This is a genomic window from Ruegeria sp. BG5 (assembly GCF_056538425.1).
The window spans coordinates 230,686-288,356 of record NZ_JBQFTC010000003.1; the positions used below are offsets into that span (position 1 = coordinate 230,686).

45 protein-coding genes and 1 tRNA gene (2 of these 46 only partly in view) are annotated in these 57,671 nt (G+C 58.4%); 19 read left to right on the plus strand and 27 right to left on the minus strand.

Annotation, left to right across the window (positions count from 1 at the left end; all coding sequences use genetic code 11):
* The 6 genes from ACR0KX_RS13155 to ACR0KX_RS13180 all read left to right on the plus strand — a co-directional run.
* Positions 1–275, plus strand: partial view of a DegT/DnrJ/EryC1/StrS family aminotransferase gene (locus tag ACR0KX_RS13155; protein WP_170453766.1) — the 3' portion only. The gene continues 934 nt to the left of window position 1, outside the view; 275 of the gene's 1,209 nt are visible here — the last part of the coding sequence; its start codon lies off the left edge, out of view; the stop codon is at positions 273–275.
* Positions 272–1,390 carry an acyltransferase family protein gene (locus ACR0KX_RS13160; RefSeq protein WP_170453765.1) on the plus strand — a complete coding sequence of 373 codons (1,119 nt, stop codon included), beginning with the start codon at positions 272–274 and terminating at the stop codon, positions 1,388–1,390. The genes ACR0KX_RS13155 and ACR0KX_RS13160 overlap by 4 nt, the downstream gene beginning before the upstream one ends.
* 239 nt (positions 1,391–1,629) lie before the next feature.
* Positions 1,630–2,868 (plus strand): class I SAM-dependent methyltransferase, encoded by a 1,239-nt coding sequence (locus ACR0KX_RS13165; RefSeq protein ID WP_480708498.1) that lies wholly within the window; start codon positions 1,630–1,632, stop codon positions 2,866–2,868.
* Positions 2,869–2,878: 10 nt separating this feature from the next.
* On the plus strand, positions 2,879–3,841 hold the full coding sequence (locus ACR0KX_RS13170) for an NAD-dependent epimerase/dehydratase family protein (protein ID WP_480708499.1): 963 nt from the start codon (positions 2,879–2,881) through the stop codon (positions 3,839–3,841).
* A complete protein-coding gene (locus ACR0KX_RS13175; RefSeq protein ID WP_170522875.1) occupies positions 3,838–4,860 on the plus strand; it encodes a glycosyltransferase family 2 protein in 1,023 nt (340 codons plus the stop codon). Before ACR0KX_RS13170 ends, ACR0KX_RS13175 begins: the two co-directional genes overlap by 4 nt.
* A gap of 5 nt (positions 4,861–4,865) precedes the next feature.
* Complete coding sequence (locus ACR0KX_RS13180) at positions 4,866–5,978, plus strand: glycosyltransferase family 4 protein (RefSeq protein WP_480708500.1); 1,113 nt, start codon at positions 4,866–4,868, stop codon at positions 5,976–5,978.
* Here ACR0KX_RS13180 and ACR0KX_RS13185 read toward each other — a convergent pair.
* From ACR0KX_RS13185 to ACR0KX_RS13250, 14 genes are all read right to left on the minus strand, one after another.
* The gene (locus tag ACR0KX_RS13185; protein WP_480708501.1) at positions 5,948–6,604 is read right to left on the minus strand and encodes an HAD family hydrolase; all 657 of its coding nucleotides are present in this window, start codon (positions 6,602–6,604) and stop codon (positions 5,948–5,950) included. The two genes, ACR0KX_RS13180 and ACR0KX_RS13185, sit on opposite strands and share 31 nt — an antisense overlap.
* The gene (locus ACR0KX_RS13190) at positions 6,604–7,560 is read right to left on the minus strand and encodes an ATP-grasp domain-containing protein (protein WP_480708502.1); all 957 of its coding nucleotides are present in this window, start codon (positions 7,558–7,560) and stop codon (positions 6,604–6,606) included. The genes ACR0KX_RS13185 and ACR0KX_RS13190 overlap by 1 nt, the downstream gene beginning before the upstream one ends.
* A gap of 608 nt (positions 7,561–8,168) precedes the next feature.
* Positions 8,169–9,275, minus strand: a complete 1,107-nt coding sequence (locus ACR0KX_RS13195) for a transporter substrate-binding domain-containing protein (protein ID WP_170622140.1) — start codon at positions 9,273–9,275, stop codon at positions 8,169–8,171.
* 44 nt (positions 9,276–9,319) lie between these two features.
* A complete protein-coding gene (locus tag ACR0KX_RS13200; protein ID WP_170622139.1) occupies positions 9,320–10,582 on the minus strand; it encodes a transporter substrate-binding domain-containing protein in 1,263 nt (420 codons plus the stop codon).
* A gap of 20 nt (positions 10,583–10,602) precedes the next feature.
* Positions 10,603–11,388, minus strand: coding sequence for a protein phosphatase 2C domain-containing protein (locus ACR0KX_RS13205; RefSeq protein WP_170622138.1), 786 nt, complete (start codon positions 11,386–11,388; stop codon positions 10,603–10,605).
* Between the two features lie 3 nt (positions 11,389–11,391).
* On the minus strand, positions 11,392–12,432 hold the full coding sequence (locus ACR0KX_RS13210) for an FHA domain-containing protein (protein ID WP_170622137.1): 1,041 nt from the start codon (positions 12,430–12,432) through the stop codon (positions 11,392–11,394).
* Positions 12,433–12,640: 208 nt separating this feature from the next.
* Positions 12,641–14,794, minus strand: coding sequence for a serine/threonine protein kinase (locus ACR0KX_RS13215; protein WP_170453754.1), 2,154 nt, complete (start codon positions 14,792–14,794; stop codon positions 12,641–12,643).
* Positions 14,795–15,133: 339 nt separating this feature from the next.
* Positions 15,134–16,420 (minus strand): dynamin family protein, encoded by a 1,287-nt coding sequence (locus ACR0KX_RS13220; protein WP_170622136.1) that lies wholly within the window; start codon positions 16,418–16,420, stop codon positions 15,134–15,136.
* Positions 16,417–18,456, minus strand: coding sequence for a dynamin family protein (locus ACR0KX_RS13225; protein WP_170622135.1), 2,040 nt, complete (start codon positions 18,454–18,456; stop codon positions 16,417–16,419). The genes ACR0KX_RS13220 and ACR0KX_RS13225 overlap by 4 nt, the downstream gene beginning before the upstream one ends.
* Positions 18,457–18,520: 64 nt before the next feature.
* On the minus strand, positions 18,521–19,381 hold the full coding sequence (locus ACR0KX_RS13230) for a hypothetical protein (RefSeq protein WP_170622134.1): 861 nt from the start codon (positions 19,379–19,381) through the stop codon (positions 18,521–18,523).
* A 23-nt stretch (positions 19,382–19,404) separates the two neighbouring features.
* Positions 19,405–19,806, minus strand: a complete 402-nt coding sequence (locus tag ACR0KX_RS13235) for a hypothetical protein (RefSeq protein WP_170622133.1) — start codon at positions 19,804–19,806, stop codon at positions 19,405–19,407.
* Between the two features lie 52 nt (positions 19,807–19,858).
* Positions 19,859–21,553, minus strand: coding sequence for a dynamin family protein (locus ACR0KX_RS13240; protein ID WP_170622132.1), 1,695 nt, complete (start codon positions 21,551–21,553; stop codon positions 19,859–19,861).
* A gap of 8 nt (positions 21,554–21,561) precedes the next feature.
* Positions 21,562–23,571 carry a dynamin family protein gene (locus ACR0KX_RS13245; protein WP_170453748.1) on the minus strand — a complete coding sequence of 670 codons (2,010 nt, stop codon included), beginning with the start codon at positions 23,569–23,571 and terminating at the stop codon, positions 21,562–21,564.
* A 3-nt stretch (positions 23,572–23,574) separates the two neighbouring features.
* Complete coding sequence (locus ACR0KX_RS13250; RefSeq protein WP_170453747.1) at positions 23,575–23,997, minus strand: hypothetical protein; 423 nt, start codon at positions 23,995–23,997, stop codon at positions 23,575–23,577.
* Positions 23,998–24,749: 752 nt separating this feature from the next.
* On the opposite strand from ACR0KX_RS13250, the gene ACR0KX_RS13255 reads away from it, so the two are divergent.
* Positions 24,750–24,834: transfer RNA gene (locus tag ACR0KX_RS13255), tRNA-Leu, on the plus strand.
* A 95-nt stretch (positions 24,835–24,929) separates the two neighbouring features.
* Here the strand turns inward: ACR0KX_RS13255 and ACR0KX_RS13260 are convergent.
* Both ACR0KX_RS13260 and ACR0KX_RS13265 read right to left on the minus strand, forming a co-directional pair.
* On the minus strand, positions 24,930–26,054 hold the full coding sequence (locus ACR0KX_RS13260; protein ID WP_480708503.1) for a glycosyltransferase family 4 protein: 1,125 nt from the start codon (positions 26,052–26,054) through the stop codon (positions 24,930–24,932).
* A gap of 142 nt (positions 26,055–26,196) precedes the next feature.
* The gene (locus ACR0KX_RS13265; protein WP_170622130.1) at positions 26,197–27,114 is read right to left on the minus strand and encodes a polysaccharide deacetylase family protein; all 918 of its coding nucleotides are present in this window, start codon (positions 27,112–27,114) and stop codon (positions 26,197–26,199) included.
* A gap of 248 nt (positions 27,115–27,362) precedes the next feature.
* Between ACR0KX_RS13265 and ACR0KX_RS13270 the strand changes: the two genes are divergently transcribed.
* Complete coding sequence (locus ACR0KX_RS13270; protein ID WP_170622129.1) at positions 27,363–28,817, plus strand: FAD-dependent oxidoreductase; 1,455 nt, start codon at positions 27,363–27,365, stop codon at positions 28,815–28,817.
* Between the two features lie 99 nt (positions 28,818–28,916).
* Here the strand turns inward: ACR0KX_RS13270 and ACR0KX_RS13275 are convergent, their stop codons facing one another.
* Positions 28,917–30,971 (minus strand): dockerin type I domain-containing protein, encoded by a 2,055-nt coding sequence (locus ACR0KX_RS13275; RefSeq protein ID WP_480708504.1) that lies wholly within the window; start codon positions 30,969–30,971, stop codon positions 28,917–28,919.
* Positions 30,972–31,190: 219 nt separating this feature from the next.
* Between ACR0KX_RS13275 and ACR0KX_RS13280 the strand changes: the two genes are divergently transcribed.
* From ACR0KX_RS13280 to ACR0KX_RS13300, 5 genes are all read left to right on the plus strand, one after another.
* Entirely contained in the window at positions 31,191–35,021 is a 3,831-nt protein-coding gene (locus ACR0KX_RS13280; protein ID WP_480708505.1) for a beta strand repeat-containing protein, read from the plus strand.
* A gap of 65 nt (positions 35,022–35,086) precedes the next feature.
* Complete coding sequence (locus ACR0KX_RS13285) at positions 35,087–35,917, plus strand: SapC family protein (protein WP_170522930.1); 831 nt, start codon at positions 35,087–35,089, stop codon at positions 35,915–35,917.
* Positions 35,910–37,244, plus strand: a complete 1,335-nt coding sequence (locus ACR0KX_RS13290) for a TolC family protein (protein WP_170622126.1) — start codon at positions 35,910–35,912, stop codon at positions 37,242–37,244. Before ACR0KX_RS13285 ends, ACR0KX_RS13290 begins: the two co-directional genes overlap by 8 nt.
* Entirely contained in the window at positions 37,241–39,391 is a 2,151-nt protein-coding gene (locus ACR0KX_RS13295) for a type I secretion system permease/ATPase (RefSeq protein ID WP_480708506.1), read from the plus strand. The genes ACR0KX_RS13290 and ACR0KX_RS13295 overlap by 4 nt, the downstream gene beginning before the upstream one ends.
* On the plus strand, positions 39,375–40,685 hold the full coding sequence (locus tag ACR0KX_RS13300; RefSeq protein WP_170622125.1) for an HlyD family type I secretion periplasmic adaptor subunit: 1,311 nt from the start codon (positions 39,375–39,377) through the stop codon (positions 40,683–40,685). The genes ACR0KX_RS13295 and ACR0KX_RS13300 overlap by 17 nt, the downstream gene beginning before the upstream one ends.
* A 58-nt stretch (positions 40,686–40,743) precedes the next feature.
* On the opposite strand, the gene ACR0KX_RS13305 is transcribed toward ACR0KX_RS13300, so the two are convergent.
* From ACR0KX_RS13305 to ACR0KX_RS13340, 8 genes are all read right to left on the minus strand, one after another.
* Complete coding sequence (locus ACR0KX_RS13305) at positions 40,744–41,445, minus strand: response regulator transcription factor (protein ID WP_170453739.1); 702 nt, start codon at positions 41,443–41,445, stop codon at positions 40,744–40,746.
* Positions 41,445–43,340: a PAS-domain containing protein gene (locus tag ACR0KX_RS13310; RefSeq protein WP_170453738.1), complete on the minus strand. Its 1,896-nt coding sequence runs from the start codon at positions 43,338–43,340 to the stop codon at positions 41,445–41,447. The genes ACR0KX_RS13305 and ACR0KX_RS13310 overlap by 1 nt, the downstream gene beginning before the upstream one ends.
* 61 nt (positions 43,341–43,401) lie before the next feature.
* Positions 43,402–45,018 carry a bifunctional aspartate transaminase/aspartate 4-decarboxylase gene (locus tag ACR0KX_RS13315; protein ID WP_170622124.1) on the minus strand — a complete coding sequence of 539 codons (1,617 nt, stop codon included), beginning with the start codon at positions 45,016–45,018 and terminating at the stop codon, positions 43,402–43,404.
* Between the two features lie 18 nt (positions 45,019–45,036).
* Positions 45,037–46,722 carry an aspartate-alanine antiporter gene (gene aspT, locus ACR0KX_RS13320; protein ID WP_170453736.1) on the minus strand — a complete coding sequence of 562 codons (1,686 nt, stop codon included), beginning with the start codon at positions 46,720–46,722 and terminating at the stop codon, positions 45,037–45,039.
* A gap of 192 nt (positions 46,723–46,914) precedes the next feature.
* Positions 46,915–48,447: a sulfatase-like hydrolase/transferase gene (locus ACR0KX_RS13325; RefSeq protein ID WP_170622123.1), complete on the minus strand. Its 1,533-nt coding sequence runs from the start codon at positions 48,445–48,447 to the stop codon at positions 46,915–46,917.
* Positions 48,448–48,519: 72 nt separating this feature from the next.
* A complete protein-coding gene (locus tag ACR0KX_RS13330) occupies positions 48,520–50,355 on the minus strand; it encodes a carbamoyltransferase family protein (RefSeq protein WP_170622122.1) in 1,836 nt (611 codons plus the stop codon).
* A gap of 4 nt (positions 50,356–50,359) precedes the next feature.
* Positions 50,360–50,509, minus strand: a complete 150-nt coding sequence (locus ACR0KX_RS13335) for a DUF5989 family protein (protein ID WP_170522955.1) — start codon at positions 50,507–50,509, stop codon at positions 50,360–50,362.
* A 17-nt stretch (positions 50,510–50,526) separates the two neighbouring features.
* On the minus strand, positions 50,527–50,931 hold the full coding sequence (locus ACR0KX_RS13340; protein WP_170622121.1) for an SxtJ family membrane protein: 405 nt from the start codon (positions 50,929–50,931) through the stop codon (positions 50,527–50,529).
* A gap of 206 nt (positions 50,932–51,137) precedes the next feature.
* On the opposite strand from ACR0KX_RS13340, the gene ACR0KX_RS13345 reads away from it, so the two are divergent.
* Genes ACR0KX_RS13345 through ACR0KX_RS13360 form a run of 4 tightly spaced genes read left to right on the plus strand, consistent with a single transcriptional unit; the run spans position 51,138 to position 55,054 of the window.
* Complete coding sequence (locus tag ACR0KX_RS13345; protein ID WP_170622120.1) at positions 51,138–52,262, plus strand: ABC transporter permease; 1,125 nt, start codon at positions 51,138–51,140, stop codon at positions 52,260–52,262.
* 1 nt (position 52,263) lies between these two features.
* The gene (locus tag ACR0KX_RS13350; RefSeq protein WP_170622119.1) at positions 52,264–53,079 is read left to right on the plus strand and encodes an ABC transporter ATP-binding protein; all 816 of its coding nucleotides are present in this window, start codon (positions 52,264–52,266) and stop codon (positions 53,077–53,079) included.
* 5 nt (positions 53,080–53,084) lie between these two features.
* Positions 53,085–54,401 carry an MlaD family protein gene (locus ACR0KX_RS13355; RefSeq protein ID WP_170622118.1) on the plus strand — a complete coding sequence of 439 codons (1,317 nt, stop codon included), beginning with the start codon at positions 53,085–53,087 and terminating at the stop codon, positions 54,399–54,401.
* 23 nt (positions 54,402–54,424) lie between these two features.
* Positions 54,425–55,054 carry an ABC-type transport auxiliary lipoprotein family protein gene (locus tag ACR0KX_RS13360; protein ID WP_480708507.1) on the plus strand — a complete coding sequence of 210 codons (630 nt, stop codon included), beginning with the start codon at positions 54,425–54,427 and terminating at the stop codon, positions 55,052–55,054.
* Between the two features lie 5 nt (positions 55,055–55,059).
* Here ACR0KX_RS13360 and ACR0KX_RS13365 read toward each other — a convergent pair whose 3' ends face one another.
* A complete protein-coding gene (locus tag ACR0KX_RS13365; protein ID WP_170622117.1) occupies positions 55,060–56,640 on the minus strand; it encodes an FMN-binding glutamate synthase family protein in 1,581 nt (526 codons plus the stop codon).
* A gap of 265 nt (positions 56,641–56,905) precedes the next feature.
* Between ACR0KX_RS13365 and ACR0KX_RS13370 the strand changes: the two genes are divergently transcribed.
* Together ACR0KX_RS13370 and ACR0KX_RS13375 are read left to right on the plus strand one after the other, a co-directional pair.
* The gene (locus ACR0KX_RS13370) at positions 56,906–57,274 is read left to right on the plus strand and encodes a FluC/FEX family fluoride channel (RefSeq protein ID WP_170622305.1); all 369 of its coding nucleotides are present in this window, start codon (positions 56,906–56,908) and stop codon (positions 57,272–57,274) included.
* Positions 57,271–57,633, plus strand: coding sequence for a FluC/FEX family fluoride channel (locus ACR0KX_RS13375; protein ID WP_170622116.1), 363 nt, complete (start codon positions 57,271–57,273; stop codon positions 57,631–57,633). Before ACR0KX_RS13370 ends, ACR0KX_RS13375 begins: the two co-directional genes overlap by 4 nt.
* Here the strand turns inward: ACR0KX_RS13375 and ACR0KX_RS13380 are convergent.
* On the minus strand, positions 57,630–57,671 hold the end of the coding sequence (locus ACR0KX_RS13380) for a DHA2 family efflux MFS transporter permease subunit (protein ID WP_170622115.1). The gene runs 1,482 nt beyond the window's last position; only the last 42 of its 1,524 coding nucleotides appear in the window; the start codon falls outside the window, past its right edge; the stop codon is at positions 57,630–57,632. The two genes, ACR0KX_RS13375 and ACR0KX_RS13380, sit on opposite strands and share 4 nt — an antisense overlap.

Genomic DNA, 57,671 nt, shown 5'->3' on the forward strand with positions numbered 1-57,671 from the left:
GCGCGCCGTTCACGCGCCGCGAATTGCAGATTTATCTTGAGAAGTCGGACATCCAGACCCGCCCCGTCTTTACCGGCAACATCCTGCGACAACCGGCCATGAAGAATGTCACGTGCCAAACCAGCCCCGACGGCTATCCCGCTGCCGATGCGGTGATGCGTGGCGGTATCCTTCTGGCGTGCCACCACGGTCTGGACGACGCGCAGATTGCCTATATGCATGAAACCTTTAACAAATTCGCCGAAACGCATGGCGCAAGGAAGGTCCCTGCATGACCGACGTCAGAGAGACCCAGGTTTCTCCGGAGATCGCCGCGCCTGCTGAGGGTTCAGCAAAGGCGCAGGCGGCACCGAAAGGGCATGCCGCGTCGTTCAATATGACGGTGCATGCCTTTCGGGGCGTAACCTCGCTGATGGTGTTCATTGCCCATCTGGCCGGGGGGACCGCACTGAACGCTTATGCAGATGATCCTTCTGTTTTCGCGGGTCTCGAACACTATTGGAACTTCGGAACCAATGTAGTGTTTTTCTTCTTTATCATCAGCGGCTTCGTTATCCTTCCCAGCTCGATCAAATATTCGCCGGGCGGGTTCGCTGCGCGACGTCTGATTCGGATCTATCCGCTGTTCTTTGCCATGACGATGTTGTTCATCGTGTTGAACGCGGTCACCAACACGGCGCCGGAACTGAAGGACCCGTGGAAGATCTTTCTGGCCTTAACGTTCTTGACCAATTTCACCAATACCGGGCAACTGACCCCCAACGCCTGGAGCATTGTCTATGAGATGTGGTTCTACCTTCTGACCGGGCTGGTCATGGCATTTGCCATCCATCGCCCATCGAAGATCGGTCTGGCGCTGTCTGTACTGGCTGCGGTGGCCTTCACACTCTATTTCCCGGCGACGCTGTTCTTCCTTGGCGGCGTGATGATCCGGCTGCTTGCAGATCGGGGCATGCTTCCAACCGGCAAACTGGTTCCGGTTGGCGAGATACTGGCATTTGGTGGCGCGGTCTATTTCCTGCAACTTGGCAAGGTTCTCTATATCCCGTCAGATTTCGTCGATCCGAATGTGACACTGACCATCGTGTTCTCGGTCTTGTATTTCATGCTGGCCATATCACCGGGCAGCATCAGTGGCCGCGTTTTTTCCAGCAAATGGATCTTCTATCTGGGCACGATCAGCTACAGCATGTTCCTGACACACCCCTACGTGTACCTGCCAATGCGCATGGTCTTCGAAAAGATGGGGTGGTTCGGTTCGAACTTTCCGCTGTCGGTTTCGATTTTTATCCTGGTGACAATTCCGCTGGGCGTACTGGTCGCGCATCTGGCGCACATAACGGTCGAAACCTGGCTGTATCAGAAGGTGTTCAAGCAAAAGGTGTTTTGATCCGAAATCATCGGGTCGCATTCGCCGAAAAGGAGGAAAGGAAAAAGACACAGGCACAGATTGGTAATACGCCCCCAAGGCAACGCTGTGTTTGAACCATCTGCTAAGCAATTCTGTGACGCAGAACTTCCTGAGATACCGGTTGCCGGACACATAACCGCAAACGGTACGCAACCTAAAACAGATAGCTGTCGCGCTTTTTGCGCATATTGAATTGAAATGAAGGTAGTGTGATGAATATGCAGAGTGTACGTCCAACATCCCGCACAACGTGCCGGGCCTGTAAATCAGAAAATCTGATGCTGGTATTGCCGATGGGCAATCACCCTCCGGCCAATATGTTCGCCAAAACGCAGGACTTGTCGGAACCGCAACCCGCATTTCCGCTGAACACGCAGGCCTGTCTGGACTGTGGCCTGATACAGGTCGCCGACCAGGTTCCGGCTGATTTCTTCACCGATTACCTCTACGTGCCGTCTGGCGCGGCTACGATGCATACCCATTTCGCGGGGCTCGCCCAGGTGGCGGTTGATCGCGCGCAAGGCGGTATGATCGTGGATATCGGCTGTAACGACGGGCTTATGCTGTCCCACGCAAACGGGCTGGGTGGCAAATGTCTGGGAATCGATCCGGCGGCGAACCTTGCCAAAATCGCGAATGAGCGTGGCGTGCGGGTCCATGTTGATTTCTTTAACCCGGAAACCGCCAAGACTGTGCGCGAACAGGAAGGCCCTGCAAGCGTCATCACGACAACAAATACCTTTAACCATATCGACGACCTGCACGGTTTCACCGCCGGTGTCCTTGATCTTTTGACCGACGATGGTGTGTTCATCATTGAGGTGCCTTGGGGCAAAGCCATTCTGGAAACCAATGAATTTGACAACGTGTATCACGAGCACGTCTCGGAACTGAGCTTGTTGTCCATCGTCAAGCTGGGAGAAGCGGTGGGTCTGGACGTTGTCGACGTGACCAAACTGCCGGTCCACGGCGGTTCGATGCGGGTGTTCATGCAGCGCGCGACTTTGAACAAAACGCCTGCGCCCATCGTGGCCGAAATGCTAGCGGACGAGGCCGCGGCAGGGATGACCAACCGCGCCAGTTATGAAGAGTTCGCCGACCGCGTGCACGAGCTGCGCGACAGCCTGCTGAAAATTCTGGCCGACCTGAAAGCCGACGGCAAGACAGTCGCAGGCTACGGCGCACCGGCCAAAGGCAACACACTGTTGAACTATTTCGACATCGGGGTTGAGACGCTTGATTTCCTGGTCGACCGCAACCCGCTAAAGCAGGGGCTGTATTCGCCCGGCAAGCTGATCCCGGTGCTGCCGCCCGAAGCGGTTTTTGAGCGCAAGCCCGATTACCTGCTGGTGCTGGCCTGGAACTTCTTTGACGAGATCCGCGAACAAATGGCCGAGTTCGAAGCCCAGGGCGGAAAATTCATCGTCCCGCTGCCAATGCCGGTTATCCTTCCCTGAGGATCCGGCGATGGCACGTGTCCTCATAACAGGCGCATCAGGGTTCATCGGATCGCACCTCACTCGGGCCTGTCTGGACCGGGGGGACGAGGTTGCGATCCTGACACGGCCGGGATCATCGCTTGGCCGTCTCGGGACCGCTGTGTCAGACGTTGCGACGTATCGCTGCGCCTATTCTGATGAGCACGCGCTGCGCGACTGCCTTCAGGATTTTGCTCCGGACACGGTGTTTCACACAGCGGCACGAACACGGTTTTCGAACGCGCCAGACCTTTCGGACCTGGATCAGAGCATCGACGAAAACCTCAAGAGTTTAACCCGTCTGATCAAGGCGGCCGCGACCTGCGCGTCGCCGCCTCGGGCCTTTGTCCGAACCGGTACCATCGCAGAATACGGTGATGTTCCCCTGCCTTTTGTAGAAACAGAGCGGGAACATCCCATAAACGCGTACGGAACATCTCTTTTGGCGGGCACGAAATACCTTGAGATGGCGGCGTCCAGATTGCCCTTTGTCGCCGTGACCGCACGTCTGGCTTTGACCTACGGGCCGGGACAATCCGAAGATTTCCTGATCCCTCAGGTTATTGAAAACCTGCTCAGCAACAGACCTGTTCACCTTCGGCGGCCCCATGACCGGCGGGACCTGATCCATGTGGATGACGTCGTTCAGGGCTTGATGGAAATCGCAGACGCCCCTGAAAAAGCGGGCCCGGTCATCAACCTGTGCACGGGCCATGCGCCCGAAATGTCAGAGGTGGTTCAGCATCTAAGAACTTTGGCCGGAGCCGGTGAAAGCATGCTAAAATGCGATGCACCGGTTGATGAGCCAAATGTCCTGTTGCCCGACGCAAGCCAGATGAAGGCGCGATATGGTTGGCAACCCGCGATTTTACTGTTGGACGGCCTGACACGCACTTTTCAATGGGCAAAGCAGTTTAAAGCATCATCAGCGACGGCGGGAGCGCGCGCATGACACTGGTATCCATTCTAATTCCGGCCTTGAATGAGGAAGACAACGTCAAAACGGCCTATGACCGGGTTGTCAACGTCTTCGACAATCTGCCCGATTACGAGCCCGAGATCATCTTCACCGACAACCATTCGACGGACCGCACCTTTGACATTCTGTCCGAGATCGCAGCCGAGGATCACCGGGTCCGTGTAATCCGCTTTGCCCGAAACATGGGGTATCAATCGTCGGTTCTGACTGCGTATCGGTCTGCCAACGGCGCATGTTCGATTCAGCTGGATTGCGACATGCAGGACCCGCCCGAATTGATCCCGATGATGTTGGACTTGTGGCGGCAGGGCAATCACGTCGTCTATGGCATTCGCCGCAGCCTGCCCGACGGTCCGATTGTGGCCGCGGCCCGGCGGGGTTTCTATGCGTTGATCGACATGATCAGCAATGACGATCTACCCAGAAACGCGGGTGAGTTCCGCCTGACGGATCGCCGCATTCTGGACGAACTGCGCCTTGTAGACGACCGCTCGCCCTATGTGCGCGGATTGATCAGCGGCATGGGATTTCAGCAGGTCGGGTTTGAATATGATCGCGATGCCCGGACCGCAGGCGAGTCAAAGTTTCCGTTCAAGGCAATGCTGTCGCTGGCCATTGACGGGTTGATCAACCATTCGCTGCTGCCGTTGCGACTGGCCTCGATGATCAGCCTGACCGTGGGCCTGATGACCTTTTTGCTGATGATGGGCTACATCATCGGGAAGCTGTTTTTCGGGCAGGATTGGCCCGGCGGCTTTGCGACGACAACGATCCTGCTGCTGTTATCGATGACCCTGAACGCCATGTTCCTTGGGATCCTGGGCGAGTATATCGGCCGGATTTTCCTTCAATCCAAAGACCTGAACCGTCCATTGATCGAGAAAGAGGTGAACGCGCCCCATCCGTTGCACACCATCCCGGACACCCAATCGCAACACGCAGATTTGCCAGATAGCGGAATAAGTGGCCGTCTGCACAACGCGGCCGAGTAACCCCCATGAAGTTGTTAATGGTTCAAGGCGGTTTTGGTGCAGGTGGGGCGGAAAAGAACATCGCGATGATCGCCGAGCATCGGTTGAGCCTTGGGGATGAGGTGCATATCGTCGGGATGGCACCCCCCGACAACAGTTCGTATTTCGACTACCCCGAGGCGACGAACCTGCATGTTATTCACCCCGGCGACGGATTCTCAAAGCTGGTGCAATTTCGGCGGTTGCTTCATATCCGGCAGACTGTGCGGCAGGTGCAACCTGATCTGATTATGTCGTTCCTGACCAAGATCAACGTGCTGACCCTGTTGGCAAACACGGGTCTGAACGTCCCCGTTTTGGTGTCAGAGCGTAACAATCCGCAAGCGCAGCACGCCCATCCGATCTGGTTGAAAGGGTTCAATACGCTGGCCCGCTCGGCCACGGCCATCGTGATGCAAACCGAACGCGCCCGTCAGGATTTACCTGACGCTTTGGCGAACCACACACATGTCATTCCCAATCCTTGCGCGCCTTTTTCGGATGTCACGTTGGGGGAGGGGGCCGCAAACATGGTCGCCGTGGGCCGGTTGGAATGGCAAAAGGGGTTTGACCTGTTGCTGGATGCCATGCCCGAAATCATCAGCCGGGTGCCTGACGCCAAATTGACGATTTTTGGTGATGGCCCAAAACGCGATGAGCTTGAGCGTCAGGTTCAACGAATGGGTCTGACCGACCGTGTTCAATTGCCCGGATCAAGCGCGCGACCCGGCGCTTGGATGCAGGACGCAGATGTGCTGGTGTTCCCGTCGCGGTTCGAAGGGTTTCCCAATGTGGTTGCCGAGGCAACCGTTTCCGGCTTGCCGGTTGTGGCCTTCGATTGCGCCTACGGCCCGCGAGAGATTGTCCGGGACGGAGAGAACGGCATCCTCGTTGCTCCGGAGGACACCCCGGCGTTGGCGAACGCAGTGGCAGGGCTGCTGACGGACAAAGACAGCCTTGCGAAAATGAGGCAATCTGCGGTGGAAAACCGGTACTGGCTGCAACCCTCTCGGGTGCTGAGTGACTGGGATCAGGTCATCGATCAAATTGTTCCAAGCCACTCGATGTTTCAGGAAAACTCGATCACGTCCGGCAACTGATCGAAGTCAATGATCCTTACCTGCGCGGCGTGCGCCTGATCCGGTGGGTTGGGATCGTGAACGGCTCCGGCCCGCAAAACCTGCACCGTTTGCCATCCCATCGCGTTCGGCGTCACGAAGTCTTTGGCCGGATTATCCGCGACATAGACCATTTTTGACCCGCCGGGGGCCAGGCTTTCCATTTCTTCAAATGCGCGGGGATGCGGTTTTCCAAACCCCTCGGGCCAAGCGCCGGTGGGGCGAATATGCGCGATACGCTGTTCCAGCTTGAGCGCGGCGATTTTGTTGCGCTGCATCCGTTCCGGCCCATCGGTGATCAACCCCATCGGATGGCTTGCGGCACTCAGAAACCGTTCCGCGTCCGGGCTGAGCTGAATTTTTGGAACGTGCAGCCGGTATTCCTGCACCAGTCGACCAATGAAGTCCTGAGTGTCTGGTAGCCCAAGCAACGCACAGGCGGTATTGAAGATTTTCCGCCTGTCTCCGGTTGTAAAGATATTCTGACAGGCAGGTCCAAATCCTGAAACGCCGTAATGTTCTGCGACCCAGCGTTCGAGATATGCAAACCCGCTGAACGCAAAATCGCGTTCAAGATACAGGGTATCATCCAGATCAAAGACCAGCATCAATCGATATACACGGCGCTGTCATACCGCATCATGCGCACCCCGTCGCGCCAATCGTTATGGGGGGACGATGGCAATCCGGCCACCTCTTCCAGCAACCATTGCGCAAACGGCGCGCCTGCATGGTCCGCCAGCGGGTATCCCCCCCCAAAACGCGCGTTTATTTCGATGACGCATGGCCCAAGTTTCGGGTCGTCAATGATCTGAAAGCACGCCACCCCTCGCAGGTCGGGCAGTGCGTGCACAATCCCCTCGGCAATTTTGTGCAGGTCAGCGCGGCGTTCCGTGCGGCCCTTTTCGACCTCACCCGCCCTGATCTGGATCCGTTTGTGCGGTATCACCGTTTGCAGTCGGCCTTCCTGATCGACAAACATGTTAATCGTGTATTCCGATCCGCTCAGATTGTCCTGAAAGATCATGGGTTCGGGGAAAACGTCGGGCACTTCGTCTATCGAATTGAAAACCTGAAGCCCGCGGCTGGCGCTGCCGCCGCTTGGTTTCGCGAAAGCTGGCCAGGACACACCGTCTGGATTCTCAAGAACTCCCGCGTGATCCAATGTGCGCGGAACGGGCACTCCGGCCGCGGCCAGAACGGCAGAGGTTTGATGCTTGTCCCGAACAACCTCGATCACATTCGGGGGCGAGACATGCACATGCGCGCCTACGGCGGCGAATTCGTCCAGCGCCACGGACAGGGGCAACAGTTCGGGATCAATCGTGGGGACCACCAGATCCACACCATGATCGCGCACGATCTGTAAAACAGCAGGGATGTAACCGGGATCGTCGGTTCTTGGCACTGCAAACGCCTGATCAGCCAAAGCGCAGGCGGCGCTTTCATCCGGGTTCAAATCACATGCAAGAATTTCGAGATCACATTCAAGGCGTTCGGCGGCCGCACGAAAGCAGTTCAGCAACCCAACGCGACGACCAGCGGAACAAAGAAGAAGTTTCAAGGCGCGACGAGCCATGTTTACCTATAAAATATCAAACAACTACACAGACCTACAGTTACATGGTTAAGGTAATTCTGTGAACGCTCATCGCGCCGTTGAGGCGAAATATTTTGCCCCGTGCGGTTGTGATCAACCGTCGAAACATCCCACCACCCTACCGGCATGTACCGAACCGGCCAATAGGTTCGGATGACCGCGAAACATAGTGCAGATCGGCCAAAGAACCGACTTAAATGCGCACATAAACAAGCACTTGACTAGAATTTTACCGTTTCTACGGGATTCCCCTAATTCTCGTGCAGGGTTTATCTGTGTAATTTGAGGCCAACAAAGTTTTACAACCGGTGAGGCCGCAAGGCTAAATCACTCACTCGTTGAATGGCCAGCATTTGGGGTGCTGGCCATTTGCTTTTCCAGCACCAAAAACACGCTTTTCTGGCTTTTGTATACTTGCCTGCGCAGGAAGGCACGCAAGGTCGCTGGGGTTGGCTGTGACCATCCACTTGCACGATCCGAATGGCCTGGAACTCAGCGGGCACGACCGGGACTCAAAAACAAAAAAGGGCCGGTCACAGGACCGGCCCAGTGAGTTCAGCTGAACCGAGGGATCAGTTCGAAGCTGCGTTCAGTTTTTCGTTCTGCTCGCGCAGCGAGTCCGAAATGATTGCGTACCATTCGCCGGACTCGCGCATTTCGTTCAGACCCTTGTTCATCATCGCGATGTATTCGCGCGCGAACGGGTTGGTGCGGTGCGCCAGGAAGCTCATCGACGACAGGGTCGAAACATATGGGTTTTCGATGATGTCAGCCGAGGTCAGGCCCATGTCGTTCATGGTGGATGCAAACAGATCAACTTCGAACGCCGCCACATCCGCGGTGCCGGTCAGAACCGCATCCAGACATTCACGCGCAGAGCTGGGCTGAACGACGGTTGTGTTCTCACGGTTCAAGCCAACTTCTTCCAGAACAACCATGCTCCAACCCGCCATCCGGCAAATGGTGGACCCTTCAAGATCGCTGAAATCCGTTGCGCTTGCATACTGGCTTTCAGGCAGAGTGAAGAAGCCACCGACGACGTCGTAGACCGGAACAGACGCAACAAACTGGGTGCAGCGCGCCGTTGTTTCAGCCGACCATTCGTATGTGCGGTTTGTGCAATCCGGAACGGTCCAGGCGATCGAGATATCAAATGCCCCAAGCGGCAACAGGGTCTCCAGGTGCGAGCTCCAGTCGTCTACGAAGCTGACCGAATAATCGCGGCTGTTGCCAGCCCGCTGCAGGCTGGTGGTTGCCAGACGGGTCATGATGCCGCCGCCGCTCAGCGCCTCGGTTGTGAACGGCTCCCAGCCGTTACCGGCAACCATCTTAATCGGCGGGGCGTAGACGTTCGAACGCTTGACGCCGGCCGCGCGCTGTTCTTCCGCTGCGATGATTTCCTGCGCCGATTGGCCGTTTGGCAGGCTGCCATCTTCACAGGGCAGAGCAAGGACCAGGCCGGGCTCAAGCGCGTTGGGGTTGTTGATGATGTTGCGGTTCGCGTTGAAGATCGGCTGATAGTTCGAGGTGCCATAGGCGGCAATCGCGATGGTCGCCATCGTGTCGCCGTCTGCAACGGTGTAGTTGGTGCAGGCCTCTTGTGCTGCGGCAGCACCGGCGCTGAGCGCGGTAACGGCGCCGGCCGACATTACAACTTTCTTCAGATTAAATTCAAACATGTCCACTTCCTCCAGACTATTCGTTTGTCAGGCCATTTGGGGCCTTAGCCATTTTCCATTTGATGCCGCAGTGCAGACGACACGATGTCGCGCCATTCGCCGGATTGCTGCATGATTGTCAGACCCTGATTCAGCGTCTCAAGGATCGCTTCCCCATCAGGATTATCTTTGTGGGTCATGACGTTAAGCGACTTGATCGCCGCAAGGTTGGGGTTTTCGATGATGCGATGCTCATAGCCCAGCCGCGAGATTGCCTCGACCGCCAGATGGGCTTCGATTGCGACGATATCCGCGCGCCCTTCGATGACCGCGTGAAAACAGTCATCCGGCGAAACGGGACGCATCAGGCTGATGACCGGCTCGTACAGGCTGACGGCATCCATATGCGATAGCGACCAGCCTTCGGGGCGGCAGATGGTCGTGCCCGCGAAATCGGAATAGGTCAGCGTTTGTTCGTAACCCGATCCTTCAAGGGCAAAGAACGTATCCACAACTTCGTAGAACGGGTTCGAGAAATTGTAGGTTTCACAGCGCTCACGGTCGCTTTCAGACAGGGTTGCCGCCTCTTCGCAATTGGGGCGCGACCACGGGAAGGTTCCGTCAAAGGCCAGCGTTGGCATCAGCAGGTCCAGATGCGAGGACCAGTCGTTGACGAACTGAATCTTATACGCCTGCTCGGGCGCGGCGCGCAGCATCGCGGTTTCGACCAGACGGGTGTAAAGCCCACGGTTCGGCAATTCCTCGTCGGTGAACGGCGCGTAGTTGCCGCCTGTGATCAGCAGAATCTGCCTGTCGCGGATCTCGGGGCGGTCTTCCGACCGGGCCTCTCGGATCAACGCGGCACCTTCGGCGCGGGCCGCTTCAATCTCTTCTACCGCCGACGCTTTGGCCGCCGAAACGGCGTCTTCGCTGGCTTTCTTGGCTTCGGCCTCGGCCGCCGCAACGCGGGCCTCGGCATCGGCAATCGCCTTCGCCGCACGCTCTTCTGCGGCTTTCACCAATTCCGATGCCATTTCGGCGGCCAGACGTTCCGCCTCGGTTTCCGGCGGAGCAACCGCACGGCCGACGTCTTCGAGGCAGGGCAGGGTCAGAACGTCACCGACACGGATGATGTTGGGGTTGGACCCGATGACATCGCGGTTTGCATCGTAAATGATGCGGAAATCCTCGGTCGAATAGACCTGGATCGTCAGTTCTCGCAGGCTGTCGCCGCGCTGAATCTCGTAGGTCGAACATGCCTCTTGCGCCGAGGCCGCGCCGGTGGCGGCGGCAAGGGCAAGGCTTGATATGATTAGGTGCTTTCTCATGGGTCCTGTTGCTTTGCCTGTTAGGGTCGTGTCGGTTTCGCGATTGCGATTGTCAGGTTGTCCTGATCTGGATTGGCCTTGGCCAGAACGGCCCGCAGCAACGCGTCCGCGATTTCCTGTGCCAATGCGGTTTTGTGTTCGCGCAGAACAGCCTCGATTTCGCTGTCCGAGAGGGTCTGCAACCCGTCGCTGCCAAGGATCACAACATCACCCGAGCTCAGCGTCAGCGGCGTTTCAGGGCAGTCAACCTTAGGGATCGCACCACCCATGACAACCGAGGTCAGCTGATTGCGATCCGGATGGGACTGCGCCTGCGCCTCGGTCAGCTTGCCTTCGGCCACTTGCGCATCGATCACGGGGGCCATCGAATGGTCTTCGTTGACCTGTGTCAGAACACCATCGCGAAACAGATAAAGCGGGCTGTCACCGATTGAAATCCAGTACATCCGCTGGTCAAGGAAAAGCGCGCCCAGCAGCGTTGACCCCATATTGAAGCCGCCGCCTTTTTCTTCGTTGTGGTTCGCAATCGCCGTGTTGGCCAGCATCGCGGCCAGGGGCAATGCATCAACCGCTGCGGGTTCAGCCAGGGTGTCACCGCTTAGCTCCGCATCCAGCGACTCGCGCCAGGATGCGATTACCAGTTCCGAGGCGACCTCGCCCGCCTCGTGACCGCCCATGCCGTCAGCGATCACGATGTAACCCGCGTCGACCGCATCGAACATCCGCGCGGCCACGGCATCTTCCTGCGTGTCTCGCTGACCCTGGTTCAGGATCAGCGCAATATCATATGCCGGAGTCGCCAGCATCTATTACGAATCCCGCCAGTCAAAGCCGTCGTCGCAGAAGGCTGCAAACCGGATCGAGGTTTCGCTGATGCGGATCAGGTCGCCGCTGGACAGCGCCACAGTGCTCAGCACCGGCTTGCCGTTCAGGCGCACAAGATTGGCCTTGCCGCCATGGCCCAGATAGCATTTGCGATCTTCCGGATCATAAGCAATCACCGCGTGGTTCGAGCGGGAAATCCCCGTATCGCCAAAGTCCAGCTGGATCGCCTGATCGTCGTTGCGGCCAATCTGCATCAGACCTTCTGTCAAGGTGATGCTGGCCCCACGTCCGGGCCCCGAGGTGACAACCAGCCACCCGACAGGGAAGGTCTCTTGCACGGCCTCGGTTTTAGCGACCGGCTCAGCGGTTTCCATCAGGTCCTGAACATGCGTGTCGGCACGCTCGAACCCAAGGAATGTGGTCTTGACGCGCGAACGGCGGTCCTGCGCCGGGGCGGGCTGTGGCGCTGCCTCAACTTCCTGCGTCACTTCAGGCGCGGCTTCAGCCACCGGGGCGGGGGTTTCAACGACCTCTGCCACTGGTTCTTCCGCGACCGGTTCCTCAACGGGGGTCTGCACCGGTTCCTCAGCAATCGCTTCCGGCTCAGAGGGTGCTTCTTCGATTGGCTCAACCGCGTCTTCGGTGGTCAGGCGCAGGGTCACGATCTGCTCATCCGCGACCGGTGCGGGCGTTTCTTCCTCTGCACCCATGTCAGCCGTTTCGGCCTCGTCTTCCACAAAGATCGACTGCTCAACCGGCTCCTCAACCTCTGCGGCATCTTCCTCAGAAAAGTCCGGCATCTTTTCTTCCGGCATCAATTCATCCGTTTCCTCATAGGATTCGGATGACATATTCCCGCCTGCCAGCGCCGCGCGCAGGGCGTTGAAATCAGCGATGGGCTGTTCCTGCTTTTCCTCGATGGGATCTTCGCTGGCCGCTGCCGACGTGGTTTCCGTGGCTTCGTCTTCTTTGGCTTTGCCGGCGCCTTCGAGAAGCCGGCTAAGAGGGCTTTTGTATTTGAACATGGCGTCGACACCTTCAATCTCTTGGCACGCAACATGTGTGCCGGGGGCTGCAACATACCTCTGCGCAAGACAGCACAGCGGCGTTCATCATATTGAAAAACCTGGAAAACTCTTACCTTCTGCGGCGGGCCGGTCCCCGTCAGGATGGCCTGAAAGGCGGCCATCCTCAGCAAATACACACTGGCAAATCACATTCGAACCGGTCAGATCACTCCTGCGATAGCGGCATCACAGCGGCCGTTTCACTTCCGTTCCGTGTCACTGTGAAACGGGCCTGGGATTTTTCTTCGGCAACAAGCGCGGCCAGCAACTCGTCCAGGCTCTCTGCGCCGTTGAGTGCGACACCACCCTGCGCCTCGCTCAGCAGAACATCGCCTTTCTGCAGGTCGCCCGCAGTCTCGGCTGGAACGTCTGACACAACGGTCTGCCAACTCTCGTCACCCGTGCTGCGGATTGTGAACATATAGCCGTTCTCCAATCCGACCGAGCGGATGGCGGGCAGGGCCAACAAACCGTTCTGCGCCCGTGTTTCACCCAAGGGGCGATACCGGGCCGCAACACGGATATAGCCGTCCGGGTCAACATTGAGGTTGTCGAGAACATGCGTTGCAAAGGACGCATCACCCCGAACCGGGCTGCCATTGAGCGTAAAGATCGTCGAACCGCGCTGAACCCAATCACCGATGACCGACATGTCCTGATTCTGATCAACGCCGGTTATCGAAAACGTATGCCCGGTCGACGCGCGGCGGCGCGAGATCGAGAAAGGAATATCCACATCCCAATGCGAGAATGCGATCTGGTTCTCGGCCAGATCCACCGGACCAGCCGGTTCCGCAACAGCGGTCTCGGCGGGGGCCGGATCATTGACCGCCGCGTCCGGTTCTGCGGCGGCTGCTTCTGTGGCAGCCGCTTCCGCAGCGTCGGAACTTGCCTGCTCGACAGGCGGCTCTGAAATTTCTTCTGGTGCAGGTGTGGCCACCGTTTCGGAGGCGGCTTCGGGTGTTTCTACAACCGTTTCCTCGGCGGGTTCAGACTCAACCACTGCTGGCTGTGCATCTGTGGCAACCACCGACGCAGTTTGCGTGTCATCCGCTTTGTCGCCACCCGACAAGACAAAGAAGCCACCCGCGGCAACTGCCAATGCAACCACAGCCACACCGGCCAACAGCTTGCCGCTGCCGCCAGACCCGCTCTGAACCACGGTGTCCACCGCGACCGGAGTGTCTTCTTTTGCGGCGAACTTGGCCCGTTCATCGTCTTTTTTGTCTTCGTTCCCCAGCGCAATATCGGCGTTTCCAGCCAGCAGCGCCGTCACGACCGCTTCGGCATTTTCGGTCTCGGCCTTGATCCGGGCTTTTTCCGCCTCTTTATCCGTGCGATCCATCCCGACGATGACCGAAACCGGGCGGTAGGCAAACGTATCGAACATCACGCCGGGGCCACGGAACATCCGCAACCAGTCCAGCGCGCTTTGCAGGCGGTCGGTAGCGTGAACCTCCATCGCCTTGTCGATGGCCTCAAGGAACCCTTCGGGGTAGCCGTCAAACCGACCGGCCAGCGGCGCGTAGGGATCATCCTGCCCATTGTTGAAGGCGTTCAGGCGGGATTGGCCATCAATCGGGCGCTCTCCGCTGATCGCGTGATACAAGGTCGCGGCCAGAACATAGAGGTCGCTGCTTGGGCCTTGCTCGGCCCCGCGCACGTAGAACTCGTGCGGAGAGTATCCGTCCTTGATCACCCGCAAGGTCAGCAGCGCCGCGGACTTGTTGGCCGCCTGTTCCCGTGCAGCGCCAAAGTCGATCAGAACCGGGTCGCCATTTTCGTCAATCAGTATGTTGTCCGGCGAAATATCCCGGTGCAGCATCCCGCTTTGGTGAATGAACGACACCGCCGACAGCATCTTTTCGGTCACCTGAACGATAAAGTCCGGGCCGCTTTCGTTTTCGGGGTTCTCGACGTAATCCAGCAGGTCACACCCCCGGATCAGGTCCATCGCGATATAGGCGGTGTCGTTGTCTTCGAACACCTGATGCACATCGACGATATTGGGATGCACAAGCCGCGCGTGGTTGCGGGCTTCCTGAATGAACAGGTCGATGATGGCGCGCAGGTCGTCTTTGTATGCCGGATCGTTCGGCGCCACCAGATCACCGTTACGGCGGCACAGGGCACCGGGAAAACACTCTTTGATCACCACGTCACGCTCCAGGCTGTCGCGCGCCAGATAGGTGATTCCAAATCCACCATTGCTGAGATATTTCAGGATTTCATACTGCCCGCGCAAAAGCTTTGCGCCGGGTTGAAGTCCTTCGATCTGAGGTTCGTCGTGCGATGCACCGACCGCCTGGTTGTGGCTCATTTCATTCCGCCCGTTCTACTCGTTTTGCGGTACAATAACCGGGCAAATCGCCCACGAACTCACAACCAAAAACAACCGCAGGACACTTGAGAACGGTTAGACGTTTCAAATTTGACTTTATTGGGGCCGCCTGATGGCTTCACTATGGATCGTTTTTGTGCGATATCTATATTTAGATACCACACCATCCACTAACACAATATGTTGTCTCTATAGCTAAGAAACTTGAAAACTGACGCCCCGATTTGAGACGCTTGGTCTACGATTTCGAAACAATTAAGAATCGGTTTTTGCTGTTTTCGAATCGCCGCAATGCAGCTCAATCTATGCGAGAACGGCTCAGGTTCCGGTTTTTGGCTGCGCCGCAGCAACCGTGCTGCCAGCCCAGGCGAGGTTATCGCCCAGCTGCACCAGAATGCTGATCGCATCTTTCAACGGCGCATCGCCGCTTTCGAATTGCAGCAACAGCAGCAGGTCCGTGGCCTTTTCGAACTCGGCCGGAATCCAGTCAGCCTCGGAGTCGATTTCACCGCCTTGCTCCAACCGTTCGGCGAAATCTTCGACGATTTCCTGACAGCTTTGCAGAAAGGCCGCAGGTTCGATTGATGAGGAATCGCGCAGGTCTTCATAAATGCTGGCAATTGCCGCCAGCCAATCTTCAAGAATCGGATTGTTCAAGGGCGGCAGGGCAGAGCCCAGCGTCGCTTGCATCGATGGCGCGTCTGACTGTTCAGGCTCGGCATCAGGGCCTTGCAGGGCTTCGAGATAAGGCAGGAAGTCCCGTTTCAGATCGTCGCGCGCAGCGTTCAGGTCGTGTTTGCGTCGGTCCGAGGCAGCCTCGAGAACCTGTTCGGCCAGATTCTGACCACCACAGGTTTCCCACAGGTCAAAGTCCGGCTCGGGCTCCTGCGCCATGGCGCGGACCGCGACCGGGGTGCCAATCGGAACAACCGCGCGGAACAGGCCGTCCTTGTCCTTGTTCAACCGCGCCAAAACCCGGTCCAGCGCGTCGCGCACGGGCCGCAGGTCGGCATGGGTCACGGCAAGCAGGCTGTTGTCGCGCAGCTCGGCGGGAACCTGTGCCCACAAATGGCGCTCGGTCTCGCGCCAGGCGTTGGTTCCGTTGGTGCACCAGATCGCGCAGTCCACGAATTTCAGCAATTCGAGCGTCTGCTTGTACGTATCGTCCAACGCGCCCGATCCGGGCAGATCAAATAGCGAGATTTCCTTTAAGGCAGGGGTGTTCAGCCCAACCGAGATGAAATCAGGCTCATCCGCCGCCGCCTTTTCCAGCGCGATGCCGGAGTAGGTCTTGGGCTGCCTGTCCCACCATCCAACGGTTGTCTCGGGCGCGTCCGCATAGGCAACGATTACCAGTGGCAACTTCAGGTGCTGCGGACCCGTGGGCAGGATATCTGCCCCGGCCAGCATATTGGCAAGGCTGGATTTACCGGCCCCGAACTCCCCCGCGAAACCGATATTGACCGCGTTCGACAGACGTTCTGCATGGGCCAGGGCGCGCGCGCGCATATCTTCCAGCGCGGCGTCGGGCTCCATGTTTTCTGTCGCGGTCAGAAAGCGCCCAAGCTGGCGCACTTCCTGTTCGGTTCCGGGAAAGTCGATCATTCCGCAGCCTCTGCCTGTCTTTCTTCCGCATGGCCGGGTCCAAAGATGGTCTCCAGCTCATCCCTGATGCGCCGCGCCCGGTCAAAGGCTGTTTGCGCCTCGGCAACGGCATTGGTTTCGCCTGCGCCGCTTCTGTGTTCAAGATGCCCGGCCAACAGGGCCAGGTAGTGATCCAGAACGGTGTTCAGCCGTTCCAGCAAATCATCCCGCGTGGTGTCGATCAGATCGTCGCCGATCAGTTCGAACTCCTGCACAATCATCCGCTCGGCCCGTGACACCACGCTGTTGCGCGAGATCAGGCGCGACAGCCAGTTTACACGCAACTCTACCGTGATGCCACGGGTCAGCGCGGTCGTGTCCGGGCGGAACCAACGCACGGCACTGGTGTTCATGCGATTGTCGACCGGTTCCTGCCAACCGGGCAGGGCGCGCAGCGCCGCATTGCACCGCATGTCGATGGCATAAAGCTCGCTGAGCATCCGTTGACGCACCACTTGCGAGGCCCCCTGAACCAGTTCCCGCATCCGGTCGCGCAGGGGCGTAAAGTTCAGCTCGGTATCGCCTTTGGCCAGCAAGGGTGACTTCCCCTCGGGACCACGCACAACGACCGAGACCGCCTCGGCCACGGTGTCATCCATCACGCCGCGCAAGTTCGACAGGATGTCGTCCATGTCGCGGGTAATGTCTTGTGTTTTTTCTGCGATGAGGCCGCGCAGTTCGCCAAGAGTTTTGTCGTTTTCATCCGCGCTGGCCGTCGCTTCGCCGGTTTCGTCCTCAAGCGCGCGCAGATGCGCCTGCGAACGTTCAAACTCACCCTGCGCAAAGCTGTTCAGGTGCTGCCAAGCCATGCGCAATTGCTCATCCCGCGGCCCGTCAATCAACGCCTGCGTCACGTGACGGCGCAGGTCCGGCAGGCCCGATGCGATCATGGCCGCAAAGCGCAAGACAGCCTCGCGGCTGATCGGGCCGGGGCCTTGCTTGATCTCTTCTACCCCGTCCAGATACTGCCGCATCTGCTCGGGGTGCGCGCGCAGCCAGGCCAGAACGTCATCATGGTTGACGCCGGTTTCATCGCCCGTCAGCGCGTAGTGTGCCCATTGTGCGCTGCCCATCAGCACATCGATATTCGAATTTCCAAGCGCCTGTTCCAACCCGTCCAGAACGTCGGCACGGACCTTGGTGGCATCCCCGGCACCCCCACTCAGTTCATCCACGCGGTTGATAAAGACCACGATCTGCCCAAGCTCCAAGGCCTGCATCAGGCGGAACAGTTTCAGATCGGCACGCGACAGGGCCTGATGCGCCGACAGAACCACCACAAAGAAATCGGATTCCTTGAGGTACTGGCGCGAGATTTCTTCGCGGATCAACAGCGGGTCGTTGACCCCCGGCGTGTCCGTCACCGTGAGTGGGAAAGGAAAGTGACCGATATCAAAATAAACCTCGGCCTTGCGGGTGATGTCGCTGTAAAGACCCCGGTCGCTGCCGGGATCCAACGGGCCATCCTCGGTCGGGTCATCTCCGGCGCAGACATAGCGCGCCAGATCGTCCGAGGTCAGCTCTTCCAGATCGTGATGCTGGCCCAAAAGCTGTTCGTAGCTGTCGCCAAGACGCCGCTGCGCGCGGGTTTTCATCGCCTCGACCTGCTCTTCGATCATCTCGCGCTTATAGCTGTCCTCGTCATCGGGGAACATGTTGCGCAATTCTTCACCCTCGGCGATCAGCGACTGCCACTGGTGATTGTCGAAGAAATGAAACTCGGCCCCTTCGGTCCGGCCCGAGGGGTGGCCAAAGTGCATATCCGTGATCACCGTGGTCCACGGGTTCACATCCGAGGGCAGGTATTCGGCCTGCCCGGTGAACCCGTTGATCAAACGGGATTTGCCCGCCTTGATCTGCCCGACAAAGGCAATCGACGGTTTCAGATTGGACAGATCGCCGACAATGCGCGAGATGAACTGACGGGTCTCGTCATGGCTCGTCTCATTCATGTCCTCGGCTATGCGGATTAACTCGCGACGATTGGATTCACTCATACTCGTTACCCTGATAAAACTACACGACTTGAATTATTAGAAAATTTGAATGTTTTGGAGGCGATCATCCGTTCGCCTCCTGCAACGCAGTCCAAAGATTGACAACCGCCCCGAGTTTTCGGGCTTCATGCACGGCGATTGCGATCTGCTGGCCGTCATTCACAACGGCCAAACCAGCACCCTTGCCGCCGGACGGGCGCATGACGATCAGTTGGGGATGATCCAGCGCGGGCTGAGTGTCCTTGTCCCAACCGGCCAAATCGGCCGCAAACTGCGCCAGCAGCGCCTGATCCGGAGACAACGGCCCGCCGGGGGCGCACTCTTCGGCCATGTGAGAGATATCGCCGTCCTGCGCCGAGGCCAGAACGGACCCAAACGCAAAGCGTTCTGCGCCCGCAAAAAACGTCTGGGCAAGTGAGCCGGTTGATTGCTGCTCGGGCAGTTCGGCAACAGGTTCTGAGTCATCGGGTACCACCGAAACAATCGGTTCCGCCGGAAGATCGATCTTGGCACAGGCGTTTTCGATTTCCCGCAGGGTGACGCCGACATCGTCAGCTTCCAGCGCCCTGTCGGGTTGCAGAGACAGCAACTCCAGCGGAGCAGGGGCAGATGCAATATCCGTCACCAGCCGCGCCATGTTTTCAATCAATTCGTCACGCGCCGCTGTATCAAAATGGGGCACGGGGCCCGAGACAACGCGGAATACATCGGTCACGCGCGAGCTGTTCACCTCGATCGCCAGACAATCACCATTGGCGGCCGTGAACTCCAGACGACGTGGCAGAATCGTGCCACGGATCACCCGCAAGACTTCGGCCCGGCGCGCAGCAGCCGTGTCCCCCGCGATCACCACCGCCGGGGACAATCGGGCAACAGACGACCGCCCGATATCTTCGAGCATGTCGAGTATGTCCGTGTCCATCATGCCGTGACCCCCTCTGGTCCCGTTCACACTGCGGCCGCAACCGGCCCCAGGCTTAGATGCGATTTCGTCAACGCCAGCCCGACATTCGCGCTGTTGCGACAGATGTAGCAGACCACATGATCGGGATATTCCCGGGTCCGCAGAAAGATGTTCAGCCGGTCTTTCGAGAACACCGCGATTTCCCCAAACCCCGGACTGTCCTCGTGTTCTGTTCCAGCCTGACGCAAAAGCGCCTCAAAACCCGCCACCCCGCGCCCCTGAAACAGGTTCGCCACGGCGATTGCCAGTGAATCCAGATCAACCGCGCCGTCTGGATCGGCCGTGCTGGTGCCCAGCAGCATCCCCGTTTCCATGTCGACATACCCGGCTGCAATGCAGTCGGGTATCGTTTCAATCGCGGTGTTCAAGGCAGCCTGAATTGACATTTAACTAACTGTTTTACCTCACTAATAGGCGGTTAGCCCAATCCGATTTCGATTACAAGACATGCCATTCCGCCCCGCTGTTATCGCTGGTTTTAGGGATCGAGCGCAGCGTTTCCCTGGCTTGCTTAGCATTATGCTCGACCGCGATCTGATCGAACTCGGACAGGAAGGACTGAAAGACCTTGATCAAGGCTTCTGCGTCCGTGGGTAGATCCTCGTTTTTGGTCACTTCCTCCCACATGGCTGCGGCGCTTAAGGGCGCGCCAACCGCCACTTCGGTCAGATCATTCAGATCGACCACATGGGCTTCGGGACCATTGACCAAATCGGCTGATGCCTTGATCTCGACCAGACCGCTGGTTTCGGGCTCGGGCTCGTATTCCTCTGCGCCCTCGTCCTGTTGTTCGGCCATCAGTGCCGTGATCGAGGATACCGAGACCTCGATGCTGCGCTCTTCAGGTTGCGCCTGATCTTGCGCAGGGTCTGCAATCGCTTCGGGTGTTTCGTTCAACGTATTCGTCAGTGATGACAGCAGATCCTCGGACTCATCCGATGCGTCGTCTGCCAGGATGTTTTCAACTTCATCATCCAGTTCCGCGTCATCCAGAAGATCATAGTCTTCCAAATCGGCCTCGGGATCGGGAACAGCTTCGATGTCCAGCGGATCATTGGCCGTGTCCCGGAAATAGGCGCGCAGCTCGTCCTCATTGCTTTCGTCAATCTCGGGCGTCGACTCGGGCACCATTTCGGCGCGCAAACGCTCGGCCTCGGCTGCGTCGATACGTGTGCGATCCGCATCTTCGGGGCGACGTTCCACCCGCGCGGGACGAACCGGGAAGCTGGTCACGACCGAGGCATCTTCGCCCGCATCCGTCAACGGGTTCACAAGTTTGAGCGGGGCCGAAGCATCGGGCGCTGCCGTTTCGGTGGTCTTCGACGGGCGCAGCGGCTGCACCTTGGGCGCGTCGGACAGGCTTTTGTCGATCTGATAGCGCGCCAGTTGATCGGCGCGGTTGTCCATGATTTGCTCGGTGATCTCCAGAAAGCTGTCGATCATCTTGCCGCCGCCGCTGCGCGACCACATCTCGGCATCCCCCGTCTTGTCGCGCGCTTCAATCGCATCACGTGCGGAAAACAGAATCGAGCGGTTGAACAGATGCCCGGCCTCGCGGTTCACGCGGCGCAGAACCTTTTGACGGTCTTTGGCGCTTAGCGCATCTGCCCGTGTCACCAGCAGCAGCGAATTGTGCTGCAACCGTTCGGGCAAGGACACCCAGGTCGCCCGTTCGGTCTCGCGCCAGGCCTGCGTGGCATGGGTACACCACAAAACCCCATTGGCCTGACCAACGGCACGTTGCCATACATCGGTCGAGATCTTGGGGTCCGAGATACCGGGCGTATCGATCAGATCGACCGCCTCCAGAATGTCAGCCTCAAGGAAGATGCGAATGAACTGCGCATCGTTGACGCCGACGGTTTCCAGCTGATCCAGTTCGATTTGTTCGGTGCTGCCATCATGCCGTTTGACATAGGCCGGACGATTGCCCCAGCTAAACCAGACCGGAGGCAACTGCGTTGCCGTCACCTGCGTCGGCAGGGTGTGCGTGCGCAGCAAAAAGTTCATCAGGGTCGATTTCCCGGCGCTGAATTCGCCCATTAAGGCGAAAACCGGCTTCCGGCGCGACCAATGCTCGATACGCTCCCATGCCTTGGGGGAAACGAAACGGTTATGTGTGTCTTTTGCCATTTTTCTACTTATGCCGCTTCGTTGCTAAGGTCTTTCAGGATGTCGCCCAGAATCTCGTCCCGCGATTTCTGCAATTGCAGATTCGCCATCAGAGCCGGAGTCTGCCCGCCTTTTTCAGCCGAGGCCGAGATATTCAGCAGAGTCTCTTTCTGCTCGCGCATGAAATCGGCCAGCCCGGCGCGGACGTTTTCCAGAACCGCTGCGATCTGGTTTTCCTCGATATCCTTGGTGATCGAGTTCGCCTCGGACGCGATCAGACGGGTATAGTCGGCGGCATAGGCTTCGAACCCTTTTCGGCGTTGCCACCACCTGCGCCACCAGGTGCTTTGCAGATCCAGCGCGATGGTGCGCCCGATGCCCAATGGGGGCGGCACGCGGGGTACGATGGGCGCTTCGATACTGAACTCGCCCAGATGGTTGCCCAGCAGCTTGTGATACAGCGCCTCGACATCCGCTGTGGCCGCGGAATAAAGCGCCCCGGCCTCTTTCTTCATGGACCGGGCAAAGCTGAAATAGGCCGCCTTTTGCAGCGTTCGCAGACCCGCCGGATCGTACTGCCAGGTGCCTTGTTCGCCATTCTCCTCAAGATGCGCAATCAACGAGTCGGTGGCGCGTTTGACAAAATTGGCCTCAGCCGCGTTCAGACGTTCCAGCACCTTGTCGCGCAACGAGGCGGTCAGGTCGGCGACTTTCTTTTCATATTCCGAGGCAACAGTGGCAATGGCGTCCTCGGGCGAGGCCCCGTCCAAATCGCGAACAACGCCTTCGCCGCCCGACAGGGTCTTGGCAACAGCCGTTGCGCGGATCTGGCTGGCGATGTTGCGCGCGCGGTGGCGTACCCGGTCCAGCAAACGCGCACCTGCGCCTTCGGCGATGCGTTCATTCATCGCCAGCAGCAGGTCGGGCAAGCCAGACAGCGCCCAGATCTTGTCCAGCGAGGGAGCCTGATCGCCAAACCCAGCAGCCAGATAGAACGTGTTCAGCGTCTGCCGGGATTCTTCGGTCAGAATGTCCGGGTTGCCGGTCAAAGCAGCCTCGGCCCACAGGGCGCTGCCGAACACAACGCTGGTATTGGCGTCGATGCTGTTCTGTTTCAGCGTGTCCTGAATGCGATCCCGGATTTCAGGAACCTGACTGACCGGGTCCGACAGTTCATCAATGCGGTTGACGAACAGAATGATCTGACGGTTCTCGAACTGCGCGATGATCCGCATCAACGCCATATCCATTGTGGTCAGCGCCTGACTGGCGGCCAGAACCACAACACAGACCTCGGACCCGCGCAGGCTGCGCAGCGTGATCTGTTCGCGCACCATGAAGGTATCGTTCACACCGGGCGTGTCGCACAGCTTCAGCGAGATCGGATATTGCGGGATATCCATGAAAAGCTCGGCCGATTTTGTCACATCGGCAAAACGACCCGTTTTCGGGTCAATATCCGGATCGTCCTCGTCGCCCAGACAGACATAGCGCTGGATCAGTTCTTCGTCGAAATAGTCGTATTGGTGGCTTTGACCCAGAATCAGGTCGAAATGCTTGCCCAGACGATCTTCGGACTTGGCCTTCATCTCGGCGATCTGACGGCGGATATCGTCCATCTCGTCATCGGCACCGGCCCGGTTCGCCAGCTCGCCCAGACGGCCACCACCGACCATCAGATTGTCCCATTCTTCCTGCTCGAAGAACGTGAACTTGGATTTCGTATCACCGGGGGGGCGCGTGTTAATATTCAGCGTCGTCACCACCGAGGTCCACGGGTTCACGTCCGAAGGCAACAGCGCAGGGCGGCCTGCCAGAATATTCACGATCGAGGACTTACCCGCCTTGACCTGCCCAACCATGGTGATGCTGGCGGTGAAATTCTCCATCCGCGTCTTGAGCGTGGCCAGCCGGGCCGAAGACCGCGCATCGGCCACCTCTGTCAATTGGTCGATCTGTGCCGTCAAAGACGACATTGCCGAGGTCATCGGCGCAAGGGCTTCGTTTCCGACAGACAAAAGGTGGTCATTGCGCGCCATGGGTCAGCCTCCGGTTCCGGTGGCAGCAATCTGCGGCTCATGCGACATGCGGCCTGCAGGAAGGCTGGTCAGGGTGTCGATACGGGCGATCAAGTCCAGCGCGTTCCCCAGAATCTCGGCCTCGGCGCGAGGGGAAATTGTTTCATAAGCCACGGAATCGGCCAGAACTTCGATGGAGCTAAAGCGGTCGCCATTTTCCAGACAGGCCACGCGCCGGCCCGTCGGGAACCCGTCGGACTTGGCAGCGGGCAGGGGCATACGCGCGTTGGCCAGCAGGTAATGCTCGCCCGAATGGGTGCGCAGGGAAATGCCAAAGCCTGTATCGGGATGATCGCGGTTCAGGGTCTTGAGTTCACCCAAAAAACTTTCACGAGCAAAAAAGATCGCATCTTGCTCGGCGGCAGCGGAGTTGTTCAGATTGGTCACGGCAAAGAACCTTGTACTGGAGTTGAGCGGAAAACTCGTACGGTGCCAAGGCGGCGAAAAAGACTCATTAACTCCTGCGCTCAACAAGCCCGGCCAAGGCGGTGTTAATTTGACGCGAATAAGATTTTTTGGTGCTTGAAATGTGGCGCAAATGTGATGCGGCTTGCGCAGGAATGCCTCAACCTTTGAGTGTATTACGGGGTTCCGAAGATTTTTTCGGCCGAGTAGAACGCTGCTTTCAAACCTGACGCAAGGTGAGGTGGAAAAGATGCGATTGGAGTTTCAACCACCTTAAAATATTGTTTTGCTTATATTATTTTCCGCCATGTCGAATTTTCTTCGCCCAAAACCCTGACAGGCAACGCCGCTCTGGGCTGAAGGCTGTCCGCGACTTAGGGTGAAAAGACGTTCCGTTTTGCACCCTAAGTGTTGACCGACACAACGTAAACGCGTTTTCCCAAGGCGAACACTGACGAGCCATTGTATCGCCGATCAGAACAATTGTGGCACCCGAATTCCGTCGGCTCATCGACATCAAGATACGTTCCAACTCGTGGACTTTCTGCCAGAGTAACTTACTCAACCGTCGCTGGGATCGAACGCCAAGCAGTGTCTTTCGCGGCAAAAACCCCTGCCGATTAACGGGGTTTAGTCCGCTCGTGACAAACTTGCCATCGGATCAAATTTACCCCTCGCACTCGGCCACAAGCTTTGTTATGCAGCGCCTCAGTCCGGCACGCAGGTGCCCGGTTGCGGGTGTGGCGAAATTGGTAGACGCACCAGATTTAGGTTCTGGCGCCGCAAGGCGTGGGGGTTCAAGTCCCTCCACCCGCACCATCAAAAACCGAAACAACAATCCGATACGGCCGTCCTGAATTGCCTTCGTGCATGCAATCGCCGGGTCATCACGGGATCTGCAAGACGCCGCAGCCCTAGCGCAGGGCAATCTCGGACAACCCAAGCTTGCCCAGCAGAATTTTGACGATACCGACCACGTCGTATTTGTCTTCAACGCGGACTCGCGATGCAGCGCCCATCTCGGGGACAAGGTTTTCATCTTCGACAAACCGAAGCATCGCCTGCGCCAGATCATCCGGGGAACGTACCGGAGTGACAAATCCCGTGACGCCTTCGACAACCGGATCGGGGCATCCCGGCGCGTCAGAGGTTACGATGGCTCGCCCGGTGGCCATGGCTTCCAGCACCGTCCGGGACAATCCTTCGCGGTAGGAGGGCAGCACAAATACTGAGCAAGCAGCCAGATACGGGCTCACATCGTTTGTTTCACCAAGGTATTCCACGATGCCTTCCGACCGCCACATCTCAAGATCCTGCGGCTGAACCGAGGCGGGGTTCGCATCAAGGGGCCCCAGCAATTGACACCGGATTTCCGGATGGATGGCGCGCAGCTGTCTGGCGGCCTCGACATAGTCGAAAACGCCCTTGTCGCGAAGCAACCTTGCGACCATCAGAAATACAGGAGGTCCTTTCGGCGGAGGTGAGCTGGGAAAGTTTGAAAGGTTGACACCGGATCCGTGAACAATGGTCACTTTGGTCTCAGGCCCAACCAAGCGTTTGGATCTGAACTCGGCCGCATCATCCTGGTTGTAAACAAGAACCTCTGGCACGCGTTTCAGCGCATGTCGGTACAGACGCACGGCCCCGGCTTTCAGAATCCGCTTGTGCAGCTTGTGTTCCAGATCCACAAACACATAGCCCAACCCCGTACACATCGGCAGAAACTGTTTCACGCCCGCCATGCGCGCGGCCAAACCGCCGTAGATGATCGGCTTCATTGTATAGGCAAACACAGTGTCCGGAGAATACGAGCGCATCGCCCGCACCAATCCAAGCAATGTCTGCACATCTTTTGCGGGGCTTGTGCCCGTTCGATCCATAGGAACACGCAGAAACTCGACCCCAATCTCGGACAGGCGGGCCTGAGTTTCGGGGTCGTCATCAGGCGCGCAGGCCAGAACGTCCGCACGCTTGGCCATTTCCTTCAACAGATCAAAGCGGAAATTGACCAGTGAAGATGTCAGGCTGGCGATCACCATCACTTTGGGCAGCCTCCTGCTGCAGCAATGGCTCTGACCGTTGGACGGATCCATCAGATCCGAAACCGCGACCCCGGACTGCTGGGATATCGCAGATGATTGACTTATTTTCCGTGTCAAATCCGGCATTCCTGTCGCCCCATCAACCCGCAACCGGTTCTGTTCTCCGGGCAAGACTGGCCGCGTCCGCCATCGTCAAAGATGGCCAGTCATACTCGGATTTCAGTTCTTCATATTCGCTCAGAATGCGACTGAGCATTAAGATGTTGTCTTCGGTGTTCACACCAAAATTGTGGGGGTGAAACCAAAGATGGAACAATTGCCCACCCTTGGCCGCGCTGCGCATTTCACGCCGGATTGCGCTGGTTTGCAGCCGCGCGGCACTGGGAAATCTGTTTGAATAGGGTCTTAAAAACCGGCTGGCCGGAACGTTGCACAAACCAGCCTCGCGCCTTGCATCGACCGAGGTTGTTTGCGGTCTGGGGACATAGCTGTTGGCCAACCTTGATGCGCGGCGCATCAAACCTTCGTCGCGTCGCGCGCTTGGCGTATCAAAGCCAAACGGGCCCGGACCGCGGAACACATCGATGCCTCGGTCACGACAGACGTCCAGCGCCTTGTCACAAACCTGATTTCTGGGAAACACGATGCTTCTGGGGCGGCTCTGCACCCGGGCCGAGGCTGCAATCGACGCATCTAGATCGGCCTTGAAGGCATCCTGATCCAGCGGCTCTTCCAGACAGAAGTAATGCGAAAATGTATGCGTGCCAATTTCCTGACCCGGGCAACCAACTACTTGCCGGACCAGCGACAGGCCAAAATGATAGGGGTCCTTTCTTTCGTTTTCGCCCAGCTGTTCGAGAAAGGAATATGTTGTGTTTCTCTTGTCGCGAAATTTCGGCTTGCGCGCGGGCAGGGCGGCCAAAAGCTCATCCCGGTCGTCAAAAAACAGGAACCCGACGGTTGCCCAGGTGGCCTTGATCCCGAAGCTGGAAAACAAGTCCAACAGTTGCGGGACAACGTTTCGAACGCCAAGGACGTTGGCGCCGTAGCTTTCCACTGTTTGTGAAGGATAGACGCCCCACATCAACTCAAAGTCGAGTGAAAGAACAAATCCCCCGTTGGATTGTGACCCCGATAACACCAGCTTTTTACCCGTTTAACTTTTACTAAAATACAAAATCGTTCTGATAACCGTCGGTTGATAGACGCGACACAAGAACGCCTAACACGATTAATTGCTAACACGGCGCGGAAAAACTTGCTATACATTCCGAAAATGAATTTTAACCATTGCAATAGTTAAGAATGTCCAAATCACTCAGCGACAGCACAAGCATCCCCGATACGATTATCATTGGCGCGGGCCCGTCGGGCCTGAGCGCGGCGTTGGAACTTCAGGCAGCCGGGCAATCATCGATCATTCTCGAACAAGGCACCGAGGTTGGCGGCCTGATGCGGTCCCCCCGCTGGGGGGACTTCATTCTCGATTTGGGGCGTAAAGAGCTATACGCCCGGTTTCCCGAGATTGATGATCTTTGGAGCCAAATGCTTGGCGATGACTACAGGGATTACCCGCACCGCGTTGGCAGCCTGTACCAGGGCAGGATCGTTGAGATGTCTGGCGGGCATCGGGGCGCAACGCGCGGCATGCCTGTAACATGGCTGGCAACGGGCGGGGCTGCGATGCTGAAGGGTTGGATCAAGGGAATGGTCAAACAACCCCAGACATATCAGGATTTTTGGTATTCCCGCGTTGGCAGCAAATTCGCAAAATTGCTGGCCCAAGGGTATTGGGAAAAATTCCGCGGTGCCCGATGGGTTGACATGCCGCCACCCGAGGCAGATCCAACCGGGAACGGCACCAAATCCGGGCGTTTGGCATCTGTCAAACAGGCTTTTACGATGGCGCGACGTGGGGGCGTTTCAAAACAGCTTGCCTGGCGACACCCGTATTTCGGCACCGGTCAACTTTTTGAAAAGCTTGCGGCCACCTATGACGATAAAGGTGGCCAGATACAGTTCGGAGCCACGGTCACCGATCTGAAACCGATCAAAGGCGAGCACGTGCTTGTCCGTTGGATCCAGGATGAGGTCGAGCACGAAGCGACCGTTCGCAACGTTGTGTCCAGCATGACGATCGAAAACCTGTGGGGCATGCTGAAAAAGCATGCTGACAGTGACGTCCAGACCCCACAGCCCAAGCCCGAGGCGGATCGGTCAGTGCTGCTGGTCTACCTTTTCCTGAAGACCCCTCACAGTTTTCCGCACGCATGGCTCGAAGTGAACGATCCCAATCTGGAATGCGGGCGCATAACCAATTTTGGGGCCTTTGGTGGCGGGATGGTTCCCGAAGGGCAGGGCGTTTACTGCGTTGAGTATTTCTGTGCCGCAAACGCGCCCATCCTGCAGCTCAGCGAGGAAGATCAGGTCAAAAAGGCGATCTCGGAACTCGAGGGCGCAGGCCTTGTGAAGTCCAGCGACATGCTGGGCTCGAAAGTGATTCATTTTCCGCGTACCAATGCAGCTGCCAGTTGGCGTGAACAACAGACAAACTACCGAACCGCCGTGTTTCAGGAAGTTAAGAAGTTTTCTTCAATCTACCATGTGAACCGTCCCGGAGCCGATTGGGCCAGCCTTACCGGCATACAAGCCGCCCGCGCGATTTCCTCGCAAGATCGCAACGGGTTTGATCTGATCGCTAACCCGACCATTCGGCAAACGGATAACATACCGACCGAGGCCACATCTTCACGTGTTTAGGGTGTTCTGGCTGCAATCTTTATGAAGTTGATACAGCAACGACATTGTTTTTATCAGATGCAAGAAGATAATATTAACATAATCATAGTTATATGTCTTTCAGACCATCTCAAGATTACCCAACAGAATTGACGTCATGTCCGCCTCGATCACCCCATCAATGGCGACCACATCCACACCTGTTTTATAGTCGACATTGGACGCGGTAATGCCGGAAAGATCCGCGTCGGCATCCAGGAAGACCCATTTCGCGTCATGTGCTGACGGTTGCCCAACAGCCACTTGCAGAATCGCCAGCGCGTCCAGCGCGTTGATCGCACCGTCCTGTGTAATATCAGCAGCGATCAGGTTTTCCGGCGCGGCGGGCCCGAATGTCGGTTCAAGCCCGACCGCAATCCGCAACACCTGAAGCGCATCCAGCGCTGTGATTTCGGCGCTGGCGGTCGAATACCCTTTGGTGATGTCCAACTCGCCAGTGTAGGTCCCTGTAGGCAGGCCCAAGTCGAACCTGCCATCCTCATCCGCTGTGGTGCTGATCGTGCTGTTGCCGTCGGGAGTGAAATGAATTTCGGCATCTCCCAGCCCCGGATTGGCCCCCTCGGAATCAATCGAAACGCTGCCCTGAATGCCATCAGAACTCGGCGGATCGGTCACTCCAAGATCGCTGAAATCGACGGGGATATGGTCCGGCCCGCCAAAACCGGCACCAAAGATTTCATTGCTCGTCAAAGGACCGCCCGAGGCTGATGTGAGTTGAACAACCTCGTCGCGATAGGTGATCTCGGCCCCGTCGGCGGTTGAGGTGACGGTCAGCTGCGCGGGGGATCGCAGCAACAGATAATCAAACAGGTCCAACCGATCCACGCCTGCCTGAAAGTCGGTGATCGTTGTCGGGCCGCTGCCCGATTGCATGACAAAGATGTCGGCCCCTGCCCCGCCCGTCATGGTGGTCGCCCCTGCCCCGGCGATCAGAATGTCATCGCCCGCACCGCCCGACAGGTCAGTGTTCAGTACGCCACCGCTCAGCATATCATCCAGCGCAGTGCCGGTTACGGTACCAAAGCCTTCGCTCACCACACCCAGATCAGCGACGGACACCGTAAAAAGGTTCACACCCGCGTCGATCTGGCTGGTTGCAAGAATCTGCAACTCGTCCCCGACATGCGCAACGCTCAGGCTTTCGACATTCTGCAGCCCGCTGTCCAAAGTGTCTGCATAGCTGTCCAGATGCACCAACTGCCCGTTCGGGGTCATGGTGAACAATGTGATGCCATCATCGCCGCCACCGGCGACCACAAAAACCCGCCCGTCCACCTCGATCACCGACAGATCCTGTACCGAGGCGAACCGGGTATCCAGCGAATCCAGCACATGGTCGGTCGGGATCAGACTGCCATCGCTGTGCAGCTTCATGACGCTTAGCGAGTTGCTGCCCGACCCGGCAACAATCACCCAGGATTCGCCAAAGGCTTCGACAACCTCGACCGCCGTTGGTGTCGCGATGCCCAACGTTCCAGTGGTCGCGCTGTTGTCGACCGCGCTCAGCGTACCGGTCCCTGCGACCGTGTATGTTGTGATGCTGTTGCTGGCGGCGTCGGTGGCGATCACGATCTGCTCTGCCCCAACCTGAATCGCCAGCATCGAATCGGCAGACCCTGTGGTGAGACCGGCAAGGCTCAGCGTGCCGTCGCCATTGATGACATAGGTCGCGATCTGGCCGGTATCTTCATGCGCCATCGCCAAAAGGTCGGTCGCGCCAACGGATAATTGCACCAAAGCGGACAGATCCCCTCCGCCGCTCAGGGTACCTGTTTCCTGCAGATCACCGATGGTGCCATCCGGGTTCAAATCATAGCCCACAAGCCCCGTGGCGGTATCTATATCCAACGCCAATTGGTCGGTTCCAGCCAAGGAAACAGGCGTTCCCGAGCGCCCCACCTGAAACGTGATTGTGCCGCTGTAATACTCGGTGTCGACCAGCTGAGGGATGGACCCATCCACCAGGTGCCAAACCGCGATCCCCCCTGCCGGGCCCGTCACGGTGTAGAGATACGTGTCCCCGTTAAACGTTTTTAAAGCCGTATCGCCGATACCTGAATCGAGCGCCGTGCTCCCCGTTGCGACCAAAGTTTCGAATTGCAGCATCATTGCCATCACCCCACCGCCACCCCTGGCGTTGCGAACAGGATCAACTGATGCCCGGACCGAAACCAAAGCAGGAATGTGGTAAAAACGAGGAGTTCGGCTTCAGTTTAGTTCAATTTTTTCGGGTTCGATCGCCGCAGAAACCAAAGGGAAAGACAGATGAGCAAAAGCCTAAACGGGGCGCACTGTCCCCCTTCCGAAACCGCGGAAAACAAATGTGAGGGTAAGATGACCAAAGCACCTGAGTCCAAATCTCATCCGGGCGCAGATCGCAAACAGCACATTCGTCAGTGGATCGACGGCAAGATGAAACGCTGGGCCGGGCGCGGTCTGGCGGGCGGTCTGGGTTCCACGCTGATGGCGCTGCCCGCCCTGTCTCAGGCCACGATTGAAGAGCTGTACGCCTTTCAGTTTGCCGAAACCATCCCCGGTGTTCAGTCGGCCAAGCTTTTGAAAAACGGCGATGTCCTGCTGAAAATGGCGGATGGCCGCAGCCTGATTGTTGCGGCTGAAAACGTTCAGATTCTGGACAGCGGCGCCATCATGATTGCCGAGGCAACGGTTGCCGAAATCGCTCAGTTCAGCATTGCCGAGGCTGGCGGTGCTGCCGCAGGCGGCATCAGTGGCGCAGGGGCGGCCTTGGGTGGTCTTGGCCTTGCCGGAGCCGCCGCAGCAGCGGGCGGCGGAGGCGGCGGCGGTGGCGACGACACCGAACCTGCGCCAACCGCCCCAACTCCTGCGCCGCCGCCTGCACCCAGCTACCCAAGTCTGAATCTTGCCGATTTGCAGGGTACGGCGCTCAATAGCGCCAGCACCGAAGTCACCGCGCCCGATAGGACCAGCACGGTCGAGGTGACAATCGGATCACTGGTGACAACAGCGACACCCAACGCCGATGGCAGTTGGAGCATTTCCCTGACCCCATCTGAGGTCAGCGGCCTGCCGCAGGGGGTCTCAGAGATCACAATCCGCAACCTGGATGGCACGGGTGAGGAATTGTCGACTGAGACCGTTACATTCGACATCGATACCGTGCCGCCCACCGTGTCGGTGGCCGGCTTCTCGGACGGCGCTGTCCTGAACAGCGCCGAGCAGGCAACGGACTTGACCATCACTGGTACAACCGATGCAGAAAACGGACAAACCGTCACGGTTTCCCTGAATGGGCAAACCTACACCGGCACGGTCTCTGGCGGCACGTGGAGCGTCACCGTTCCTGCGGTGGACCTCGCGTCGCTTCCAGACGGTGCGACGATTTCGGTCACAGCAGATGTCTCGGATCAGGCCGGGAACCCCGCGCCTCAGGCCAGCAGCAGCTTTGATACTGATTTCAGCGCGCCAACCTTGACACTGGATCCGGTCGCCGGGGGATCGATTGATCTGGTCGACACAACTGGTGATCTAACCCTGACGGGCGCCACCACAGCCGAAGATGGCCAGACCGTTACCGTCACGCTGGACGGACAGACCTACACCGGCACAGCGACCGGCGGCGGCTGGAGCGTGACGGTCCCTAACGCTGACCTGTCCAGCCTGACCACAGGCGTTCCCGCCGACATCAGCGTGACGGTTGACGATACAGCGGGCAACCCTTCTGTCCCCGTCACGGTATCGGTACCGGTCGATCTGACAGGTCCATCAATCAATATCTCACCTCTTGCCGTTGGGTCCGTTCTGAACGCAGTTGAGGTCGGGTCGGATCTGACGATTTCCGGCACAACCGGGAATGTCGGCGACGGTCAGACGGTTACGGTCACCTTGGACGGGCAAACCTATACCGGCACAGTCTCTGGCGACACCTGGAGCGTCACTGTCCCAACCGCAGATCTGACGGCACTGGCGGACGGGGGCGACTTCACCATCACGGCTGATGTTTCGGACGCAGACGGACTGGCCGCCCCGCAAGCGGATGTAAACCTGTCGAAGGATGTCACCGCGCCGACGCTGAGCATCGACAGTTTCTCGGACGGGGTAGTCATGAGCGCTGCGGAACAAGCCACAGACCTGACCATCTTAGGGTCCACATCAGCTGAGGATGGGCAAGTCGTTTCGGTCACTCTGAATGATGTGACATATACCGGAACCGCCTCTGGCGGAGGGTGGAGCGTCACAGTTCCCGCAGCCGATCTGGCAATCCTGTCGGACGCTGCGACAATTTCCGTCATAGCTGACGTGTCCGATGTTGCGGGCAATCCGGCGGTTCAGGCCAGCAGCGGTTTCGACACGGATTTTACTGCGCCCACGATTGCGATATCCACCCTCTCTGACGGGGCCGTTATGAACGCCGCCGAACAGGGAACCGATCTGAGCGTATCGGGAACATCAGATGCGGCGAATGGAACCGTTATAACCGTAGAGATCGCCCGCCCCGACGGCACCGTGGACGTAAGCGGCACCGCAACCGTGTCCGGGGGGAGCTGGACCTTCACTGCCCCTGCCTCCGATCTGAGTGGGCTGCAAGACGCTGTGACCTATGACGTCACTGCGTCGGTCGAAGACGCGGCTGGAAACGGCAACCAAGCAACCACAACCTTTGCCACCGATTTCTCGGCACCGTCCATCACGATGGATGCTCTGCCGGTCGGCGCAACGCTGGACGTGATCGAGCGCGACAGTGACCTTACCATCTCGGGCTCCACAACGGCTGAGAACGGCCAGACCGTTTCGGTCACGCTGGGCACCGAGACATACACTGCAACCGTGACCGGAGGTACCTGGACCGCAACCGTCCCAGCCTCGGATCTGGCTGCTCTGTCGGATACAGGGACTTTCCCAATTGCGGCAACTGTGTCGGACGATGCCGGGAATGCCTCAGCCCCGGCCACAACCTCCATCACCACGGATTTCCGACCGCTTTTGAACCTGAATTCACTTGGCACCAACGGCTCTGTTTCGCTGGCCGACGCGCAAACATCCGGCCTTGTTGTCAGCGGCACGTCTGTTGGGCTTAGCGCGGGTCAATCGGTAGACGTCTTGCTCGGAAGCAGCTCTGTCGGAACGGCAACAGTCGCTGCCGACGGGACCTGGTCTCTGACGGTTCCGGCCGCTGAGTTTTCGGGCACCGAGGCCGGTGATGACCTGAGTTTCACCGCTCAGGCAACAGTCTCCGGCGGGCCTGATCCTGTGCCGGCAACCGGCGAGACAACGGCGCATGTTCCCGCGGCGTATGTCATCTCGGAAATCGGGCAGTCCGGATCAGTAGTGACCTTTGCGATTTACGCCGACAGTGATCGCGATATCTCAAGTGGTCTGGCGATGACTGCGGATCTTGAGTTTGACTCGTCCGTTGTCACATACGACACCGGATCGGATTCCGAGAATGGTGAGTTCGATCTGTTCCTGGCCAGCCCGGGAACCGGCGACGTCATTCGATTTGGCGGTGCGGCAACCACGTTCACGGACCTGTCGCAACCGCTGGTCACCTTCACGATGACGGTGCAAGACCCGACCCAACCCATTGAACTGACGATCACCACCCCGGATGGAGGGCCGACGTTTTTTCAACTGGGAACAGACGGCGCTGATACCCTGACCGCCGCAGGCATCGACACAATCGTGCGCGGCGGCGACGGCGATGACATGATCGACCTCAGCGATGCGGGTCGCGATGTCGTCGTGTTCGAGGCTGATCCGGCAGAAAACGGGGTTGATACGATCACCGGGTTCTCGCTTGGCTCAGAGGCCGATGTCTCGGACGCTTTGATGTTCAATGGTCTGGATGTGCTGACGTTGCGCGGCAACGGCACAAATTTCGAAACCCTTGCGACAGGCGATGCTTTGGGCGCGGATACCGGGTTTGTCGGCCTGACAACAGTTCTGACAGATCTCACTGCTGGTTCCATCGAAGCCGCAGTCGAGAGCTTTTCGGGCGCGCTGGCGGGGGACGAGCTTTATGTGCTGGCAACCGACGGCACCGACAGCGCTTTGGTCAAAGTGGACTATTCGGCACCGGATACAGCCTCGGTCGAAACTGTTGCGATCTTTGACGGGCTGGACGATCTGAGCGGGCTGACTGCTGACAACATCCTGCACACGGACCCCACAGGGGCGACCGCATAGGTCGTCCCCACGGGTAAAAAAATCTCGGCAAAAGGCTGGAAACCAAACAGAACGAGGGGGCAGTTATGGTGCAGAACGGCTTAACTCCGGTCACGCGTCTCAACCACGGGCATCGGTATTGGCGGCGATTCACATCCTTTGAATTTGCCCGGCATCTTCCTGAATGCCCGGTGGTTGAGCCGGAAATCCTTCAGGCTGCGGCCGCATTTCCAATCGCGTTTCGCGTCGTCTCGGGTGAAGTCGAAGCCGTTGCCTTGCTGTCTGTACACGCCGCGGGGTCAACGCCATTTGTGTCGGACGAAGGAACCTGGTTGGCGCAATATTTGCCGTCAGCTCTCCGCTGCCCGCCGTTTCAAGTAGACCTGACAGGCGCGCAGTCCGAACCCCAACCGGCGGGTTGCCTGATGGTCGACGAAACCCTTGGACTTGTCACCGACGACCCGCGCGACGAGTGTTTTTTTGATGCGGACGGCAAGCTGACACCCGAGTTGGTAAAGGTGCAGCGTTTTCTTTGCCAACGCGCCGCCGCTAAGCAGAACACACTGACTTTGTGCCGGGTCATTCAGGGTATGCATCTGTTTAGCCCCCTGGATCAGCTTACCAGTGTCGAGTGCCCGGATGGTTTGCTCGGCGTCAGCTTGCGGGCCGTGCACTCTCTGCCCCAAAGCCACAAATCGCTTCTGACCAATAGTGGTGCCTTGCGGCTGATCCATGCTCATCAGGTGTCGCTGTCTCACGTTGCCTGGCTGACGCAAGCACAGCGTCAGATGGTAGATCGCGCGAGTGGACGCGCCTCATCCGAGATATCCGGATTTTTGGACGCTGTTGTCGGTGCGCAAGCCAAAGAACACGCCTTTGGCCTTAATCAACCGGAAGGTGTCCAAGCATATGTTTAATATTATTGTTCAAATCGCTGGCTGCATTCTCATCGCACTCCACGTGTCCGGCTGCACGCAGCCCCCCGATTTGTCGGGCGTTGAACTTTCGTTCTCCGGTGGCACCGCTGGTGCCGGGGCGACCAAACCCTCTGCCCCGCTGACGCAAAGCGCATTCGGCCAGCGGATTCGAAACGCCGTCGAAACAAGCCCGACGCTGGCGCAAAGCGAAACACGCATGGAAGTTGCAGCCGCCAATCAGGATGCGGCAAGGGGAGCGTTTCTGCCTCAGGTCTCATTGGGTGTGAACGCGCGGTCCGAGCGGATCGACTCGGACATTGCGGATGTATCGCCTTATCTGCGCGTATCGCAACTTGTGTATGACGGTGGCGCAGCAAGGGGTGATCTGACCGCCGCCAAGGCTCGGGTTTATGAAAGCCATGGCGATCAGTTGCAGACGGCGGCAGCCACCGCGCTTGCCGCCATCGAAGCCTATGTGGTGGTGCTGGACCGGCGCGAAATTCGCGACGTCAATTCGCAGAATGTCACCGCGCACGAAGATCTTGTCCGCCAGATTTCTGAACGGGCGGTCAGTGGTGCCGGGTCTAACGCGGATGTGTTGACGGCCCGTTCGCGCATGGCAGATGCCCGCACCCGCCTTGCCGATGCGATCGCCCAAGTTGACCGGGCCGAAGCCCGGTTCCGCGAGGTGTTTGGAACCCCGGCCGGGCCGTTGCCGCAGCCCATTCGGGCACCCGATCTGAACCGGACCGATGCGCAGATCGTGATGAACAGCCCGCAGGTCCGCCGGGCAGACGCAAGCCTGTTGGCTGCCAAGGCAGAATGGACTGCCGCGCAGGCACGTCGGCAGCCTGACATTCGGGTCGCTGCTTTTGCCAATCAGGACACGGATCGCGACGCAAATTTCGGTGTGGATCTGTCCTTCAACTATGAGCTCGACAGCACCGGTCAAAGGCGGGCCGCCATCACAGCCGCGCAAGCTCGGGTCAAAGACGCAGAATTCGCGCGCGAAGCGCTGATCCGGGAAATCACGCGCGAGCTTGGGTTCATCCGCTCGGACCAGAAAGCTGGGGCCGAACGATTGCGCGCGGCCAGAATCGCGGTCGAGGCAAATGCCGAAAGCGTTCAGGCAACGCGGGCGCAATTCACCATAGGCCGTCGCAGCCTGATCGAAATCCTGGATGCGCAAAGGGATTACGTGAACGCTCAGGAACGTCTGATCCTGGCCGAACAGAGCTTTTTCCTGACCAACTATGCCGCGCTTAGCCTGACAGGCGACATACTCGACCTGCTGGGGCTGTCCTTCAACACTTGGGGCACACCATGATGGATCACAGCGACAGGCCATCGACCCAAGAGCAGGTATCGGCAATTGAAGCCTGCATGCTGAACATCGCCGAAACGTTAGAGCGGCCCATCACTCTGGCCGCACTTCATTCGGCGCAATCCGGACAGAATGGCGATTTGAGCGTGCGAGACATTCTCAGCGTTGCCCAACGGGCCGGGCTGCAAGCGGGATACGGTGCCCAGAACCTCAAAGCCTTTGACGACACCCTTGTCCCCGCGATGCTGTTACTGGATGGGGGCAAGGCCGTCACCTACCACGGGCGCGCGCCCGGTGGGGCCTTGCTTATCTTCGATCCCGAAATCGGTACAGGCCTGTGCGAAGTGGCCGAACAGGCTCTTGCAAAAGCCTATACCGGATACGCGATCCTGTTCCGGCGCGATCACAAGGCGGAGTTGATCGCAAAAGCCCCCGGCCATGCCGGCCACTGGTTCTGGTCCGCTCTGGCCGCCAACCGGTGGTCCTATATTCAGGTAGCCCTTGCCGCAGCGCTGGCCAATCTGCTGGGCCTTTCGACTTCAATATTTATCATGGTGGTCTATGACCGCGTTCTTCCCAACGAAGCAACCGAGTCCCTGATCGCGTTAACCATCGGCGTGGGCTTGGCCTTGCTGTTTGACTTCATTCTCAAGTTGTTGCGGGCGGGTTTCATTGATCGGGCAGGCCAGAATGCCGACCTGTTCATGGGGCGGCGTGTTTTTGATCACCTTCTCAACATCCAGATGAAATCGCGCACCGGTTCGACCGGTGCAATGACCAGCACGGTGCGCGAGTTTGAAACGTTGCGCGAGTTTTTCACCTCGGCCACGTTGGTCGCTGTGGTCGACCTGCCGTTCATCGGCCTGTTCATCTTTGTCATTTATCTGGTGGGTGGCGATCTGGCGCTGATCCCCGCGCTTGCCGTCCCTGTTGTGTTGCTGACCGGGCTGGCCGTGCAACCGATCCTGTCACGCATGGCCGAAAAAAGCCTTAAGGATGGACAATCAAAGCAATCTGTATTGGTCGAAGCTGTAACGGGTTTGGAAACCATCAAAACCACGGCCGCCGGACGACAGATGCGCAATCGATGGGAACATGCGATTGAACGGCAATCGTCGCATGGTGCCAAAAGTCGGGCGGTCACTCAGTTCGCTTTGAACCTGACGGGGTTCACGCAGCAGGCGGCTCAGGTTCTGATCGTGTTTTACGGTGTTTTCCTGATCACCGAAGGTCAGGCCAGCATGGGCGCCTTGGTTGCATCCGTCATGCTGACGGGCCGCGCGCTGGCTCCTTTGGGTCAACTGGCCCAGACGCTGACTCGGGTGAATCAAGCGCGCAGCGCCTATCGCCACCTGAACGCATTGATGCAGGCCGAAAGCGAGCGGCCCGAAGGCCGTAGTTGGATATCCCGAACCGGCGTCAAGGGTGCCATTTCCTTCAGCAATGTTCACTTTGCCTATCCCGATCAGAGTGAAGACATCCTGAACGGCGTATCTTTCACCGTGAACCAAGGTGAAAAGGTCGCCATTCTGGGGCAAATCGGCTCGGGCAAAAGCACAATCGCGCGGCTGATTTTGGGGCTCTACACGCCCCGAGTGGGCTCGGTCATGCTGGATGGTCTGGACATCCGCCAGATTGATCCCGGCGACCTGCGCCGCAATGTCGGTTCGGTTTTGCAGGATGTGTGGCTGTTCTCAGGCTCCATTCGGGACAACATTGTCAGCGGAGCGATCCGGCCCAGCGACGCGGACCTGATCGAGGCCGGGCGTGTTGCCGGGGTAGAGGATTTCGTCGCGCGCCACCCCGGAGGATATGATCAACAACTGGCAGAACGGGGCGAGGGTTTGTCGGGCGGGCAAAAACAGGCCATAGCTCTGGCGCGCGCGTTGATCGGCAAACCGCCCGTATTGCTGCTGGACGAACCAACCAGCGCGATGGATGTAAAGACCGAGGCGCAGGTGATCCAGCGTCTGAAAGAGGCAACCAAGGACACGACTATGATCATTGTCACCCATCGGACCAGTTTGCTGGAACTGGTCGACAGGGTGATTGTGATTGAGGGTGGCAAGATCGGCGCGGACGGACCCAAAAGCCTGCTGGCGCAGCACGCGCGTCGGGTGGGGAGGCATCTGAATGTCGCAGCATCCTGAGCTGGCCCAACTCGCGCGTGAAATGCGCGGGCGCTCGCCGTTGCGCGGATCTTTGTTGCTGATCGTGATCCTGGCCTGCCTGCTTGCGGCGGGGACATGGGCCTATCTGACAGAGCTCGACGACGTCACGCGGGTGGACGGGCGCATTGTGCCTTCAGGCGACCTGCAAATGATCGAAGCGACCGAGCCCGGAGTGCTGCAGGCGCTTCACGTGCGCGAAGGTGAGGTTGTCGAAACAGGCACGTTGCTTATGGAACTCGACACCACGCAGATCGAAAGCCAGCTGAGTCAGGAACAGCAGCGTGCCTATGGTCTCATGGCGCGCGTGCAACGTTTGCAGGCTGAAATCGAAGGAACAGATCTTCGTTTTGACGCAAAGCTGATCACTGGTGCACCAAATGTCGTGAAGTCGGAAACCGCCTTGTATCAGGGTCGCCAAGCCGAACTAAGCGCGGAAGTCGCGATCCTCGAACGTCAAAGACAACAGAAACATCAGGAATACGAAGAAGGGCTGGTCGATCAGGTAACCGCCGACGCAACGCTGAAAGTGTTGGCCGAAGAGCGGGCAATCATGGCCCCTTTGGTCGAACAACGGATGGAGCCTGCCACCACCCTGCTGACCTTGCGCCGCAGCGAGGCGGAATGGCAGGGTCGCAAGGTTCGGGCCGAGGCGGCGACAAGCCGGTTGAAAACAGGGCTGGACGAAATCGACGACCGTATCAAAGCCACGCGCAGCCGGTTTCGAACCGCGGCCCTGACCGATCTGGCGCTGGCCACAGCCGAGCTTGCGGCGCTGGAGCCTGCCCTTCCCGCCCTGCGCGACCGGGCATCGCGGGCGCAGGTACGCTCACCCGTTCGGGGGATCGTAAACCGTATCCATCGCACCACGATTGGCGGTCTGGCCAGAAGCGGCGAGGATCTGATCGAGATTGTTCCGCTGGATGACTCGTTACTGGTCGAAGCCTATGTTCGACCCGAGGACATTGCCTTTCTGCACGCAGGCCAGCCGGTAAAAGTGAAGATCACGGCCTATGATTTTGCGCGTTATGGCGGCCTGGATGGGGAAATTCTTCGCATAGGCGCAGATACAATCACCCGGTCCGAGCGCAACGACGAAGAGGTATTTGTTGTTGAGATCAGAACCAGCAGCACCATGCTGGACGCGCAGGGTATTGCGGTCGAGATCATCCCCGGCATGATCGCCGAAGTGGACATCCTGTCCGGCAAGAAATCTGTTCTGGACTACATTCTGCAGCCCGTTGTGAAGATCAAAGATCAGGCGCTGCGAGAGTAACCCGGGTTTCGTTAAGAACGATGGTCGATTGCGCCATTCCCCTTCGGGGAAATGGAAGTTATTTCCAGGTTACGTCACCCACAAAAATATATCCCGCGCCGTAGATAGTTTTGATCAATCGCGGGTTCTTGGGGTCCTCTCCCAGCTTGGTCCGCAGCCGAGAGATACGAACATCCATCGCGCGGTCAAAGCTGTCACCGGCCCCACCGCCCAGTGACTCCTGCATCTGGGCGCGGCTGATCAAACGTTTGGGGCTTTCCAGAAACAGGCGCAGAACCTCGCCCTCGGCATGGCTGAACGGTGTCTCGACGCCTGAGCCATCCTCAAGAACATAACGATCGAAATACGCCGTCCATCCGTTGAACGTCGCGACGTCGGAATTCGGCGCCTGCCCGCGCGGAGACCGCAGCCGGGCGCGGATGCGCGCCACAACTTCGGTCGGGTCGAATGGCTTGGTGATGTAGTCATCTGCCCCAAGTTCCAGCCCCGTGACCCGGTCCTGTACCTGAGCCCGGCCCGAAATGATGATCACCGCCGCCCCTTGTTCAAGCGCCAGCCTGTGGACCAGTGCCAACCCGTCCGTATCCGGCAGAGACAAGTCCACCAGACAGACATCCGGTGTGACGCGTTTCAACGCAGCCTCGAACTCGCGCGCGCGGGAAAAACTTTGGGTGCGGAATCCGGCCTCTTCCAGCGCATCTGTCAGGATGCGACGGATTTCGGGCTCATCATCCAGAATGGTCACCAACGGCTGGGTCATCAAGCGGCCTCGGTTCGGATCAGCGCGGACAATTGCGCCTGCGAGAAGGGTTTACTCAGCACGGGCGCTTTGGCAAGGGCCTGCCGATGCAGCGGGTCGGAATAAGGCAAAGAAGTCATGAGGATACAGGGCAATTCCGTTGGAAGCTGCGCCAGCATGTCCAAACCCGTAGCGGGCCCTTCAAGCCGAATGTCGGACAGCACCATGACAATCCCTTCCACATTTGCAGTCAACGCAAGCGCCTCATCGGCCGAGGTCGCCTCGATCACCGAATGGCCAAGATCGATCAGCATATCCCGGAACTGTCCGCGCAGGTCATCGCTGTCTTCGACCAAAAGCACCAGACCATCCTGTTCAGGGGGGGCAGGCCGGTAGGGCAGCCGCAGCACGACCGATGCGCCAGAGGGCGTATTGCGCAGGTTCAGATCACCGCCTGCCAGCTTAACCGTGTCGTAAACCATCGGCAGACCAAGGCCCGAGCCATCGCTGCCTTTGGTGGTGAAGAACGGGTTCAGCGCTTTGTCCAGCGCTTCTGACGAAAAGCCGGGACCTGTGTCTGACACCGTGATCTCGACCCAGATATTGCCGACCGTGTGGGCGCTGATCGTGACCTGACCAGACGTGCCGCAAGCATCCCGCGCGTTCAGCACAAGGTTCAGCAACGCGTCCTGCAACATACCCGGATCCAGCATAAGGGCCTGATCCGGCAAGGTATTGACAACCGACAGGCCAACACCGCGCGGCAAAGACGGGGTGGCGACAATCCGCAAATCCTCGAGCAGACGGCGCATATCGGTGGCTTTGGGCTGCGGTGTGCGATTGCCCGTCATATCGGCGATCCGGTTCAGCAACTGACCACCCCGCCGCGCCGTTTTCTGGGTTGCGGCGACCAGAGCGCGGGCGTCCTCGGGCAGGTCCATCTTGGTTAGCTGGGACTGCATCCCAAGGATGATCGTCAGCAGGTTGGAAAAGTCATGCGCCAGCCCGTTGGTCATCTGCGCGGCCATCTCGCGGCGGCGGGTTTGTTGCAGGGCAACGCGGGCTTGCGTTTCTTCGGTTATATCCACCGACATGACGTAAACACCCCCTGCCCCGTCCGGCGTGAACGAGACTCGGATACGGCGGGAATCCTGATCTTCGGTGAATTCAAAAACAGACGTATTGCCGTCATAGGCCCTTTGCAAATGGCTTTCGACGCGGCCAAAGGCGCTGGCCCCCAACGCCTGCGAGATATGCAGGCCCAGAATATCCGACGGACGACCGGGCATGACCGAACTCAGACGCCGGTTCGAATAATCGTACCGCCCTTCGGTGTTCAGATGGGCGATATGGGCGGGCATCATTTCGGTCGTCATCCGCGTGCGGGCTTCAATCTCGGTCAGCTCGCGCTTGGCCTCTTCCAGCGCTGTGATCGTCGCCGCCAACTGGCGGTTGGTGGCCGACAGTTCCTCGGCATGGGTCAGCAATTGGCCGGACAATTCCTCGGACCGGGCGCGCAGCAGGTTTTCGGCGCGTTTTGCTCCGGTAATGTCCGTGTAAACGGCAACCCAACCACCTTGCGGCAATGGCGCACCTTCAATCGAGATCACCTGACCATTTGGACGCACGCGCTCCATATAGTGCGGTTCGAAGGCCAGAGCCTGATTGACCCGCACCTTGACCATTTCCTCGACGCTGTCCTCGTCGCCGTATTCCCCTCGGCTGGCCAGACAATAGATCGTGTCGCGGAACAATGCGCCCGGTTGCACCAGCTCGTCGGGAAGGTCGAACATCTCTTGAAACCGGCGGTTGCTGAGGACCAGCCGCAATTGGCTGTCATAGATCGACAGGGCCTGACCAATCAGGTTCAGCCCGGCGGTTGTCATCGCCTTGATGCGTTGTTCCGAAATGTCCAAAATCACCCTCCCCCGCAGGTTATCCGTAGCACCAGACAGCCCGCAGGTGTAGGGGGCTGATTTACCCGTGCAGGGGTTTGTTATTGGCGGCTCTGTAGGCTTCGACATATCCACGCGCGACAGCCCGGACGGCGCGGCCAATCTGGGAATAGGCCTCGTCCGGAAGGTTGGCAAAGGACACGCGCGCCGACCAGCCCGGGGCGTCGAACCCGCTGCCGTTCAGCAGGACGATGCCGTGATCTTCGGCCAGTTTGAACGCGATATCCAGCGGGTGGACGTTCTGCTTGATCCAGTCCACGACCTCTTCGCCGACATATTTTCGCAGCCAGAATTCGAAGTCGATGATCCCATAATAGGCGTCATAGTTCTCGCCTGCATCGACATCGATGCCCAAAGCCTCGGTCAGCATTTTGAAGCGGCGATGGACCAGTTCCATGCAGGCGGCCTGATAGTCCTTTTTGGTATCCACCAGCTCGACCAGCGAAAACAGGGTCATCATCACCTGCTGCGGCAGGGACAGTCCCGCCGTATGGTTCAGTGCAACATCCCGGCTGTCCGCAACCAGACGGTCGATGAACCGAATGTCGCGCGGCGTCAGGCTGAGCGTGCCATAGCGTTTGTCCAAACTCTCTTTGATCTCATCGGGGTGTTCGGCCAGTTTCAAGTCAAAGATATTGTCCTGCGCAACCGCGATCACGCCCAGACGCCAGCCGGTGCAGCCAAAATATTTCGAGTAGGAATACACTCCAATCGTATTGCGCGGCACGAATCCCATGACCGAGGTGAAATCGTGCACGAAGGTGCCGTAAACATCATCGGTCAGCATGATCAGATCGGGTCGGTCATTTTCGACCAGATCCGCCAGTTTTTGCAGCGAGGCCTTGTTCAATGCAACCGATGACGGATTGCCCGGATTGACCAGAAAGAAGGCTTTGACCTTCGGGTCCTTCAGCTTTTCCACCGCTGCATCGGTCAGTTGAAAACCGTCCTCTTCATCGGTTTCGACATGCACGGATTCGAGGCTGTAATCCTCAAGCTCGGGCATCTCCAGATATGGCGTGAAGATCGGTGTGCACAGGGCGATGGTGTCCCCGGGGTTGAGCAACCGATTTGCCTTGAGCGTTTTGAAAATGTAGCACATGGCCGCCGTGCCGCCTTCAACCGCAAACAGATCGAATTTCGCATCCGGTTGATGGCCGGAACACATGGCCCACATCAGGTATTCATGCGCGATGATCGCGTTGTGTTTCAGGATGCGATCCGGCACCGGGTAGTTGTCGCCGATGATCGAATCCGTTAGTTCATGCACAAACGCGTCCGCGTTAAAGTCGAAGGCGAAGATCGCGTGTTTGATCACCTCAAGCAGCGTATCGACGCCCGGCGTTTCGGCGTGGGTCTCGGCCCATTTCAACAGACGCTCATGGCATCCGTTCTGCGCGGGCATCCCGCCCAGACCCGCTGGGTGGTTCATGACGCGTTTGGCTTCGGTCACAGCGAACTGACCCAGTGCAAAAAACGCCTCGCGCGGGCGGGTGGCGATCCAGTTGGGGTTGCCACGGCCTGCGTTCAGAAAGGCCGAGTTCGACTTGTGCGCCTCGTCCGAGGCGAGTTTGATCAGCTCATCCTTGATCTGAAAGGGGCTGAGCGCTTCGTAGTCATGCAGTTTCAGTCTGTCCATGAATCCAACCTTTCCAAATCAGCTGAGGATCAAAACAACGACCATGCCAAAGATGGTCAGCAGCGTGTTTCCGATGGCATAGGGCATCCCGTATCCCAGCGCGGGAATTCGGCTTTGGGCCGCTTCCTGTATCATCCCCAGCGCCGCCGTGGTGGTACGCGCACCGGCGCAGGCCCCGAACAGGATGGCCGGGTGAAACTTGAAGACATAGTGTCCCACATAGACCGAGAAGATCATCGGCAAGGACGTCGCCACGATCCCCCACAGCAGCAAGGCAATACCCGCCTGTTGCAGCCCGGCGATAAAGCCCGGCCCGGCGGTGATTCCGATCACGGCAATAAAGACATTCAGGCCGAGTGTATTCATCAACCACAATGACGGGCCGGGAATGCGCCCAAATGTGGGATGCACCGTACGCAACCAACCCAGCAAGAGACCTGACAGCAATGCGCCGCCCGTGGTCGACAGGCTGATCGGAAACCCGCCCATCGTGATGGCCAGCGTCCCGACCAACCCACCGAGGAAAATGCCCCAGCCGACAAAGGCCAGATCAGTTGTATCTACGGGCCGGTCAGCATAGCCGATTTCGGCTATCACAGCCTCGACATGACGTTTGCTGCCCAGCACCGTCAGAATGTCACCGCGATGCAGCACGGTGCCCGGTAACAGAGGCAATTCAACCATGTTGCGCATCAGCTTCGAGACATAGACGCCGCGCGCCATGGACAGCTTGCCCAACTCCTCCAGCGTTTTTCCGTGCACCTCTTTGTTGGTGATCAGAACATCCAGCTTTTCGGACGGGATACTCAGCAGTTCCGGCGCGTCAGCCTCTTTCAGCTTGGCTTCGAGCAATCCCACAAGGTCGGCCCGGCGGCCTGAGAACATGACGGTGTCGCCCGCCTGCAGGATCGTATCATCTTCGACCTCGACGATCTGGTCGCCACGTTTGATCCGCTCGGCATAGATGCGGACGCCGGGCATGAGGTCTTTGACGGGTTGGCCCAGAAGATCGCTGCCCTCGGGGATCACGAAGGCGCGGGATTCGATGGCGCGATAGCCCGAAACGATCCCCTCGCCCGTGTCCACGGCCGCACCACCGCCCAGCTTCGCCTCGTATTCCTTGCAGGCGGCGACCAGATCAACGCCGATCAGACGCGGCCCGATCTTGGCCAGAATGATGGCCGAGCCGATGGTGCCGTAGATATAGGTGACCGCATAGGCAATCGGGATCTGGTTGGCATAGGTTTGCGCCTGCTCGGACGACAGCCCCAACTGGTTGATCTGATCCGTCGCCACCCCAATCGCAGCCGAGATTGTCTGCGATCCAGCATAAAGCCCGGCGGCAAAACCAAGCTCCAACCCGGCAATCTTGGCGGCAACAACCGGGACGATCAGGCACAGGGCCAGTACGCTGAGCGCAAACAGAACCTCGCGCGCGCCATCGGCCTTGAGCCCTCGGATAAACTGCGGCCCGACGCCGTATCCGACGGCAAAGATAAACATGATGAAGAAAGTGGATTTGACGGCCGAGTCGACCTCGATATGCACCTGCCCGATCACGACAGCAGCCAGCAGAGTTGCGGTTACGGTGCCCAGACTGAACCCGAACAGCTTCCATGGACCAACCAGAAACCCGATGCCGATGGACAGAAACACCGCCAGTTCGGGGTAGCTGCGCAACACATTCACAAACCAGTCGATCATCGCCCATCTCCTGTAACCACGTCACCCCAGAGGCCGGGATACCGTTCATATGAGAAGCCGCAGGCCTTCACACAGGACAATCAACCAATCAAACCGTCACGCTGCCTGGCGGAAAAGAAATCAAATGCATCAAGTCAAGGCGACGATATCGTAAGATATGAATTTGTCTAGGATTTTTCCGAACTCCGAGGCTTAGTACCTATTACGGGACCTTGCGCCCTCATGCGTGATGGAATGCAGCGAAAGGGTGTGATCCATGTTCCGCATCCAATGCCGCAGCATCTGCCGACACAACCGGGCAAGATCATCTGCATAGGCCGTGTCACCGGCGACGTTCTCGAACTCACCCTTGCCGTGATGGTCGAACAGGATCGGCGGCAGGTCGGCTGCAAACTCAATCAACGTGAAGCGATCATCGCGCAGGATGCCCAGACATGAATCGCTGTTGCCCGTCCCCAAGCGCTGTTGCCAAAGGGTCGGGTTCTCTGGCTCGGAAAAATCAAGCTCGCTGAAGGAATAGTTTCGCCAATCGTCGGGCACATTGCCCTGCAATAAGGGTATCAGGGACCGACCGTCCATCTCGTTCGGGGCGGATTGCCCGACCCATTGCAGAATGGTCGGCGTGATGTCGATGGATTCAGTGGGAACCGTCACCTCAGCCCCCGCCCGCGCCTGATTTCCGGGCATCCGGATCATCAGCGGTGTGTGATAGGCCGCGTCATAGACCGTCATCTTGCCCCAGCTATGCCGGTCGCCCAGCATCTCACCATGATCCGCCGTCAGTACGATCAGCGTATCGTCATACTGTCCGCTGTCCTTCAGGTACTGGACCACGCGGCCAATATGGTGATCCACCTCGCTCGCCAGTCCGAAATAGATCGACCGCAGGGTACGGATGTTCTTATCCGTGGGCGCGACCGCATCAAAACCGTGCACAAACTCTTTTTCGGTGTAGACCTCCAGCTTGGGGCCAAAGAACGGGTGCAGGGCTTTTTCGGCTTCGGGCGTGGCCAGCCGGTCCGGCAAAGGCACACTATCCGGGTCATACATGGTGTTGTACGGCGCCGGGGCCACCAATGGGGGGTGCGGGCGGATATAGGTCAGATGAGCAAACCAGTTCTGATCGTGATGCGACGCGATGCCTTCAAGAAACGCGTCGGTCAGAAAGGCCGTGTCACTGTCCTCGGCCCGATACATCGCCGGGTCGTTTAGTTTGGGCGGCCCACCTGACGGCGAAACCGGCTTGTAGACGTCCATATAGCTGTCGAACGCATAGCCCTTTTTCATCAGATGCGCGCGCCAGGGATAGGATTCCTCCAACCGCATCTCGACAACTTCAAGGAAGCCTTCCATCGACTGTTCATAGGTTCGCAGGATCGGATCATTCGGGTCGTAGGCACGCGGGTCTGCCGGGGTGTCGGTATAGCCGAACAGCATCGGCAGATAGCCAGCCTTGCGCATTTCGGTCGCGATATTGGGAATATCGTGGCGCAGCGGCGTACCGTTACGGACCGAGCGGTGGTTCATCGCGTATTGCCCGGTCAACAGCGATGCGCGTGACGGGCCACAGGGGTTGGTCACCGAATAGTGCCGTTTGAACGTCACCGCCTCGGCCATGAAGGATCGCAGATTTGGCAGGTTTACATGATCCGCCAACGCTCCGAACAGGCAATCTGCCCGAAGCTGGTCGATTATGATGAACAGAACTTTCCCAGCCTGACCCATGTCGCGCACCTCGATTCCGCACCCGAGTTTCTGGTGCGGACTGTGTCGCGGAACGACTGACCTCGCAAGAACTTAGTCGAGCTCGTACTTGGTCTCGTAATTTTCCCTCAGCGCCGAGTCCTGATCTTCTTTGCGCAACAGGCAGTTGCCGATCGACAGAACCTCGATATCCGTACCCATGAAGCAGCGGAACGCATCGGTCGGAGTGCAGACAATCGGCTCGCCCCGCACGTTGAACGAGGTGTTCACGACCAAAGAGCATCCGGTCAGGTCTTTGAACTTGGAAATCAGCGCGTGATAGGCCGGGTTCGTGTCCTGATGCACGGTCTGAATGCGGGCAGAGTAATCCACATGGGTCACCGCCGGGATCTCGGATCGTTTGACGTTCAGCTTGTCGATGCCAAACAGATCGTTTTCCTCATCCGTCATCTGGCGGCGGATTTTTTCCTGAACATCGGCCACGATCAGCATATAGGGGCTGTCGCCGTCCAGCTCGAACCAATCCGCGACGTCCTCGCGCAGGACAGACGGCGCGAAGGGGCGGAAGCTTTCGCGGTATTTGACCTTCAGGTTCAGGGTTTTCTGCATCGACTCGGATCGTGGATCCCCCAGGATCGAGCGTGCGCCCAAGGCGCGTGGCCCGAACTCCATCCGACCCTGAAACCATCCGACCGCTTTTCCGTCCGCCAGCGCCTGCGCAGTCTGATCGACCAGTTCACCGTTTTCGTAGGTGGTGAATTTGGCCCCGGCACGGGTCAGTTCTGCGGCAATCTCATCATCTTCGAAACGTGGGCCCAGATAGGCCCCCTGCATCTGATCGCCCGAGGTGACCTGTCGTGGGTTCCCCAATTCCTGATGCCACGCAGCGCAGGCGGCCCCTAGTGCCCCGCCTGCGTCCCCGGCGGCAGGCTGAATCCAGACGTTGTCAAACGCGCCATCGCGCAAAATCTTGCCGTTTGCCACGCAGTTCAGGGCGACACCGCCCGCCATGCACAGATTTCGGATGCCGTGTTCGCGCGCCAGATCGCGGGTGATACGCAGCATGATCTCTTCGGTCAAGGCCTGCACGGATGCAGCGATATCCATATGAAACTGCGTCAATTGATCGGTTTCGGGCTTGCGTACGGGCTGGCCGAACAAATCCTCAAGCGCCTTGCTGGTCATGGTCAGACCGGCCGTATAATTAAAGTACTTCTGGTTCAGCCGGAACGAGCCGTCCTCTTTCAAATCAACCAGATGTTCGAGGATCAGATCCTTGTATTTCGGCACCCCGTACGGGGCCAGACCCATGACCTTGTATTCGCCGGAATTGACCTTGAACCCGGTGTAATAGGTGAAGGCGGAATAGAGCAGTCCCAGCGAATGCGGGAAATGCAGTTCCTTGACCATCGTCAGCTCATTGCCGCGCCCGATACCAACCGTGGTTGTGGCCCACTCGCCCACACCATCCACCGTCAGCACAATCGCCTCTTCAAAGGGTGAGGGGTAAAACGCGCTGGCGGCGTGGCTGACGTGATGTTCCGAGAAAAGGATCTTATCGACGGTAAAACCGGGATCGATTTTGCGAAGCTGCTTGTTCAGCAAATCCTTCAGAAATAGCTTCTCACGCAACCAGACCGGCATGGCCATTCGGAACGAATTGAACCCGCGCGGCGCGACTGCGATGTAAGTTTCGATCAATCGTTCGAATTTCAGAAACGGTTTGTCGTAGAACACGACATTGTCCACGTCCGCCAAGGTGATGCCTGATTCGGCCAGCACGTATTGGATCGCCTTTTCCGGAAATCCGGGGTCGTGTTTTTTGCGGGTAAACCGCTCTTCCTGTGCGGCGGCCACGATCTGGCCGTCGCGCAACAATGCTGCGGCGCTGTCATGATACAGCGCGGAAATGCCCAGAATGTACGTCATAAGATCAGAACAGCGTGTAAACGAACGGCGCGATGGCAGAACCTTGGCTAAGGACGATCAGTCCACCGAATACAGCCAGCATCACAAAGATGGGCAGCAGCCAAAACTTCTTTCTGACCCTCAAAAACGACCAGAGCTCGGAAACGAATGTCACGTCTGGTACTCCCTTCTTTAAAACTGTTGTTTCATGCTGCCAGGCTGGTCCTTGCGGACGACCCAATAGCTTTCTGCACTGCTATCTAGCCTTTCGGACAAAAGGTCTTTGCCCAACAATCGCGCCACCAGGCCAAACGGCACAAAGGTGGTGATGAAGACCAGAAACATCACGACAGGCGCGACAATGGCCCCCAACAGCATACCAAACTTGAACCAAAGCCGGTTCGGTTTGGCCAAAACCTGCGGGGCAAGAAAAGTCAGCGCAAGGATGATCCCTGCAATGAAAAGCAGTATCCAACGCGGGGATCCGCCGCCAAATACAGGCCACAGGGCAATGATCAGAAAAACCGCTGTGAAGACAAATCCGAACCCGCGCTCGGACCCGATTTCGACATCAACATTCGCGTGATGGTCAGACATGACACACAACCAAACAACTAAAACTCAACCACATGTAATAAGGTAGCATTACCTTCGGTTGAAACAAGTGAATTGGGTCACAATGCGACCGGGAATCTGCACTCTGACGCCAAGCAGTGTCACACCCAGGCCATTCTGATCTCCCAAATCCCCGCGAAAGCAACAAAGCCGTTGCAGCCCGTGGGCGTTTTCCGTCACATGTCCTCATGACGCCGCCCAAGATCACCTCTGAGCGCGAAAGCACCGGCACACATGTGCGCATTTCGGGCGCGCTGCTGACGCAGTCCTTGGAAACGGTCGAACGCGACTTCGCCGCGGTTCAGCCAGTTGGCGGCGACGTGACCGTGGACCTGTCGGAAGTCGAGGCGTTGGATACCGGTGGCGCGTGGCTGGTGGCGGACCTGTCGCGGCGGTTCACGGCCAATGGCGCGCAGCTTCAGTTTCTGGGGTTGAAACCGGCACATGCCGCTTTGATCGATACCGTATCGCACAACATCCCCGACAAGCCGGGGCGGCTGGCCAAACCCAGGACCTTCGCCGATTGGGTCGAGAGCGTTGGTCGCAGCACCTTCGGGGCATGGAAGGATACGCTGTCGATCCTCGGGTTTCTGGGTCTGACCCTGCACCGGCTGGCCCGCACGATTGCAATGCCATGGCGGTTGCGGCGGGCGGCCCTGTTCACGCATATGGAAGAAACCGGGTTCAAGGCCCTGCCCATCGTGGCGCTGATGGGGTTTCTGATCGGCGTTGTTCTGGCCTTTCAGGGGGCCACGCAGCTGAAACAGTTCGGGGCCGAGATTTTTGTGGTCGAACTGATCTCAATCTCGGTTCTGCGCGAGTTGGGGATTTTGCTGACCGCGATCATTGTCGCGGGCCGGTCAGGCTCGGCCTTTACCGCCTCAATCGGGTCGATGAAGGTGCAGGAGGAGATTGACGCCATGCGCACGCTGGGTCTGGACCCGATCGAGGTTCTGGTGGTGCCACGTGTTCTGGCCCTGCTGATCATGTTGCCAATTCTCGGCTTTGTCGCCGATATGGCCGGGCTGTTCGGCGGCGCGTTGATGAGTTGGATCGATCTGGGCATCAGCCCCGGCATGTTCATCACGCGCCTGAACGAAAGCACCGATGTCTGGCAACTGGCCGTTGGCTTGATCAAGGCCCCGTTCTTTGCGCTGGTCATCGGGGTCATCGCGTGCTGGCAGGCCATGCAGGTCAAGGGCTCGGCGCAAAGCGTCGGGCAACGCACCACCGCCTCGGTGGTGCAGTCGATTTTCATGGTGATCGCGATCGACGCGCTGTTTTCGATCTTCTTCTCAGAGCTGGGGATCTGACATGGACGGCACCGTGCAGCATCAGACAACCCCGGTGGACGTACAGCGCGAGGCGGTGATCCGTGTGCGTGGGCTGCGCAATCAGTTCGGGCCGCAAGTGGTACATGACGACCTGAATCTGGATGTCTGGCGGGGTGAGGTTCTGGGCATCGTCGGCGGCTCGGGCACCGGTAAATCGGTACTGTTGCGCACGATTGTTGGGCTCAACACACCTGCGGCGGGCAGTATCGAGGTTCTGGGCGTCGATGTTCTGAACGGCCCCGAAGAAGATCGCCGCCGCATTGAACGCCACTGGGGTGTCGCCTTTCAGGATGGCGCGCTGTTTTCTTCGCTGACTGTGCTGCAAAACGTCATGGCCCCGCTGCGCGAACATACCGGTATCAGCGAACGGTTGATGGAGTCGCTGGGCGCATTGAAAATCAGCCTGGTCGGACTGCCCCAGCTGAGCTGTGGCAAGTTCCCGTCGGAACTGTCGGGCGGTATGCGCAAACGGGCCGCGCTGGCGCGTGCGCTGTCGCTGGACCCCGAGATCGTGTTTCTGGACGAACCCACCGCCGGGTTGGATCCCATCGGTGCGGCTGCTTATGATGCCCTGATCCGCGAGTTGCAGCAGGCGCTGGGACTGACCGTCTTTATGGTCACGCACGATCTGGACAGCCTTTATGCCATCTGCGACCGGGTTGCCGTGCTTGCAGAAAAGCGCGTGCTGGTCGAAGGTCCGATTGAAGAGATGACCAAGGTCGATCATCCTTGGGTGCAGGAATACTTCACAGGCCCCCGCGCCCGCGCGGCGCAGGACAAAGGGCAGGACAGGTAGAGGCGATGGAAACCCGGGCGAATTACATTCTGATCGGCGCGTTCACCCTTGCGGGCATTCTAGGGGCGTTCGGCTTCTTCCTGTGGCTCGCCAAATTCGAAGTGACCCGCCAATACGCCTATTACGATGTGCTGTTCGACAATGTCTCGGGCCTGTCGGCGGCGGGCGGCGTCAGTTATAACGGTCTGCCGGTCGGACAGGTTATATCCTTGAATCTGGATGAGGACGATCCGTCGAAGGTTCGTGTGCGCATCGAGGTGGACGCCGATATTCCGGTCACCGAAGAAACGATTGCGCAGTTGCAATCGCTGGGGGTGACCGGGGTCGGCTATGTCGAACTGACGGGGGGCTCCGCCTCGGCAGCGCGTTTGCCGCAGGACAGCGTGATCAAAAGCAAACGCAGCACCATTCAGTCCCTGTTTGAAGGCGCGCCCAAAGTGCTGGACGAGGCCGTGACCCTGCTACAGGAACTGAACTCGGTCGTGGATGAGAAGAACCGGAAGGCCGTATCCGACATTCTGGACAACCTCGCCTCGGCCACCGGTCGGCTGGACAAGACGCTTTCGGATTTCGAATCCGTCTCGGCCAATATCGGCAATGCGGCGCAGGATATCGGGGTCTTCACCAAAAAGCTGGACCCGTTGATCAGTTCCGCTGAATCCACCCTTGAAACCGGTACGGACACATTGAAGTCGATCAAAACCGCTTCCGACACCGCAAAAGAGGCGCTGGATGAGGCCAAGGTGACCCTGACGACGACCAACCGCGTGATCGAACAGGATATCCGCCCGTTCATCGAACGCGGCTCGGATCTGGCCGAGAACCTCACCCGGTTGTCACAGGAGGCTGGCGCATCCCTCAGCGTGATCACCGAGACCGTTCTGAACGCCAACACGACGCTTGGATCGATCACCTCGACCATGGACTCGGCTAAGAGGGCGCTGGCCTCGGCAGAGCGGGCCTTTGACTCGGCCAATCAGGTGATCGAGACCGACGTCGCCCCGGTGGCACAGGATATTCGCCGGGCCGCCAATCAGGTGACCGAAACCGTCGCAGGCATTACCGACAAGATCGACAAGATCTCTGACGACGTGCTCAGCGCGTCGAATTCCGCGAAAGAGCTGCTGGGCACCATCGACAGGGTGGTGCAGGACAATCGGCGTCAGGTGTCTGATTTCCTGCGGGTCGGATTACCGCAGTTCATTCGGTTTATTGAAGAATCCCAGCGTCTGGTCATCAGCCTTGATCGCCTGGTCGACAAGGTCGAACGCGACCCGGCACGCTTTTTGCTGGGCACCCAAGCATCGGAGTTCCGTCAATGATAAGGCCCCTTATTCTATCCCTGGTGGCTGTGATACTGGGCGGCTGCGCCGGTTTGGGCACATTGCAGCAGGCCTCAAAACCGAACGACCTGTATCTTTTGACGCCCAAAAGCACGTTCGCATCCTCGCTGCCGCGTATCCAGAAGCAGATCGTGGTTGAAGAACCCACCGCGACGGCGGCTGTTAACACCGACCAGATCGCGGTGCAACCGACCCCTTTGCAGGTTCAATACCTGCCGCGCGCGCGATGGGTGGATCGGGCCCCGCTGATCGTGCAGGCGCTGCTGGTCGAAAGCTATGAGAACTCGGGCAAGGTTGCGGCTGTTGGTCGTTCAACCGTGGGTCTTCGCGCCGATTATGTCATAGCGCCGGATCTGCGCGAATTTCAGGGCATCGTGGTGTCCGAGACCGAAAACGGCAAAACCGTCCGCATCGAAGTCCGTGTGAACATCAAGATCATCGATGAATATGAAGACAAGATCATCGCCTCAAGCTCGTTTCAGGAAAACGTAGTGGCCGCCAGCGATCAGACGCCCGATCTGGTCAATGCCTTCGACGTCGCGTTGGGACGAACCATGCGGGACGCGGTGGAATGGAGCGTGCGCCGGATCAATACGCACGCTGCCAATAACCCCCGTTCGACCGTCAACTGACGCCGTCAGAAATGCGCGGCTGATGCGCGCTGCCAATCCGCTGCATATTCGGGCGGAATCGTGTCGGACAGAAACGCACCTTCATCGACCAGCGTGTATAGTTCGGCGTAAGAATACTCCCGTTCGTCGGCAGTACGGCGGCGGATATCAGCGAGTGTCAGTTCGGACACGGTCTGTTTCCCCATCGCGCCCAGCAACTCGCGGAAGCTTTCCAAGGTGGCATCATGATAGCGATGCACCCGCTGGCGTTTTTGCGGAACATTCACTGCGCGGCCCCGGATCGGGTCCTGTGTCGCCACGCCCGAGGGGCAGCGATTGGTGTTGCAGTGCAGCGCCTGAATGCAGCCCACCGCAAACATCATCGCGCGCGCGGCATTACACATATCCGCGCCAAGGGCGAATTTTTCGACCATGTCATAGCCGGTGGCCACTTTGCCCGAGCATATGATCCGGATCTTGTCGCGCAGCCCGGCACCGCGCAGGCAGTTGTTCACGAAGATCAACGCCTCGTTCAGCGGCATCCCCAGACGGTTGGTGAATTCAACCGGCGCTGCCCCAGTTCCGCCTTCCGAGCCGTCAATTGTGATGAAATCTGGCAGAATTCCGGTTTCCAGCATGGCCTTGCAGATCGCCATGAACTCGGACGGGTTGCCGATGCACAGTTTGAAGCCGATCGGCTTGCCGCCTGACATCTCGCGCAGATGCTGTACGAATTCGATCAACCCGGTGGGGCCGTCGAAAGCGGAATGAACGGGGGGTGAGATCACATCCTGATGTTCGGGCACGCCCCGGATCTCGGCGATTTCCTTGTCGACCTTCGCGGCCGGAAGCACCCCGCCATGCGAAGGCTTTGCCCCTTGCGAGAGCTTGATTTCAATCGCTTTGACGACGTCTTTCTTGGCTTTCTCCGCGAACTTGTCCTTGTCAAACCCACCTTCGGGCGTGCGACAGCCGAAATAGCCGGTGCCGATCTGCCAGATGACATCGCCACCTTCGGCCAGATGATGCGGCGACAGCCCACCTTCGCCCGTGTTATGCGCAAACCCGCCATCCTTCGCCCCGCCGTTCAGGGCCCGGATCGCATTGGCGCTGAGCGCGCCAAAGCTCATGGCCGACACATTCAGGCGCGACGCGTCATAGGGTTTGTCGCATTGCGGCCCGCCCAGCATCACCCTTTCTTCGCTTTCATGCACATCCTTGGGCGCAAGTGAGTGGTTGGCCCGATGGTAGCCCACAGTCAGGATGTCATATTGGGTACCAAACGCCTGCGTATCGACCTGACCCTTGGCGCGGGAATAGACAAGGCTGCGAATGATCCGGTTGTAGGGCCGCCCGCTTTCGTTGGTTTCCACGAAATATTGCCGGATCTCGGGGCTGACAAATTCCAGCATGTACCGAAAATGCCCCAGCACCGGATAGTTGTTCAGCACGTTATGCTTGGTGGTCAGCATGTCATACATCCCGATCACGGCGTACGGGATCAAAATGACCAGCAGCCAGTGCGCCGGTGGCCAGAAAAAGCCCAGGATCGCCACCAAGGGCAGACAGACGAAACTCAGAAAATAATAGAGCCTGCGTACAACCATTCCTGATCTCCTTGGGTGGGTTGTTGGTGGGGACGGTCTGAACCCATGTGATTTAGACCGAAGGCGTTGACGCCAAAGTGAAACATCTTGGCTTTTGATTGCAAGCCCTTAGGTTTCGCGGAAACAAACCGGTCGGGAATGTGAAACCACGTTACAGGTTTGATTGATCCCGCGGTTCGCGCACAGTATGCCGGTCAAGCGACAGCAATAGGCGGGACGGGTGGCGGGACCAAACGGCAAGACTGCGAAACATGGGCGTGTCCTGATGTTCCTGTCAGTATTCGTGGGCGGGGCGCTTGGGTCGCTTCTGCGCGAACTGTTTGCGCTGGACATTCCCGGCGTGCCCATCCTGACCGCAACCTTTGGCATCAACATCTTCGCGTGTTTTGTGCTGGGCTGGCTGTATGCCATCCGGCACCGGGTCCACGCGCATGTTCTGCATCTGGGGGCCGTTGGGTTCTGTGGCGGGCTGTCAACGTTTTCCTCATTCGTGGCAGAACTTGACCGGCTGGCCCAAACCGCGCTTTGGACGGCCCCCGCTGCTGCGGCGCTTGAGATCGCGTTTAGTCTGGCTGCGGCCCTTGTGGGTGAGGCATTGGGGCGGTGGTTTCATGCAAAAGGTGGGCGGCAATGATTGACCTGTACCTGCATGCGATGTTCGGCTTGGGCGGCGGGCTTGGTGCGGTTCTGCGCCATTGGCTGGCATTGCGGGTCACCCACGCCCTGCCCCTGTCCACGCTGATCGTGAACGTTCTGGGCAGCCTGCTGCTGGGCCTGTGGATCGGCTATCTGGGCGGTCCGGTCGAGATGGGGGACGAGCAGAACCGCTTGGTTTTCGGCTTTTGCGGCGGGTTCACGACGTTTTCCAGCTTTGCCTATCAAACGCTGGAATTACGCCGCAAGCGCACATTGGCAGTGGCCGCAGGCAATATCATGGTCAGCCTTATTCTGTGCTGGGGGGCCTTGTGGCTGGGGTTGGTTCTAACCCGCTAATGGGCATGTACCTGAGCCGTTGTGCCCGGCTTCGGGGC

Bases quoted from the DNA above. Each gene is read 5' to 3' on its own strand.
- ACR0KX_RS13160 (WP_170453765.1), top strand. From the start codon at position 272: ATGACCGACGTCAGAGAGACCCAGGTTTCTCCGGAGATCGCCGCGCCT.
- ACR0KX_RS13165 (WP_480708498.1), top strand. From the start codon at position 1,630: ATGCAGAGTGTACGTCCAACATCCCGCACAACGTGCCGGGCCTGTAAA.
- ACR0KX_RS13170 (WP_480708499.1), top strand. From the start codon at position 2,879: ATGGCACGTGTCCTCATAACAGGCGCATCAGGGTTCATCGGATCGCAC.
- ACR0KX_RS13175 (WP_170522875.1), top strand. From the start codon at position 3,838: ATGACACTGGTATCCATTCTAATTCCGGCCTTGAATGAGGAAGACAAC.
- ACR0KX_RS13180 (WP_480708500.1), top strand. From the start codon at position 4,866: ATGAAGTTGTTAATGGTTCAAGGCGGTTTTGGTGCAGGTGGGGCGGAA.
- ACR0KX_RS13185 (WP_480708501.1), bottom strand. From the start codon at position 6,604: ATGCTGGTCTTTGATCTGGATGATACCCTGTATCTTGAACGCGATTTT.
- ACR0KX_RS13195 (WP_170622140.1), bottom strand. From the start codon at position 9,275: ATGTTTGAATTTAATCTGAAGAAAGTTGTAATGTCGGCCGGCGCCGTT.
- ACR0KX_RS13200 (WP_170622139.1), bottom strand. From the start codon at position 10,582: ATGAGAAAGCACCTAATCATATCAAGCCTTGCCCTTGCCGCCGCCACC.
- ACR0KX_RS13205 (WP_170622138.1), bottom strand. From the start codon at position 11,388: ATGCTGGCGACTCCGGCATATGATATTGCGCTGATCCTGAACCAGGGT.
- ACR0KX_RS13210 (WP_170622137.1), bottom strand. From the start codon at position 12,432: ATGTTCAAATACAAAAGCCCTCTTAGCCGGCTTCTCGAAGGCGCCGGC.
- ACR0KX_RS13215 (WP_170453754.1), bottom strand. From the start codon at position 14,794: ATGAGCCACAACCAGGCGGTCGGTGCATCGCACGACGAACCTCAGATC.
- ACR0KX_RS13220 (WP_170622136.1), bottom strand. From the start codon at position 16,420: ATGATCGACTTTCCCGGAACCGAACAGGAAGTGCGCCAGCTTGGGCGC.
- ACR0KX_RS13225 (WP_170622135.1), bottom strand. From the start codon at position 18,456: ATGAGTGAATCCAATCGTCGCGAGTTAATCCGCATAGCCGAGGACATG.
- ACR0KX_RS13230 (WP_170622134.1), bottom strand. From the start codon at position 19,381: ATGATGGACACGGACATACTCGACATGCTCGAAGATATCGGGCGGTCG.
- ACR0KX_RS13235 (WP_170622133.1), bottom strand. From the start codon at position 19,806: ATGTCAATTCAGGCTGCCTTGAACACCGCGATTGAAACGATACCCGAC.
- ACR0KX_RS13240 (WP_170622132.1), bottom strand. From the start codon at position 21,553: ATGGCAAAAGACACACATAACCGTTTCGTTTCCCCCAAGGCATGGGAG.
- ACR0KX_RS13245 (WP_170453748.1), bottom strand. From the start codon at position 23,571: ATGGCGCGCAATGACCACCTTTTGTCTGTCGGAAACGAAGCCCTTGCG.
- ACR0KX_RS13260 (WP_480708503.1), bottom strand. From the start codon at position 26,054: ATGGTGATCGCCAGCCTGACATCTTCACTGGTCAATTTCCGCTTTGAT.
- ACR0KX_RS13270 (WP_170622129.1), top strand. From the start codon at position 27,363: ATGTCCAAATCACTCAGCGACAGCACAAGCATCCCCGATACGATTATC.
- ACR0KX_RS13275 (WP_480708504.1), bottom strand. From the start codon at position 30,971: ATGGCAATGATGCTGCAATTCGAAACTTTGGTCGCAACGGGGAGCACG.
- ACR0KX_RS13280 (WP_480708505.1), top strand. From the start codon at position 31,191: ATGACCAAAGCACCTGAGTCCAAATCTCATCCGGGCGCAGATCGCAAA.
- ACR0KX_RS13285 (WP_170522930.1), top strand. From the start codon at position 35,087: ATGGTGCAGAACGGCTTAACTCCGGTCACGCGTCTCAACCACGGGCAT.
- ACR0KX_RS13290 (WP_170622126.1), top strand. From the start codon at position 35,910: ATGTTTAATATTATTGTTCAAATCGCTGGCTGCATTCTCATCGCACTC.
- ACR0KX_RS13295 (WP_480708506.1), top strand. From the start codon at position 37,241: ATGATGGATCACAGCGACAGGCCATCGACCCAAGAGCAGGTATCGGCA.
- ACR0KX_RS13300 (WP_170622125.1), top strand. From the start codon at position 39,375: ATGTCGCAGCATCCTGAGCTGGCCCAACTCGCGCGTGAAATGCGCGGG.
- ACR0KX_RS13305 (WP_170453739.1), bottom strand. From the start codon at position 41,445: ATGACCCAGCCGTTGGTGACCATTCTGGATGATGAGCCCGAAATCCGT.
- ACR0KX_RS13315 (WP_170622124.1), bottom strand. From the start codon at position 45,018: ATGGACAGACTGAAACTGCATGACTACGAAGCGCTCAGCCCCTTTCAG.
- aspT (WP_170453736.1), bottom strand. From the start codon at position 46,722: ATGATCGACTGGTTTGTGAATGTGTTGCGCAGCTACCCCGAACTGGCG.
- ACR0KX_RS13325 (WP_170622123.1), bottom strand. From the start codon at position 48,447: ATGGGTCAGGCTGGGAAAGTTCTGTTCATCATAATCGACCAGCTTCGG.
- ACR0KX_RS13330 (WP_170622122.1), bottom strand. From the start codon at position 50,355: ATGACGTACATTCTGGGCATTTCCGCGCTGTATCATGACAGCGCCGCA.
- ACR0KX_RS13340 (WP_170622121.1), bottom strand. From the start codon at position 50,931: ATGTCTGACCATCACGCGAATGTTGATGTCGAAATCGGGTCCGAGCGC.
- ACR0KX_RS13345 (WP_170622120.1), top strand. From the start codon at position 51,138: ATGACGCCGCCCAAGATCACCTCTGAGCGCGAAAGCACCGGCACACAT.
- ACR0KX_RS13350 (WP_170622119.1), top strand. From the start codon at position 52,264: ATGGACGGCACCGTGCAGCATCAGACAACCCCGGTGGACGTACAGCGC.
- ACR0KX_RS13355 (WP_170622118.1), top strand. From the start codon at position 53,085: ATGGAAACCCGGGCGAATTACATTCTGATCGGCGCGTTCACCCTTGCG.
- ACR0KX_RS13365 (WP_170622117.1), bottom strand. From the start codon at position 56,640: ATGGTTGTACGCAGGCTCTATTATTTTCTGAGTTTCGTCTGTCTGCCC.
- ACR0KX_RS13370 (WP_170622305.1), top strand. From the start codon at position 56,906: ATGTTCCTGTCAGTATTCGTGGGCGGGGCGCTTGGGTCGCTTCTGCGC.
- ACR0KX_RS13375 (WP_170622116.1), top strand. From the start codon at position 57,271: ATGATTGACCTGTACCTGCATGCGATGTTCGGCTTGGGCGGCGGGCTT.